This window comes from Piscicoccus intestinalis NBRC 104926 (assembly GCF_001515525.1).
GTDB classification, from domain to species: domain Bacteria; phylum Actinomycetota; class Actinomycetes; order Actinomycetales; family Dermatophilaceae; genus Kineosphaera; species Kineosphaera intestinalis.
Genome location: NZ_BCNQ01000029.1, coordinates 1 through 41,634, shown reverse-complemented (window position 1 = coordinate 41,634; position 41,634 = coordinate 1). Strand labels below are relative to the sequence as shown.

Annotated in this window: 50 protein-coding genes and 1 pseudogene; 49 read left to right on the top strand and 2 right to left on the bottom strand. The window is 69.1% G+C overall.

What is annotated here, in order from left to right:
* Positions 1-50: 50 nt before the first annotated feature.
* The 3 genes from nusG (at position 51) to rplA (ending at position 2,232) form a co-directional block, all read left to right on the top strand.
* Positions 51-800, top strand: coding sequence for a transcription termination/antitermination protein NusG (gene nusG, locus PINTE_RS07115; protein WP_084343341.1), 750 nt, complete (start codon positions 51-53; stop codon positions 798-800).
* Between the two features lie 162 nt (positions 801-962).
* Positions 963-1,394: a 50S ribosomal protein L11 gene (gene rplK / locus PINTE_RS07110; protein WP_068427910.1), complete on the top strand. Its 432-nt coding sequence runs from the start codon at positions 963-965 to the stop codon at positions 1,392-1,394.
* Positions 1,395-1,518: 124 nt separating this feature from the next.
* The gene (gene rplA, locus PINTE_RS07105; protein ID WP_068427907.1) at positions 1,519-2,232 is read left to right on the top strand and encodes a 50S ribosomal protein L1; all 714 of its coding nucleotides are present in this window, start codon (positions 1,519-1,521) and stop codon (positions 2,230-2,232) included.
* A 104-nt stretch (positions 2,233-2,336) separates the two neighbouring features.
* On the opposite strand, the gene PINTE_RS07100 is transcribed toward rplA, so the two are convergent.
* Positions 2,337-2,741, bottom strand: a complete 405-nt coding sequence (locus PINTE_RS07100; protein WP_068427904.1) for a hypothetical protein — start codon at positions 2,739-2,741, stop codon at positions 2,337-2,339.
* 281 nt (positions 2,742-3,022) lie between these two features.
* On the opposite strand from PINTE_RS07100, the gene rplJ reads away from it, so the two are divergent.
* The 4 genes from rplJ (at position 3,023) to PINTE_RS07080 (ending at position 11,958) form a co-directional block, all read left to right on the top strand.
* Positions 3,023-3,604: a 50S ribosomal protein L10 gene (gene rplJ / locus PINTE_RS07095; protein WP_068427901.1), complete on the top strand. Its 582-nt coding sequence runs from the start codon at positions 3,023-3,025 to the stop codon at positions 3,602-3,604.
* Between the two features lie 63 nt (positions 3,605-3,667).
* A complete protein-coding gene (gene rplL, locus PINTE_RS07090; protein ID WP_068427898.1) occupies positions 3,668-4,060 on the top strand; it encodes a 50S ribosomal protein L7/L12 in 393 nt (130 codons plus the stop codon).
* 427 nt (positions 4,061-4,487) lie between these two features.
* Positions 4,488-7,973, top strand: a complete 3,486-nt coding sequence (rpoB, locus tag PINTE_RS07085) for a DNA-directed RNA polymerase subunit beta (protein ID WP_068427895.1) — start codon at positions 4,488-4,490, stop codon at positions 7,971-7,973.
* 91 nt (positions 7,974-8,064) lie between these two features.
* A complete protein-coding gene (locus PINTE_RS07080; protein WP_068427892.1) occupies positions 8,065-11,958 on the top strand; it encodes a DNA-directed RNA polymerase subunit beta' in 3,894 nt (1,297 codons plus the stop codon).
* Between the two features lie 383 nt (positions 11,959-12,341).
* On the opposite strand, the gene PINTE_RS07075 is transcribed toward PINTE_RS07080, so the two are convergent.
* Positions 12,342-13,055, bottom strand: coding sequence for a DUF8692 domain-containing protein (locus PINTE_RS07075; protein ID WP_068427888.1), 714 nt, complete (start codon positions 13,053-13,055; stop codon positions 12,342-12,344).
* A gap of 488 nt (positions 13,056-13,543) precedes the next feature.
* On the opposite strand from PINTE_RS07075, the gene rpsL reads away from it, so the two are divergent.
* The 42 genes and pseudogenes from rpsL to PINTE_RS06865 all read left to right on the top strand — a co-directional run.
* A complete protein-coding gene (rpsL, locus tag PINTE_RS07070) occupies positions 13,544-13,918 on the top strand; it encodes a 30S ribosomal protein S12 (protein ID WP_068427885.1) in 375 nt (124 codons plus the stop codon).
* The gene (gene rpsG, locus PINTE_RS07065; RefSeq protein WP_068427882.1) at positions 13,918-14,388 is read left to right on the top strand and encodes a 30S ribosomal protein S7; all 471 of its coding nucleotides are present in this window, start codon (positions 13,918-13,920) and stop codon (positions 14,386-14,388) included. Before rpsL ends, rpsG begins: the two co-directional genes overlap by 1 nt.
* 127 nt (positions 14,389-14,515) lie before the next feature.
* The gene (gene fusA, locus PINTE_RS07060; RefSeq protein ID WP_068427880.1) at positions 14,516-16,618 is read left to right on the top strand and encodes an elongation factor G; all 2,103 of its coding nucleotides are present in this window, start codon (positions 14,516-14,518) and stop codon (positions 16,616-16,618) included.
* A 112-nt stretch (positions 16,619-16,730) separates the two neighbouring features.
* A complete protein-coding gene (tuf, locus tag PINTE_RS07055; RefSeq protein WP_068427878.1) occupies positions 16,731-17,924 on the top strand; it encodes an elongation factor Tu in 1,194 nt (397 codons plus the stop codon).
* A gap of 108 nt (positions 17,925-18,032) precedes the next feature.
* Positions 18,033-19,022, top strand: a complete 990-nt coding sequence (gene glsA / locus PINTE_RS07050; protein ID WP_068427875.1) for a glutaminase A — start codon at positions 18,033-18,035, stop codon at positions 19,020-19,022.
* A 123-nt stretch (positions 19,023-19,145) separates the two neighbouring features.
* Positions 19,146-19,742 carry a Uma2 family endonuclease gene (locus PINTE_RS07045; RefSeq protein ID WP_084343339.1) on the top strand — a complete coding sequence of 199 codons (597 nt, stop codon included), beginning with the start codon at positions 19,146-19,148 and terminating at the stop codon, positions 19,740-19,742.
* A gap of 194 nt (positions 19,743-19,936) precedes the next feature.
* Positions 19,937-20,218: a DUF2599 domain-containing protein gene (locus PINTE_RS22610; protein WP_068427872.1), complete on the top strand. Its 282-nt coding sequence runs from the start codon at positions 19,937-19,939 to the stop codon at positions 20,216-20,218.
* A gap of 89 nt (positions 20,219-20,307) precedes the next feature.
* Positions 20,308-20,895, top strand: coding sequence for a Uma2 family endonuclease (locus PINTE_RS07035; RefSeq protein WP_068427869.1), 588 nt, complete (start codon positions 20,308-20,310; stop codon positions 20,893-20,895).
* Between the two features lie 10 nt (positions 20,896-20,905).
* The gene (locus PINTE_RS07030) at positions 20,906-22,339 is read left to right on the top strand and encodes a DUF2252 domain-containing protein (RefSeq protein ID WP_068427866.1); all 1,434 of its coding nucleotides are present in this window, start codon (positions 20,906-20,908) and stop codon (positions 22,337-22,339) included.
* Between the two features lie 449 nt (positions 22,340-22,788).
* Positions 22,789-23,097: a 30S ribosomal protein S10 gene (gene rpsJ, locus PINTE_RS07025; protein ID WP_006502853.1), complete on the top strand. Its 309-nt coding sequence runs from the start codon at positions 22,789-22,791 to the stop codon at positions 23,095-23,097.
* A 30-nt stretch (positions 23,098-23,127) separates the two neighbouring features.
* Positions 23,128-23,784 (top strand): 50S ribosomal protein L3, encoded by a 657-nt coding sequence (gene rplC, locus PINTE_RS07020; protein WP_068427863.1) that lies wholly within the window; start codon positions 23,128-23,130, stop codon positions 23,782-23,784.
* A gap of 3 nt (positions 23,785-23,787) precedes the next feature.
* A complete protein-coding gene (gene rplD, locus PINTE_RS07015) occupies positions 23,788-24,435 on the top strand; it encodes a 50S ribosomal protein L4 (protein ID WP_068427860.1) in 648 nt (215 codons plus the stop codon).
* Positions 24,432-24,728, top strand: coding sequence for a 50S ribosomal protein L23 (gene rplW / locus PINTE_RS07010; protein ID WP_068427858.1), 297 nt, complete (start codon positions 24,432-24,434; stop codon positions 24,726-24,728). The genes rplD and rplW overlap by 4 nt, the downstream gene beginning before the upstream one ends.
* A 36-nt stretch (positions 24,729-24,764) precedes the next feature.
* On the top strand, positions 24,765-25,601 hold the full coding sequence (rplB, locus tag PINTE_RS07005) for a 50S ribosomal protein L2 (protein ID WP_068427855.1): 837 nt from the start codon (positions 24,765-24,767) through the stop codon (positions 25,599-25,601).
* Positions 25,602-25,616: 15 nt separating this feature from the next.
* Entirely contained in the window at positions 25,617-25,898 is a 282-nt protein-coding gene (gene rpsS, locus PINTE_RS07000; RefSeq protein ID WP_068427852.1) for a 30S ribosomal protein S19, read from the top strand.
* 56 nt (positions 25,899-25,954) lie between these two features.
* Entirely contained in the window at positions 25,955-26,326 is a 372-nt protein-coding gene (gene rplV, locus PINTE_RS06995; protein WP_068427850.1) for a 50S ribosomal protein L22, read from the top strand.
* Positions 26,326-27,192 (top strand): 30S ribosomal protein S3, encoded by an 867-nt coding sequence (rpsC, locus tag PINTE_RS06990; RefSeq protein WP_068427847.1) that lies wholly within the window; start codon positions 26,326-26,328, stop codon positions 27,190-27,192. Before rplV ends, rpsC begins: the two co-directional genes overlap by 1 nt.
* A complete protein-coding gene (rplP, locus tag PINTE_RS06985) occupies positions 27,192-27,611 on the top strand; it encodes a 50S ribosomal protein L16 (protein ID WP_068427844.1) in 420 nt (139 codons plus the stop codon). The genes rpsC and rplP overlap by 1 nt, the downstream gene beginning before the upstream one ends.
* Complete coding sequence (rpmC, locus tag PINTE_RS06980; RefSeq protein WP_068427842.1) at positions 27,611-27,847, top strand: 50S ribosomal protein L29; 237 nt, start codon at positions 27,611-27,613, stop codon at positions 27,845-27,847. The genes rplP and rpmC overlap by 1 nt, the downstream gene beginning before the upstream one ends.
* Before the next feature lies 1 nt (position 27,848).
* A complete protein-coding gene (rpsQ, locus tag PINTE_RS06975; RefSeq protein WP_068427840.1) occupies positions 27,849-28,142 on the top strand; it encodes a 30S ribosomal protein S17 in 294 nt (97 codons plus the stop codon).
* A 145-nt stretch (positions 28,143-28,287) separates the two neighbouring features.
* Complete coding sequence (rplN, locus tag PINTE_RS06970; protein WP_068427838.1) at positions 28,288-28,656, top strand: 50S ribosomal protein L14; 369 nt, start codon at positions 28,288-28,290, stop codon at positions 28,654-28,656.
* Positions 28,657-28,659: 3 nt separating this feature from the next.
* Positions 28,660-29,019: a 50S ribosomal protein L24 gene (gene rplX, locus PINTE_RS06965; RefSeq protein WP_068427836.1), complete on the top strand. Its 360-nt coding sequence runs from the start codon at positions 28,660-28,662 to the stop codon at positions 29,017-29,019.
* On the top strand, positions 29,019-29,606 hold the full coding sequence (rplE, locus tag PINTE_RS06960; protein ID WP_068427834.1) for a 50S ribosomal protein L5: 588 nt from the start codon (positions 29,019-29,021) through the stop codon (positions 29,604-29,606). Before rplX ends, rplE begins: the two co-directional genes overlap by 1 nt.
* 2 nt (positions 29,607-29,608) lie before the next feature.
* Complete coding sequence (locus PINTE_RS06955) at positions 29,609-29,794, top strand: type Z 30S ribosomal protein S14 (RefSeq protein WP_040160195.1); 186 nt, start codon at positions 29,609-29,611, stop codon at positions 29,792-29,794.
* Positions 29,795-29,903: 109 nt separating this feature from the next.
* Complete coding sequence (gene rpsH, locus PINTE_RS06950; protein ID WP_068427832.1) at positions 29,904-30,302, top strand: 30S ribosomal protein S8; 399 nt, start codon at positions 29,904-29,906, stop codon at positions 30,300-30,302.
* 33 nt (positions 30,303-30,335) lie between these two features.
* Positions 30,336-30,875, top strand: a complete 540-nt coding sequence (rplF, locus tag PINTE_RS06945) for a 50S ribosomal protein L6 (RefSeq protein ID WP_068427829.1) — start codon at positions 30,336-30,338, stop codon at positions 30,873-30,875.
* Positions 30,876-30,878: 3 nt separating this feature from the next.
* A complete protein-coding gene (rplR, locus tag PINTE_RS06940) occupies positions 30,879-31,253 on the top strand; it encodes a 50S ribosomal protein L18 (protein WP_068427828.1) in 375 nt (124 codons plus the stop codon).
* Positions 31,254-31,293: 40 nt separating this feature from the next.
* Entirely contained in the window at positions 31,294-31,923 is a 630-nt protein-coding gene (rpsE, locus tag PINTE_RS06935; RefSeq protein WP_068427827.1) for a 30S ribosomal protein S5, read from the top strand.
* Positions 31,923-32,105, top strand: a complete 183-nt coding sequence (gene rpmD / locus PINTE_RS06930) for a 50S ribosomal protein L30 (RefSeq protein WP_068427825.1) — start codon at positions 31,923-31,925, stop codon at positions 32,103-32,105. Before rpsE ends, rpmD begins: the two co-directional genes overlap by 1 nt.
* Positions 32,106-32,107: 2 nt before the next feature.
* Entirely contained in the window at positions 32,108-32,587 is a 480-nt protein-coding gene (rplO, locus tag PINTE_RS06925; RefSeq protein ID WP_068427823.1) for a 50S ribosomal protein L15, read from the top strand.
* Positions 32,588-32,828: 241 nt separating this feature from the next.
* Complete coding sequence (gene secY, locus PINTE_RS06920; protein WP_068427821.1) at positions 32,829-34,142, top strand: preprotein translocase subunit SecY; 1,314 nt, start codon at positions 32,829-32,831, stop codon at positions 34,140-34,142.
* Positions 34,142-34,714 (top strand): adenylate kinase, encoded by a 573-nt coding sequence (locus tag PINTE_RS06915; protein ID WP_068427819.1) that lies wholly within the window; start codon positions 34,142-34,144, stop codon positions 34,712-34,714. The genes secY and PINTE_RS06915 overlap by 1 nt, the downstream gene beginning before the upstream one ends.
* Entirely contained in the window at positions 34,714-35,568 is an 855-nt protein-coding gene (map, locus tag PINTE_RS06910) for a type I methionyl aminopeptidase (protein ID WP_068427818.1), read from the top strand. Before PINTE_RS06915 ends, map begins: the two co-directional genes overlap by 1 nt.
* A 304-nt stretch (positions 35,569-35,872) precedes the next feature.
* Positions 35,873-36,094: a translation initiation factor IF-1 gene (gene infA, locus PINTE_RS06905; protein ID WP_068427815.1), complete on the top strand. Its 222-nt coding sequence runs from the start codon at positions 35,873-35,875 to the stop codon at positions 36,092-36,094.
* 93 nt (positions 36,095-36,187) lie between these two features.
* A complete protein-coding gene (gene rpmJ, locus PINTE_RS06900; protein ID WP_006592630.1) occupies positions 36,188-36,301 on the top strand; it encodes a 50S ribosomal protein L36 in 114 nt (37 codons plus the stop codon).
* A 208-nt stretch (positions 36,302-36,509) separates the two neighbouring features.
* Positions 36,510-36,887 carry a 30S ribosomal protein S13 gene (gene rpsM, locus PINTE_RS06895; protein ID WP_068427814.1) on the top strand — a complete coding sequence of 126 codons (378 nt, stop codon included), beginning with the start codon at positions 36,510-36,512 and terminating at the stop codon, positions 36,885-36,887.
* Positions 36,888-37,002: 115 nt separating this feature from the next.
* Positions 37,003-37,410: a 30S ribosomal protein S11 gene (rpsK, locus tag PINTE_RS06890; protein ID WP_068427813.1), complete on the top strand. Its 408-nt coding sequence runs from the start codon at positions 37,003-37,005 to the stop codon at positions 37,408-37,410.
* 34 nt (positions 37,411-37,444) lie between these two features.
* Positions 37,445-38,053, top strand: a complete 609-nt coding sequence (gene rpsD, locus PINTE_RS06885; RefSeq protein WP_068427811.1) for a 30S ribosomal protein S4 — start codon at positions 37,445-37,447, stop codon at positions 38,051-38,053.
* Positions 38,054-38,236: 183 nt separating this feature from the next.
* Positions 38,237-39,253: a DNA-directed RNA polymerase subunit alpha gene (locus PINTE_RS06880; protein WP_068427809.1), complete on the top strand. Its 1,017-nt coding sequence runs from the start codon at positions 38,237-38,239 to the stop codon at positions 39,251-39,253.
* Positions 39,254-39,329: 76 nt separating this feature from the next.
* The gene (gene rplQ, locus PINTE_RS24190) at positions 39,330-40,013 is read left to right on the top strand and encodes a 50S ribosomal protein L17 (RefSeq protein WP_068427808.1); all 684 of its coding nucleotides are present in this window, start codon (positions 39,330-39,332) and stop codon (positions 40,011-40,013) included.
* A 365-nt stretch (positions 40,014-40,378) separates the two neighbouring features.
* A complete protein-coding gene (locus PINTE_RS06870; RefSeq protein WP_068427806.1) occupies positions 40,379-41,449 on the top strand; it encodes a serine hydrolase in 1,071 nt (356 codons plus the stop codon).
* A 2-nt stretch (positions 41,450-41,451) separates the two neighbouring features.
* Positions 41,452-41,634 (top strand): annotated as a pseudogene (locus PINTE_RS06865) (tRNA pseudouridine(38-40) synthase TruA); the annotation flags it as partial.

Here is a 41,634-nt window from a genome sequence, read left to right as displayed (position 1 = left end):
CGCCCGAGGTCTCGCTCGCGCCGGGCGGATCCGAGGTCGACCCCGACGTCCTGCCCGAGCCCGACGAGGCTGCTGACGACACCGAGGACACCGAGGACATCGACGAGGCTGAGCCTGCCGAGGACGCCGAGCCCGCCGCCGACGAGCCCGAGCCCGCCGAGGAGGAGGCCGAGGAGGTCGACCCGGCCGAGGAGCTGCGCCGCCAGCTGCGCTTCGCCGAGGGCGACTGGTACGTCGTGCACACCTACGCGGGCTACGAGAACCGCGTCAAGCAGAACCTCGAGCAGCGCGTCACCTCGCTGAACATGGAGGAGCACATCTTCCAGACCGAGGTGCCGATGGAGCAGGTCACCGAGATCAAGAACGGCCAGCGCAAGGTCGTGCGCCGCGTGCGCATGCCCGGCTACGTGCTGGTGCGCATGGAGCTCAGCGACGAGAGTTGGGGCGCGGTGCGGCACACGCCGGGCGTCACCGGCTTCGTCGGCAACACGTACTCGCCGGTGCCGCTGAGCCTCGACGAGGTCTTCTCGATGCTCGCCCCGCAGGCCGAGACCGCCGCCGCCGAGAGCGCGGGCACGGCCGCCGCGGCCTCGACCCCGTCCAGCGGCCCATCGGCGCCCGCCCTCGAGTCCGACTACTCGGTCGGGGAGTCGGTCACGGTCATGGAGGGCCCCTTCGAGACGATGCCCGCGACGATCTCCGAGGTGCTGCCCGAGAGCCAGAAGCTCAAGGTGCTCGTCTCGATCTTCGGCCGCGAGACGCCCGTCGAGCTGGCCTTCAACCAGGTCGCCAAGATCTGAGTCGCCACGATCTGAGCCGGTCTGCGGGCGTGCCCGCACGCCGGACATAATCTCGGCGCGGCCCGTTCGCGCCGCGAATAAAGACGCGGGGGGATGCGTTTCCTCCCGCATGCAACCGGGTCATCGCCCACGGCGTCGGCCCACGACGAAGAAAGAAGGCTCATGCCTCCCAAGAAGAAGGTCTCCGGCTACATCAAGCTGCAGATCCAGGCCGGTGCGGCCACCCCGGCTCCGCCCGTGGGTCCGGCGCTCGGTCAGCACGGCGTCAACATCATGGAGTTCGTCAAGGCGTACAACGCCGCGACGGAATCCCAGCGCGGCAACGTCATCCCGGTGGAGATCACGGTCTACGAAGACCGCTCGTTCACCTTCGTGACGAAGACCCCGCCCGCCGCCGAGCTCATCAAGAAGGCCGCCGGCATCCCCAAGGGTTCTGGCGAGCCGCACAAGACGAAGGTCGCCAAGCTGACGCAGGAGCAGGTCCGCGAGATCGCTCAGCAGAAGCTCGAAGACCTCAACGCCCACGACCTCGACCAGGCCGCGAAGATCATCGCCGGCACGGCTCGGTCGATGGGTGTCACGGTGGAGGGCTGACGCACTCGACCGGCGGTGCGCGGGCACGGCTCGCGCACCGCGGTGGGAGGGTCACGCGCTGACCCGCACCACAACTCCACACAACAGTGGGCGATTGCGCCCGCGAGAATCACCAGGAGAGATCATGAAGCGCAGCAAGGCCTACCGGGCCGCTGAACAGGAGATCGGCGAGGGAACGAGCTACTCGCCGCTGCAGGCCGTGCGCCTGGCCAAAAGGTCGGCGACGACGAAGTTCGACTCGACCGTCGAGGTCGCGTTCCGGCTCGGCGTCGACCCCCGCAAGGCCGACCAGATGGTGCGCGGCACCGTCAACCTGCCGCACGGCACCGGCAAGACGGCCCGCGTGCTCGTCTTCGCGACCGGCGCCAACGCCGAGGCCGCGGAGGCCGCGGGTGCCGACTACGTCGGCTCCGACGACCTCATCGCCAAGGTGCAGGGCGGCTGGCTCGACTTCGACGCGGTCGTCGCCACCCCCGACCTCATGGGCAAGGTCGGCCGCCTCGGTAAGGTGCTCGGCCCGCGCGGCCTCATGCCGAACCCGAAGACCGGCACCGTGACCATGGACGTCACCAAGGCCGTCGGCGACATCAAGGGCGGCAAGATCGAGTTCCGCGTCGACAAGCACTCCAACCTGCACTTCATCATCGGCAAGGCGTCGTTCGACGAGAAGTCGCTGGTGGAGAACTACGGCGCGGCGCTGGAGGAGATCCTGCGGCTCAAGCCGTCGGCGAGCAAGGGTCGCTACATCACCAAGGCGACGATGACGACGACCATGGGCCCCGGCATCCCGCTGGACTACAACCGCACCCGCAACCTGCTGGTCGACGACGAGGCCTGAGCCCGACCCGCGACCGGCCCGCGAGGGCACGACGCGCAGGACACACGGACGATACGCACAAACGACGGCCCGCCCCGCACCCGCGGGGCGGGCCGTCGCGTGTGTCAGGCGAGCCCGAGCATCGTGCGGGCGAAGCCGCCGGGGTCGTGGTAGGGCCAGGAGTGCCCGGCGCGCGGGATCGTCACGCGCTGCCCGTCGGCGAGACCGAGCGCGCGCCACGAGTTCGCCTCGACCGGGCTGACCAGCACGATCGCCCGCTGGTTCGCAGGCGCCACGGCCGCGGCGCCGGCGGCCACGTAGGTGCCGACGGACAACCCGACGAGCAGGTCGACGGGCGCCCCGCTCAGGTCGTCGGCGAGCTCCCGGCTCAGCTGCTCGACCGACTCCCGCCCGCTCCAGGCCGGCGGGCGGTACAGGCGCACGTCGGCGCCCTGGGAGCGGAGCCGGTCCACGGCCGGTTCGAGGTAGCGGCGCACGGCCAGGCCGGGGACGACGACGATTCGGGGCACCCGCACATCCTCGCCCCTGGCCCGGCCGGGAGCGGATTTGGCCGCGCGTCGGGCCGTCCCGTACCCTGGGGGAGACCCATGACCGCCGGTTGTCGGGCCGAGTTCGCGACAGCGAGCCGGGCCTCGACCGAAGTGCCCCACGAGGGGCGACCAGCGCAGGCCACGAAACTCCACACCGCTCGGCCTCCTGGCCGGTCGTGTGTTCTCGAGCTCCCGTGCCCTGCGCCGGGAGCTTTTCTCATGGGGTCGGGGTGCCGGCATCGAATTCTCAAGGAGGCCCCATGGCAACGCCCGCGAAGCAGGCAGCCATCGCCGAGCTCACGGAGCTGTTCCGCGAGTCCGGTGCGGCCGTTCTCACCGAGTACCGCGGCCTGAGCGTCGGGCAGCTCTCGGAGCTGCGCACGTCGCTGCGCGCCAACGGCTCCTACTCGGTCGTGAAGAACACGCTGACTCAGATCGCCGCGAAGGAGGCAGGTGTCACCGCCTTCGACGGGCACCTGACCGGCCCGTCGGCGATCGCCTTCGTCACCGGTGACCCGGTGGAGGCGGCCAAGAGCCTGCGTGACTTCGCGAAGGCCAACCCGCTCCTCGTCATCAAGGCCGGCGTTCTCGACGGCAAGGCGATGAGCGCGGAGGAGATCACCAAGCTCGCCGACCTGGAGTCGCGCGAGGTTCTGCTGGCCAAGCTCGCCGGTGCCATGAAGGCCAAGACGAGCCAGGCCGCCGCCCTGTTCCAGGCGCCGCTGAGCAAGACGGTCCGCACCGTCGAGGCCCTGCGCGCCAAGGTCGAGGAGGCGGGTGGCGCCCCCGCGCCTGCCGCCGCCGAGACCACCGACGTCGCCGCGGGTGGCGACGAGGGCTGACGCGCGAGCGCAGCCTGCGATTCATCAACTGCCACTCACGGCATAGCTAGGAAGGAAGCCATCATGGCCAAGCTCAGCAACGACGAGCTCCTCGACGTCTTCTCCGAGATGACGCTCATCGAGCTTTCGGAGTTCGTCAAGGCGTTCGAGGAGAAGTTCGACGTCACCGCCGCGGCCCCGGTCGCCGTCGCGGGTGCCCCCGCCGCCGGTGGCGCGGGCGGCGACGCCCCCGCCGAGGAGGAGAAGGACGAGTTCGACGTCATCCTCGAGTCGGTCGGCGACAAGAAGATCCAGGTCATCAAGGAGGTGCGCGCCCTGACGAGCCTCGGCCTGAAGGAGGCCAAGGACCTCGTCGACGGTGCCCCCAAGCCCGTCCTGGAGAAGGCCAACAAGGAAGACGCGGAGAAGGCCAAGGCCGCCCTCGAGGGCGCCGGCGCCACCGTCACCCTCAAGTGACGCGCTGACTCTCTCGCGTCCAGCAGGCGCACACCCCGGCGGGGGCCACGGACATGTCCGTGGCCCCCGCCGTCGTCCGTACGGGCAATTCGTCGCGCCGAGATGCACACACCCGGCGCACACAAAGCTTGACCTGGCGCTCGACTGGGCAGGACACTGAGCGAGCAGGTTCGACCGGCTCAGGCCACGGGCTGCGGCGCCGATCGGAGTCGATTAGACTCTCGCGCGCCTCACGGGTATGCTGTCGCTTTGCGCTGCCTATGCTCCCTGCTCGCGTCGAGCCCCCCGACCCGTCACATGCGCCAATCCCTTCCGGCCCAGTCCGGGGATCACTGTGACTTCGCTGGTCAGGGGCGCCTCTGCGAGGTAGAGCGAGCATGACGGCAGGCGAACCGCCGTTCAACCCAGGCCTCTGGAAGGACCATCCTTGGCTGCCTCGCGTACCGCGACCCAGAAGATGTCCAGTGCTATCACGGCCTCCGGCCGTGTGTCTTTCGCGAAGATCCGCGAACCCCTCGAAGTGCCCGACCTGTTGGCGCTTCAGACGGAGAGTTTCGACTGGCTGCTCGGTAACGAGCGTTGGCAGGAGCGGGTGGCCCTGGCCATCGACGAGGGGCGCGACGACGTTCCCGAGCGCTCCGGTCTGGAGGAGATCTTCGAGGAGATCTCCCCGATCGAAGACTTCTCCGGCTCCATGTCCCTCAGCTTCCGAGACCACCGTTTCGAGGAGCAGAAGTACTCGATCGACGAGTGCAAAGAACGGGACATGACCTACAGCGCTCCGCTGTTCGTCACCGCCGAGTTCATGAACAACACCACGGGCGAGATCAAGAGCCAGACGGTGTTCATGGGCGACTTCCCGCTGATGACCGAGCGGGGCACGTTCATCATCAACGGTACCGAGCGCGTCGTGGTGTCCCAGCTGGTCCGCAGCCCCGGCGTGTACTTCGAGCGCACCCCCGACAAGACCTCCGACAAGGACATCTACTCGGCCAAGGTCATCCCGAGCCGGGGCGCGTGGCTGGAGTTCGAGATCGACAAGCGCGACATGGTCGGCGTGCGCGTCGACCGCAAGCGCAAGCAGTCGGTCACGGTGCTGCTCAAGGCCCTCGGCTGGAGCGACGCCCAGATCCTCGAGGAGTTCGGCGACTACGACGCGATCCGGCAGACCCTGGAGAAAGACTCGACCACGGGTCAGGACGACGCCCTGCTCGACATCTACCGCAAGCTGCGCCCGGGCGAGCCGCCGACGCGCGAGGCCGCGCAGGCGCTGCTCGACAACCTCTACTTCAACCCCAAGCGCTACGACCTGGCCAAGGTCGGCCGCTACAAGGTCAACAAGAAGCTGGGCATCGAGGCGGGGCTCGGCGAGTCGACGCTCACCGTCGACGACATCGTCGCGACGATCAAGTACCTCGTCGCGTTGCACGCCGGCCAGGAGACGATCCCGGGCCGGCGCCGCGGCGCCGACGTCGAGCTGCGCGTCGAGACCGACGACATCGACCACTTCGGCAACCGCCGCCTGCGCAACGTCGGCGAGCTCATCCAGAACCAGGTGCGCACCGGCCTGAGCCGTATGGAGCGGGTCGTGCGTGAGCGCATGACCACCCAGGACGTCGAGGCGATCACGCCGCAGACCCTGATCAACATCCGCCCGGTCGTGGCCAGCATCCGCGAGTTCTTCGGCACCAGCCAGCTGAGCCAGTTCATGGACCAGAACAACCCGCTCGCGGGCCTGACCCACAAGCGCCGCCTGTCGGCGCTGGGCCCCGGCGGTCTGAGCCGCGACCGCGCCGGCATGGAGGTCCGCGACGTCCACCCCAGCCACTACGGCCGCATGTGCCCGATCGAGACCCCGGAAGGCCCGAACATCGGCCTCATCGGCTCGCTCGCCAGCTACGGGCGCATCAACCCGTTCGGCTTCGTCGAGACCCCGTACCGCAAGGTCGAGCACGGCAAGGTCTCCGACCTCGTGCACTACCTGAGCGCCGACGAGGAAGACGAGTTCGTCATCGCCCAGGCCAACGCGCCGATCGGTGAAGACGGCTACTTCGTCGACGACCGCGTGCTCGTGCGCTCCAAGGGCGGTGAGTCCGAAGACCTCCCGGGCGTCGACGTCGACTACATGGACGTCTCGCCGCGCCAGATGGTCTCGGCCGCCACCGCGCTCATCCCGTTCCTCGAGCACGACGACGCCAACCGCGCGCTCATGGGCGCGAACATGCAGCGGCAGGCCGTGCCGCTGGTGCGCTCCGAGGCGCCGTACGTCGGCACCGGCATGGAGTACCGCGCCGCGCTCGACTCCGGTGACGTCGTGCGCGCCACCAAGGCCGGTGTCGTGGAGTCGGTCTCGGCCGACGTCGTGACCGTCGGCAACGACGACGGCACGCACGTCTCCTACCGGATCGCCAAGTTCATGCGCTCCAACCAGGGCACCAGCTACAACCAGCGGGTGCTCGTCGACGAGAACCAGCGCCTGGAGGTCGGCGACGTCATCGCCGACGGCCCGGCCACCGACGGCGGCGAGATGAGCCTGGGTCGCAACCTGCTCGTCGCGTTCATGCCGTGGGAGGGCTACAACTACGAAGACGCGATCATCCTGAGCCAGCGTCTCGAGCAGGACGACGTGCTCTCCTCGATCCACATCGAGGAGCACGAGGTCGACGCGCGCGACACCAAGCTGGGCCCCGAGGAGATCACCCGGGACATCCCGAACGTCTCCGAGGAGGTGCTGGCCGACCTCGACGAGCGCGGCATCATCCGCATCGGCGCCGAGGTCCGCGACGGCGACCTGCTCGTCGGCAAGGTGACCCCCAAGGGTGAGACCGAGCTGACCCCCGAGGAGCGCCTGCTGCGCGCGATCTTCGGCGAGAAGGCCCGCGAGGTGCGCGACACCTCGCTGAAGGTGCCGCACGGCGAGACCGGCACGGTCATCGGCGTCAAGGTGTTCGACCGCGAGGAGGGCGACGAGTTGCCGCCGGGCGTCAACCAGCTCGTGCGCGTCTACGTGGCGAACAAGCGCAAGATCACCGACGGCGACAAGCTCGCCGGCCGGCACGGCAACAAGGGCGTCATCTCCAAGATCCTCCCGGTCGAGGACATGCCGTTCCTCGAGGACGGCACACCCGTCGACGTCGTGCTCAACCCCCTCGGTGTGCCGGGCCGCATGAACATCGGCCAGATCCTCGAGATCCACCTCGGCTGGGCCGCCAGCCGCGGCTGGGAGATCGCCGGCGACCCCGACTGGGCGGGCATGATCCCCGACGACGCGCGCTCGGCCCCGGCCGGCAGCCGCGTGGCCACGCCGGTGTTCGACGGCGCCAAGGAGGAGGAGATCACCGGGCTGCTCGACTCGACGCTGCCGACCCGCGACGGCGAGCGGCTCATCGGAGCCAGCGGCAAGGCGCGCCTGTTCGACGGCCGCTCCGGTGAGCCCTACCCCGACCCGGTCAGCGTCGGCTACATGTACATCCTCAAGCTGCACCACCTCGTGGACGACAAGATCCACGCCCGCAGCACCGGCCCGTACTCGATGATCACGCAGCAGCCGCTGGGTGGTAAGGCGCAGTTCGGTGGCCAGCGCTTCGGCGAGATGGAGGTGTGGGCCCTCGAGGCGTACGGCGCGGCCTACGCGCTGCAGGAGCTGCTGACGATCAAGTCCGACGACGTCACCGGCCGCGTCAAGGTGTACGAGGCCATCGTCAAGGGCGAGAACATCCCCGAGCCGGGCATCCCCGAGAGCTTCAAGGTGCTCATCAAGGAGATGCAGTCGCTGTGCCTGAACGTCGAGGTGCTCTCCTCCGACGGTCAGTCCATCGACCTGCGCGAGCCCGACCAGGAGGTCTTCCGGGCCGCCGAGGAGCTGGGCATCGACCTGAGCCGGCGCGAGCCGAGCAGCGTCGAAGAAGTCTGACGACCACATCCGGTGCGCCGGCGGCAGCCCCGCCGGCGCACCACACCGAATCGTGTTGACCACAAGTTTGTGAAGCGAGAGAGAGACACACGTGCTCGACGTCAACTTCTTTGACGAACTGCGCATCGGCCTGGCGACCGCGGAGGACATCCGCGCGTGGAGCCACGGCGAGGTCAAGAAGCCCGAGACGATCAACTACCGCACCCTCAAGCCGGAGAAGGACGGACTCTTCTGCGAGAAGATCTTCGGCCCCACCCGCGACTGGGAGTGCTACTGCGGCAAGTACAAGCGCGTCCGGTTCAAGGGCATCATCTGTGAGCGCTGCGGCGTCGAGGTCACCCGCTCCGGCGTGCGCCGCGAGCGGATGGGTCACATCGAGCTGGCCGCCCCGGTCACCCACATCTGGTACTTCAAGGGCGTGCCCTCGCGCCTGGGGTACCTGCTCGACCTGGCTCCGAAGGACCTCGAGAAGGTCATCTACTTCGCGGCCTACATGATCACCTCCGTCGACGAAGACGCCCGCCACCGCGACCTGCCGTCGCTGGAGGCGCAGCTCGACGTCGAGAAGAAGGAGATCGAGAAGGCCCGCGACGCCGAGGTCGACTCCCGCGCCAAGCGCCTCGAGGGCGACCTGGCCGAGCTGGAGGCCGAGGGCGCCAAGGGCGACGTGCGCCGCAAGGTGCGCGAGTCGGCCGAGCGCGAGATGAACAACATCCGCAAGAAGGCCGACCAGCAGATCGAGCGTCTCGAGCAGGTCTGGGACCGGTTCAAGAACCTCAAGGTGCAAGACCTCGAGGGCGACGAGGTGCTCTACCGCGAGATGCGCATGCGCTACGGCCTCTACTTCGAGGGCGGCATGGGTGCGGCGGCGCTGCAGAAGCGCCTGGAGACCTTCGACCTGCAGGCCGAGGCCGCCTCGCTGCACGAGATCATCGCCACCGGCAAGGGCCAGAAGAAGACCCGCGCCATCAAGCGGCTGCGCGTCGTCACCGCGTTCCAGACGACGAGCAACAGCCCCATGGGCATGGTGCTCGACTGCGTGCCGGTCATCCCGCCGGACCTGCGCCCGATGGTGCAGCTCGACGGTGGCCGCTTCGCCACGTCCGACCTCAACGACCTGTACCGCCGCGTCATCAACCGCAACAACCGCCTCAAGCGGCTGCTCGACCTCGGCGCGCCCGAGATCATCGTCAACAACGAGAAGCGGATGCTGCAGGAGGCGGTCGACGCCCTCTTCGACAACGGCCGCCGCGGCCGCCCGGTCACCGGGCCGGGCAACCGCCCGCTGAAGTCGCTGAGCGACATGCTCAAGGGCAAGCAGGGCCGGTTCCGCCAGAACCTGCTCGGTAAGCGCGTCGACTACTCCGGCCGTTCGGTCATCGTCGTCGGCCCGACGCTGAAGCTGCACCAGTGCGGCCTGCCCAAGCAGATGGCGCTGGAGCTGTTCAAGCCGTTCGTCATGAAGCGCCTCGTCGACCTCGACCACGCGCAGAACATCAAGAGCGCCAAGCGCATGGTCGAGCGCGCCCGCCCGGCCGTGTGGGACGTGCTCGAAGAGGTCATCACCGAGCACCCGGTGCTGCTCAACCGCGCGCCGACGCTGCACCGCCTCGGCATCCAGGCGTTCGAGCCGCAGCTCGTGGAGGGCAAGGCCATCCAGCTGCACCCGCTCGTCTGCGGTGCGTTCAACGCCGACTTCGACGGCGACCAGATGGCCGTGCACGTGCCGCTGAGCGCCGAGGCGCAGGCCGAGGCCCGCATCCTCATGCTCAGCTCGAACAACATCCTCAAGCCGGCGGACGGACGCCCGGTGACCATGCCGTCTCAGGACATGATCATCGGCCTGTTCCACCTGACCAGCGAGGTGGAGACCGACGCCGACGCGCAGGAGCACCCGCGGGCGTTCGCCAGCATCGCCGAGGCGCGGATGGCCTTCGACGCCGGTGAGATCCGGCTCGGCACCCCGATCAAGGTGCGCCTGGCCGACTTCGTGCCCCCGGCCGGCTACGAGCTGCCCGAGGGCGTCGAGACCGGAGCCGACGGCGCCGTCTCCTCGATCGTCGTGACGACCACGCTGGGTCGCGCGATCTTCAACACGACGCTGCCGCTGGACTACCCGTTCGTCGACCAGGCCGTGGACAAGAAGCGCCTCTCGCTCATCGTCAACGACCTCGCCGAGCGGTACTCCAAGGTGCAGGTCGCGGCCAGCCTCGACGCGCTCAAGGAGGCCGGTTACTACTGGGCCACCCGTTCGGGCACGACCGTGGCGATCTCCGATGTCGTCACGCCCTCACGCAAGGGCGAGATCCTCGCCGGCTACGAGGGCAAGGCCGAGAAGGTGCAGGTGCAGTACGAGCGCGGTCTGATCACCGACGAGGAGCGCCGTCAGGAGCTCATCGAGATCTGGACCCAGGGCAGCGCCGAGGTCGCCAAGGAGATGGAGGCCAACTTCCCGCGGACGAACCCGATCTTCCGCATGGTCTCCTCCGGCGCCCGCGGTAACTGGTTCCAGCTGCGGCAGATCGCCGGCATGCGCGGCCTCATGGCCAACCCGAAGGGCGAGATCATCCCGCGCCCGATCAAGGCGAACTTCCGCGAGGGCCTGTCGGTGCTGGAGTTCTTCATCTCCACGCACGGCGCGCGAAAGGGTCTGGCCGATACCGCGCTGCGCACCGCCGACTCCGGTTACCTCACGCGTCGACTCGTCGACGTCAGCCAGGACGTCATCATCCGCGAGGACGACTGCGGCACCGAGCGCGGCCTGACGCTGCCGATCGCGGTGCGCAAGTCCGACGGCACGCTGGCGCCGCACGACGACGTCGAGGCCGCGGTCTACGCCCGCACCCTCGCCGAAGACGTCGTGCACGACGGCGAGACCCTCGTGGAGGCGGGCGCCGACCTCGGTGACGTCGTCATCGGGGCCCTGGTCGCCGCGGGCGTCGAGGCGGTCAAGGTGCGCTCCGTGCTCACCTGCGACAGCCACGTCGGCACGTGCGCCAAGTGCTACGGGCGCAGCCTGGCCACCGGCAAGCTCGTCGACATCGGCGAGGCCGTCGGCATCATCGCGGCCCAGTCGATCGGTGAGCCCGGCACCCAGCTGACGATGCGGACCTTCCACACCGGTGGTGTGGCCGGCGACGACATCACGCAGGGTCTGCCGCGTGTGGTCGAGCTGTTCGAGGCCCGCACCCCCAAGGGTGTCGCGCCGATCGCAGAGGCGACCGGCCGGGTCACGATCGAGGAGACCGACAAGGCCCGCCGCATCCTGCTCACCCCGGACGACGGCTCCGACGAGCACGCCTACCCGGTCAGCAAGCGCTCGCGCCTGCTGGTCTCCGAGGGCGAGCACATCGAGGTCGGCACCAAGCTCGTGCAGGGCGCCATCGACCCCAAGCAGGTGCTGCGCATCCTCGGCCCGCGGGCCGTGCAGATGCACCTGGTCGACGAGGTGCAGAACGTGTACCGCCAGCAGGGTGTGTCGATCCACGACAAGCACATCGAGGTCATCGTGCGCCAGATGCTGCGGCGCGTGACGATCATCGAGGCCGGCGACGCCGACCTGCTGCCCGGCTCCATGGCCGAGCGCGGTCACTTCGAGACCGAGAACCGTCGGGTCGTCGCCGAGGGCGGCCGGCCCGCCTCCGGTCGGCCGGAGCTCATGGGTATCACCAAGGCCTCGCTGGCCACGGACAGCTGGCTGTCGGCGGCCTCCTTCCAGGAGACGACGCGGGTGCTCACGGACGCGGCGATCCACGCCAAGTCCGACCCGCTGCTGGGCCTGAAGGAGAACGTCATCCTCGGAAAGCTCATCCCGGCCGGTACGGGCCTGCCCCGCTACCGCAACGTGCGGGTCGAGCCCACCGAAGAGGCCAAGGCCGCGATGTACTCGATGCCCGACTACCAGCAGTACGACTACTCGGCCTTCGGGCCGGGCTCCGGCGAGGCCGTGCGCCTCGACGACGCCACCCTCGGCCTCGACAGCTGAGCGAGTCGCCCGCGTTGCCACGAAGGGCCGGTCACCCCGCGGGGGTGACCGGCCCTTCGCCGTGCGGTGCTCCGAGCGGGAGCAGCGTCCAACGCGTCTCTCGTGTCCCCGGCGGCCCTGGCGTCTCTGCGAGGAGACGGGACACCGCCTCCGCGTCCGGGACACCCGTTGATCGACCGGACACCTGCGATCGCGGGTGTCCGGTGGAGGAACGCGTGCCCGGGCGATCCGGCGGTGTCCCGTCGCCGCGCCGGGTAGACGCCCGCGGCGAACGCCCTCACCCGGGCCTCAGGGGCCTCAGGGGCCTCAGGGGCCTCAGACTCAGGGGCCTCGGGGGGCCTCGGACTCACCAGCGCCTCACCACAAGGGCGGGGGGAGCGGGCTCAGCGCGGCAGGTCGGCCGACCCGGTCGTGCGCACGGGGGAGTCGGTGCCGGCGGCGGCGCGCACGATGCCGGAGCGCACGAGGCCCCGGGTCGACAGGGCCGCGTAGGCGACCCAGGCGCAGATGCCGATGAACTTGGCGCCGTCCTCGGCCCATATCGCCAGGCCGCCGCCGCCGGGGCTGCCGAGCAGTTCGTAACCCTTGTCGATGACCACCGAGGTGCCGAGGAAGGCCACCGCGAGCAGCAAGAAGAGCCACGCGCTGCGGGCGATCTCGTGCCGGAACACCGCGGCGTAGGCGAGCACCGCGACGAGGATGCCGGCGTACACCGCCTCCTCGGGAATGCCGATCGAGGGCAGCAACTCCTCGTGCAACGTGAACGCGTCGTCGATCGCGAGATACCCGGTGAGTAGCGCGGAGGCGGTCAAGAAGGCCGCGTCGCGCCGCCCCAGCCGGTCGTACAGCAGGCAGGCGCCCATGAGGAACATGCCGACGGCCGCCGCCCAGCACATCACCCCCAGCGTGGAGACCAGACCGTAGTAGCCGGGCACGTGGCCCAGCGTCGTCGGCTCGGTCGTCAGGTGCTCGATCGGCGTGCCGACCGTGGCGCGGGCGACGGCGACGCCGCCGACCACGACGAGCGCGGGCACGAAGGTGTAGGCGAAGGTGCGCGCTCCGACCCGCTCGGAGCCGGTGCCCGGAAGACGGCGCATGACAAAATCCCCCTGATAATCCCCAACACCCGGGGGCGAGCGCCGACCCGGGAATATCGCCCCCTGGCGATCCGTTCAGCGTAGCGAAGCGTCACTGTGGGTTCCCGCGACATTCATCTGCCAGACGCTTTCGTGGCTCGATATGTGACACGGTTCGCCCACCGCGACCGCCGTTCCCGCCTCCGACCTGGCCCTCGGACGCGTGGATTTGGAACCGGTTCCTGCCGCCCGGTAATGTGGAAGGGCATGTCTTGGGTGCACCCTGCCCGGGTTGAGACCGCGAACGATCCGGTCTCACCGAGTCGGGACCGCGACGGACATGTCCTCTCGCCGGGCAGCCGGTCGGATCGGACCGCGCGTTTTCACGTGCGTTCGCCCGCTCGGAAGTGCAGGGGGGAGCACCCGGCGCCGCCAGCGGCGCGCGGGCAGACCAAGGAGGCCGACCGTCCACGTTCGGCCGATCACCACACGAAGTAAACGGAGAATGCGTGCCCACCATCAACCAGCTCGTCCGTAAGGGGCGCCAGGACAAGGCCGCCAAGGCCAAGACCCCGGCCCTCAAGGGCAGCCCGCAGCGCCGCGGCGTGTGCACCCGCGTGTACACGACCACGCCCAAGAAGCCGAACTCGGCCCTGCGCAAGGTCGCCCGCGTCAAGCTCACCTCGGGCATCGAGGTGACCGCCTACATTCCGGGCGTCGGTCACAACCTGCAGGAGCACTCGATCGTGCTCGTGCGCGGCGGCCGCGTGAAGGACCTGCCGGGCGTTCGCTACAAGATCATCCGTGGCTCCCTCGACACGCAGGGCGTGCGGAACCGCCAGCAGGCGCGTTCCCGCTACGGCGCGAAGAAGGAGAAGAAGTAATGCCGCGTAAGGGACCGGCCCCCAAGCGGCCGCTCGTCGTCGACCCGGTCTACGGGTCCCCGCTGGTCACCCAGCTGGTCAACAAGATCCTCCTCGACGGCAAGAAGTCGATCGCGGAGCGCATCGTGTACGGCGCCCTCGAGGGTTGCCGGCAGAAGACCGGCACCGACCCGGTCGTCACGCTCAAGCGGGCGCTCGACAACGTCAAGCCTACCCTCGAGGTGCGCAGCCGCCGCGTCGGTGGCGCCACCTACCAGGTGCCCGTCGAGGTGCGCGCCGGCCGCAGCACGACGCTGGCGCTGCGCTGGCTCGTGGGCTACGCCCGGCAGCGTCGTGAGAAGACGATGACCGATCGTCTGATGAACGAGATCCTCGACGCCAGCAACGGCCTGGGCGCAGCGGTCAAGCGCCGCGAAGACACCCACAAGATGGCCGAGTCCAACAAGGCCTTCGCGCACTACCGCTGGTAAGCCTGCACCCCATGGCGCCAGGTCGGCGGGGTCGGTGCTGCGCACCGCCCCCGCCGGCAGCCCACGGACCTGCCGGACCGACTCCGGCCCGGCACCCCAATTCGACGAGACGAGAGCGATAAAGCTAGTGGCACTCGATGTCCTGACCGACCTGAAGAAGGTCCGCAACATCGGCATCATGGCGCACATCGACGCCGGCAAGACCACGGTGACCGAGCGCATCCTCTTTTACACCGGGATCAACTACAAGATCGGCGAGACGCACGACGGCGCCTCGACGATGGACTGGATGGAGCAGGAGGCGGAGCGCGGCATCACGATCACGTCGGCCGCGACGACATGCTTCTGGAAGGACCACCAGATCAACATCATCGACACGCCCGGCCACGTGGACTTCACCGTCGAGGTGGAGCGCTCGCTGCGCGTGCTCGACGGCGCCGTCGCGGTCTTCGACGGCAAGGAGGGCGTCGAGCCCCAGTCCGAGACCGTGTGGCGGCAGGCGGACAAGTACAACGTGCCGCGCATCTGCTTCGTCAACAAGATGGACAAGCTCGGCGCCGACTTCTACTACACCGTGCAGACGATCAAGGACCGCCTCGGCGCGGAGCCGCTGGTCATGCAGCTGCCGATCGGTGCTGAGAGCGAGTTCACCGGCGTCGTCGATCTGCTGACGATGAAGGCGTTCGTCTGGGCCGGCGAGGTCCAGAAGGGCGAGGACTACGACATCCAGGACATCCCGGCCGACCTGCAGGAGCGGGCCGAGGAGTACCGCAACCACCTGGTCGAGCGCGTGGCCGAGGCCGACGACGAACTGACGATGAAGTACCTGGAGGGCGAGGAGCTCACGCTCACCGAGCTCCAGGCCGGCGTGCGCAAGCTGACGATCGCCGGCGAGGTCTACCCGGTGTTCTGCGGCTCGGCGTTCAAGAACAAGGGCGTGCAGCCCATGCTCGACGCGGTGCTGGCGTACCTGCCGAACCCGATGGACGTCGAGAGCATCAAGGGTCACGACCCCAAGGACGAGGAGAAGATCATCGAGCGTCACGCCGATGCCTCCGAGCCCTTCGCGGCCCTCGCGTTCAAGGTCGTCTCGCACCCGTTCTTCGGCCGTCTCACCTACGTGCGCGTGTACTCCGGACACATCGAGGCGGGCCAGCCGGTCTACAACTCGACCAAGCAGAAGCGCGAGCGCATCGGCAAGCTCTTCCAGATGCACGCCAACAAGGAGAACCCGGTGACCTCGGTCTCCGCGGGCCACATCTACGCGATGATCGGCCTCAAGGACACCACCACCGGCGACACGCTCAGCGACATGAACAACCACGTCGTGCTCGAGTCGATGACGTTCCCGGAGCCGGTCATCAACGTGGCCATCGAGCCCAAGACCAAGGGCGACCAGGAGAAGCTGTCGACCGCGATCCAGAAGCTGGCCGAGGAAGACCCGACCTTCCAGGTCGAGCTCGACCAGGAGACCGGCCAGACGATCATCAAGGGCATGGGCGAGCTGCACCTCGACATCCTCGTCGACCGGATGCGGCGTGAGTTCAAGGTCGAGGCCAACGTCGGCAAGCCGCAGGTGGCCTACCGCGAGACGATTCGTCGTCCCGTGGAGAAGTACGACTACACGCACAAGAAGCAGACCGGTGGTTCGGGCCAGTACGCGAAGGTGCAGATCACCTTCGAGCCGCTGGACACCGCCGAGGGTGCGATGTACGAGTTCGACAACAAGGTCACCGGTGGCCGCATCCCGCGGGAGTACATCCCGTCGGTCGACCACGGCATCCAGGACGCCCTCGGCGTCGGTGTGCTCGCCGGCTACCCGATGGTCGGCATCAAGGCGACGCTGCTCGACGGCGCGTACCACGACGTCGACTCCTCGGAGATGGCGTTCAAGATCGCCGGTTCGATGGCCACCAAGGAGGCCCTGCGCAAGGCCGACCCGGTGCTGCTCGAGCCGATGATGGCCGTTGAGGTGCGCACGCCCGAGGAGTACATGGGCGACGTCATCGGCGACATCAACTCCCGCCGTGGGCAGATCCAGTCCATGGAGGACATCAGCGGCGCGAAGATCGTTCGCGCGCTCGTGCCGCTGTCGGAGATGTTCGGGTACGTTGGCGACCTTCGGTCCAAGACCCAGGGTCGCGCCAACTACACGATGCAGTTCGACTCCTACGCGGAGGTTCCCCGGAACGTCGCGGACGAGATCGTCAAGAAGATGCGAGGCGAGTGAGGCGGGTACACTCACCCGCTGATGCTCTTCACGTAAGTATCAAACCCCAACGCAGCTGCGCCCCACCTCGGGTTGTGGCTCGTAACAACCCCAGTCCAACAGGAGGACACCAGTGGCGAAGGCGAAGTTCGAGCGGACCAAGCCGCACGTCAACATCGGCACCATCGGTCACATCGACCACGGCAAGACGACGCTGACGGCTGCGATCACCAAGGTTCTGCACGACAAGTACCCGGACCTGAACCCCTTCACGCCGTTCGACCAGATCGACAAGGCGCCGGAGGAGAAGCAGCGCGGTATCACGATCTCCATCGCGCACGTCGAGTACCAGACCGAGAGCCGTCACTACGCTCACGTCGACTGCCCCGGTCACGCCGACTACGTGAAGAACATGATCACGGGTGCGGCGCAGATGGACGGCGCCATCCTCGTGGTGGCCGCCACCGACGGCCCGATGCCGCAGACGAAGGAGCACGTGCTCCTGGCCCGCCAGGTGGGCGTGCCCTACATCGTCGTCGCGCTCAACAAGGCCGACATGGTCGACGACGAGGAGATCATGGAGCTCGTCGAGATGGAGGTCCGCGAGCTGCTGTCGCAGTACGAGTTCCCGGGCGACGACGTTCCGGTCGTCAAGGTCTCCGCGCTCAAGGCCCTTGAGGGCGACGAGGAGTGGAGCAAGACCGTTCTCGAGCTCATGGACGCCGTCGACGAGGCGATCCCGCAGCCGGAGCGCGACATCGACAAGCCGTTCCTCATGCCCGTCGAGGACGTCTTCACGATCACCGGTCGTGGCACGGTCGTCACCGGCCGTATCGAGCGTGGCGTGCTGAAGGTCAACGAGGAGGTCGAGATCGTCGGCATCCGCGAGAAGTCGGCCAAGACCACCGTCACCGGCATCGAGATGTTCCGCAAGCTGCTCGACGAGGGTCGTGCGGGCGAGAACGTCGGCCTGCTGCTTCGTGGCATCAAGCGCGAGGACGTCGAGCGCGGCCAGGTCGTCTGCAAGCCGGCTTCGATCACCCCGCACACCGAGTTCGAGGGCCAGGTCTACATCCTGTCCAAGGACGAGGGCGGCCGGCACACGCCGTTCTACGACAACTACCGTCCGCAGTTCTACTTCCGGACCACGGACGTGACGGGTGTCGTGCACCTGCCCGAGGGCACCGAGATGGTCATGCCCGGTGACAACACCGACATGAAGGTCGACCTCATCCAGCCGATCGCGATGGAGGAGGGCCTGAAGTTCGCGATCCGCGAGGGCGGCCGCACCGTCGGCGCCGGCCGGGTCACCAACATCATCAAGTGATCCGAGCGCCCTCGCGGGCGCGGGACCACCACGACGGGGGTCCGAGCTTCGGCTCGGGCCCCCTCGGCATGTCAGGGTGTGCGAACAGCACGGGAGCAGGAGGCAGCAGTGACGCAGCATTCGGCCGGCCGCGGCTTCGAGCGCTCGACGAGTTTGGCGGCAGCGCTGGCGGCGACCCGCGACGACGACGCGGGCGAGGTGGAGGTGCCGACCAGCGACCTCGCCTGTACGGACCCGGAACGGTTCGGGGTGGCGCTGGCCACCGTCGACGGCGGGCTGTTCAGCGCCGGCGATGCCACCGCGCAGTTCACCATCCAATCGATCTCCAAGGCGCTGGTCTACGCGATGGCGATCGACGAGTGCGGCTGGAGCCGGGTCATCGAGATGGTCGACGTCGAGCCGTCGGGGGAGGCCTTCAACCGGATCTCCATCGAGGAGAAGTCGAACCGGCCCGACAACCCGATGATCAACGCGGGCGCGATGACGATCCACGCGCTCATCGGCGGCCCCGGAGCCGACGCGGACGACCGCGCCGAACGGATCGTGCGCATGCTGTCGCGGGCCGCCGGTCGGCAGCTGGAGGTCGACGCGCAGACGCACGAGGCGGAGCTCGACGGGGCGGACCGCAATCTCGCGATCGCGCACATGCTGCGGAGCCTGGAGATCCTGCCCGACGATCCGCGCGACGTCGTCGACGGGTTCCTGCGCCAGTGCGCGGTGCTCGTCGATGCGCAGGATCTCGCGCTGATGGGCGCGACGCTGGCGAACTGCGGGGCGCACCCGCTGACCGGGGAGCGGGTCTTCTCGGCGGAAGCGGCCCGGCTGACGATGTCGGTGATGATCACGTGCGGCATGTACAGCTCCGCCGGTGACTGGACGACGAGCGTCGGCCTGCCCGCCAAGAGCGGCGTCGCCGGTGGCATCCTCGGCGCGCTGCCCGGCTGCCTCGGCATCGGGTCGTTCTCGCCGCGCCTGGACCGCCACGGCAACAGCGTGCGCGGCCAGGAGCTGCTCGCCCGCCTCGCCGACGAACTCGACCTGCACCTGCTCGACCCCGACCACTGGAGCCCCACCGCCCGCTGGCGCTCGCTGGCGTGAGCCGGCTCAGCTGACCCTGCCGGTCGCCGGCGCTCAGGCGGGTCGTCGCGACCCCTGTGGATAACCCCACGGTCGCGCCACCACAACCGGGCAGGCTGGACCGGGTGACGAACGGGAGGGACCATGAGTGTCGTGAGCGTCATGAGCGAGGACACGGCAACCGGGCCGACCCCCACGCGGGGCCTGCGCCTGCCGTGGGGCCGGGAGCTGACGCGCGCCGACCTGGCGACGATGCCCGATGACGGTCACCGGTACGAGCTCGTCGACGGGGTGCTCATCGTGAGCCCGTCACCCCGCCTGCGGCATCAGCGGGCCGCCAAGGCCCTTCTGTCGGCACTGGAGCGATCGTGCCCGGCCGACCTGGAGGTGCTGTTCGCGCCGTTCGATGTCGTGCTCGCACAGGACAGTGTGCTGATTCCCGATCTCATCGTGGCCCGCCGCGACGATCTCACCGAGGTCAATCTGCCGACGGCACCGGTGCTCGCCGCTGAGGTGCTGTCGCCGTCGACGCGACGCGTCGACCTCACGCTCAAACGCAGCCGGCTCGAGGCTGCGGGCTGCGAGCACTACTGGGTGGTCGATCCCGACGTGCCCTCGGTGCTCGCCTGGCGCCTCGTGGCCGGCGAGTACGTGGAGGCGGCCCGGGCCACCGGCTCCGAACCGCTCGTCGTCGATGCCCCCTACCCGATCCGGATCGTACCGGCCGACCTGGGCGCGTGACGCGACTGGGAGTGACGCGCCTGCTGACGGCGCTGACGGGGCTTGTGGTGGCCCTGGCGGGTTGCGCCTCGGCCTCCCCACCGGGGTCGGGTCCGGCCGGCCGGAGCGCGACGACGACGCGCCCCACCGCGACGGCAACGCACACGACCGCGACGCCGGCGCCGCTCCCGCCGCCCGGCCAACGAGTCGAGTCGGTGCGCTGGACCACTCGCGGGGGACGGGCGAGCCTGACCGTCGTGCCGTCGGCGTGGCAGCGCGCGCACCCCGACGAGGCGTCGATCGAGGCGGCTTGGGAGGAGATCGTGCGGCTCACCCCGCGCGCCGATCAGCCGGGGATGCGCGACCAGTACGCCTGCCGCGTGCGGTTCGTGCCCACCAAGGAGGAGTTCCATCTCGAACCGTGGCGCCCCGCGGTCGGTTATCCGCGCACCGTCGCGCAGGGCTGCAACCCGGGGGAGCGCAAGGACCTCGGCTGATGGGCCCGCGCCTGTGGATAACCTCGGGGTGTCCGGCCCCGGATGGGGCAGGGTGGACCGTGTGCAGACCAGGAGGCACGATGGCTCCCATGACAGCAGCCGCACCCGGCCCGTCCGGCGCCGCGGGCTCGGCAGGCCCCGCGGGCCTGCCGTGGGGCCGTGCGTTGACCTACGACGACCTCGCTGGACTGCCCGATGACGGACACCGTTACGAACTCGTCGACGGGGTGCTCATCGTGAGCCCGTCGCCGCGGATGCTGCATCAACGTGCCGTCGGCAACCTATATCTGCGGCTGCGCGACGCGTGCCCGGCGGAGTTGGAGGTCTTCCTGGCGCCCTTCGACGTCGTGCTGGCCCGCGACACCGTGCTCGAACCCGACCTACTCGTCGCGCGCCGGGCCGACCTCACCGAGCGCAATCTGCCGGCGGTGCCGGTGCTGGCCGTGGAGGTGCTCTCGCCCTCCACCCGGCGGTTCGACCTGCTGCTCAAACGCAGCCGGCTCGAGGCCGCGGGGTGTGAGCACTACTGGGTCGTCGACCCCGACGAACCGTCGGTGCTCGCCTGGCGACTCGACGACGGAAGGTATGCGGAGGCGTCCCGCGCCGCCGGCGACGAACCCTTCGTCGTGCGCGACCCGTATCCCGTCTCGTTCGTGCCCACCGAGCTCGTGGCGTGAGGGCGCCGGGATGACCGACCCGCACCGGGTGCTCGCCTCCACCGACAGCTCCGCCTACACCTCGCTGCTCCAGCGACCCGTGACGCGGCGGGAGCGCTTCGAGCTGGGCAAGGCGCTGCGCAAGGACGTGCCCCGCCGCAGCCTCGGCGAATGGAGCCCGCCGCCGGCGCGCCCCGACCCCGTCGACCTCATCACCGCCTCCCACGCGGGGCGGCGCGAGGACCTCGTGCGGGTGCGGGTGGCCCGGATGATGTCCAGCCCGTACGGCTTCCTGCGTGGCAGCGCGGTCGTCATGGCCTGGGATGTCGCGCACCTGCCGGCCACCGGCATCACGCCCGTCGTGTGCGGTGACGCGCACCTGGGCAACTTCGGGTTCTACGGCTCGCCCGAAGGCGAACTCGTCATCGACCTCAACGACTTCGACGAGGCGCACCCCGGGGCCTGGGAATGGGACCTGCGGCGGCTCACCGCCTCCATTCATGTCGCGGGCCGGGAGAACGGCGTGGGGGAGGACGACTGCGCGCAGGCCGTGCGCAGTTGCGTGCACGCCTACCGAGACGAGGTGCGTTTTCTTGCCGAGGAGCCGCTGCTGCGGCGCTCGTACAACCGCCTCGACGTGGAGCGGCTGCACGAGACCGTCACCGAGGCGAGCCTGCGCGACGAGATCGCGCGCGCGGTCAAGAAGGCCCGCAAGAAGACGAGCGACCGCGTGCTGCCCCGGTTCACCCGCGAATCCGCCGACGGGCGCCGGATCGTCACCGAGCCACCGCTGATCACCCCGCTGCCGGAGGCCGAGTACGAGCAGGTGGCGGTCGCCCTCGACGGCTACCTGGAGACGCTCAGCCCGCACTGGCGGCGCGCGGTCGGCGGGTACACGATCGTCGACATCGCGCACAAGGTCGTCGGAGTCGGCAGTGTCGGGCTGCGGGCCTACGTCGCGCTGCTTGAGGGCAGCGACCCCGACGACGTGCTGTTCCTGCAGCTCAAGGAGGCCCGTCGCTCGGTACTCGCGCAGTACGTGCACGGCGACTCGGTGTGGCACGACCACCAGGGCCAGCGAGTGGTGGAGTACCAGCAGGCCCTGCAGACCGTCTCCGACCCTTTGCTCGGCTGGGCCACCGTGGGCGACCTCGCCTGCTACGTGCGCCTGTTCCGCAATCAGAAGGGCACGGTGCCGCTGGATTCCCTCGACCCCGCGGCCCTGTGCGACTACGCCGGCATCGTCGGGCACCTGCTCGCCAAGGGGCACGCCCGCACCTCGGGCGCCTCGATGATCGCCGGCTACCTCGGCAAGGGCAGACGGTTCGCCACCGCCATGGCCCGCTTCGCCCGGCTCTACGCCGATCAGACGGAGGCCGATCACGCGCGCTTCGTCGACGCGGTTCGCCGAGGGCGCCTGCCGGTCGACGAGAGCCTCGTGGCCGGATCGGCCTTCCGGCCCTGACCCCCGCACGCCACACCTGCGTCACGCCTGCCTCGGCGCCTGCCCCGAGGGCCCCCAGGCGGGGGGGGAGCCGGGCGGATTTGAGGTCGGACCCGGGCGTCTGGCACTATAGAGCAGTTGCTTGACGCGTGGATAAGGCCTGATGCCTGCACCACAGTCCCTCGCACGAGGTTACTAGCACCTCGGATCGAGTTCGCGAGACCAGCCGGAGACCACTCCGTCCGCGTCGCGAACCGGCCCGCGGAACCGGTGCCTCGCGACGTGGAAGCGCAAGCTCCGGTTCATCGACCACCGACTAGCCGTCGGCCCGCGACCCAGCAGGGAGCGGCGGGACGACAGGGTAGGCGGGGTTTTGTGTGTGCACGACTATGTCCGCACACCGCGACACACCCGAGCGCGTGGGTCGGAGCCGGTCCGAAGAGAACGACGAGAGAGAGTCGAACGAAGCGATGGCGGGACAGAAGATCCGCATCCGGCTGAAGTCGTACGACCACGAGGTCATCGACAGCTCGGCGCGCAAGATTGTCGACACCGTGACCCGCGCGGGCGCGACGGTGGTCGGCCCGGTGCCGCTGCCGACGGAGAAGAACGTCTTCGTCGTCATCCGGTCGCCGCACAAGTACAAGGACAGCCGCGAGCACTTCGAGATGCGCACGCACAAGCGCCTCATCGACATCGTGGACCCGACGCCGAAGGCGGTGGACTCGCTCATGCGACTCGACCTGCCGGCCGACGTCAACATCGAAATCAAGCTGTAAGTCCCAGGCAGCGAGCAGGAGTAGAGCGACATGACTTCGACACGCGAACGCGCCGTCAAGGGACTCTTGGGCACCAAGCTCGGCATGACCCAGGTGTGGGACGCCGACAACCGCCTCGTCCCGGTGACGGTCATCCAGGCGGGTCCCTGCGTCGTCACGCAGGTCCGCGACGCGCAGACCGACGGCTACGACGCCGTCCAGATCGCCTTCGGCGCGATCGACCCGCGCAAGGTCAACAAGCCGATGACGGGCCACTTCGAGAGGGCCGGGGTGTCCCCGCGCCGCCACCTCGTCGAGCTGCGCACGTCCGACGCCGGTGAGTTCAGCCTCGGCCAGGAGCTCACCGTCGAGACGTTCGAGAACGGCCAGAAGGTCGACGTGGCCGGCACCACCAAGGGCAAGGGCTTCGCCGGTGTGATGAAGCGACACGGCTTCTCCGGCGTCGGCGCCTCCCACGGTGCGCACCGTAACCACCGCAAGCCGGGCTCCATCGGCGGCTGCGCGACCCCGGGTCGCGTCTACAAGGGTCAGCGCATGGCCGGCCGTATGGGCGGCGAGCGCCAGACCACTCAGAACCTGACGATCCACGCCGTGGACGCCGAGCGCGGCCTGCTGCTGCTCAAGGGCGCCGTTCCCGGCCCGCGCGGCGGCATCGTCCTCGTCCGCACCGCTGCCAAGGGGGCCTGAGTCGTGACGACCATCGACATCCTCGACACGAAGGGTGCCGCCGGCGGTTCGATCGAACTGCCCGCCGACATCTTCGACGTCCAGACCAACGTGCCGCTGATCCACCAGGTCGTCGTCGCCCAGCTGGCGGCGGCCCGGCAGGGCACGCACGCCACCAAGACCCGCGGCCAGACCCGCGGCGGTGGCCGCAAGCCGTACCGGCAGAAGGGCACCGGCCGCGCCCGCCAGGGCTCGGTCCGCGCGCCGCAGTTCGCCGGCGGTGGCGTCGTGCACGGCCCGCAGCCGCGCGACTACAGCCAGCGCACCCCGAAGAAGATGAAGGCCGCCGCTCTGCGTGGGGCCCTCTCGGACCGCGCCCGGCACGGTCGCATCCACGCTCTGTCCGCGGTCATCGACGGCCAGACCCCCTCCACCAAGGCGGCCCGCGGGCTGCTGGAGAAGGTCAGCGAGCGGCGCAACCTGCTCGTGGTGCTCAAGCGCAGCGACGAGGGTGGCGCGCTGTCGGTGCGCAACCTGCCCAACGTGCACCTGCTGTGGGCCGACCAGCTGAACACCTACGACGTGCTGTGCGCAGACGACATCGTCTTCACGGAGGGCGCGCTGCGTTCCTTCATCTCCGCCGCCGGCGCGAGCAAGGAGGCCGTGAAGTGAACCTCAACAAGAACCCGCGCGACGTCATCCTCGCCCCGGTCGTTTCGGAGAAGTCCTACGGACTGCTCGACGAGGGCAAGTACACCTTCCTGGTCGACCCGCGCGCCAACAAGACCGAGATCAAGATCGCCGTGGAGAAGGTCTTCGGCGTCAAGGTCGACTCGGTCAACACCCTGAACCGTCAGGGCAAGTCGCGGCGCACGCGGTTCGGCACCGGCAAGCGCAAGGACACCAAGCGCGCGATCGTCACGCTGCGCGAGGGCACGATCGACATCTTCGGGGCTTCGGCCTAACGGCCGGCGAAGTCGTCGAAAGACAGGACATTTCAGATGGGTATCCGCAAGTACAAGCCGACGACCCCGGGTCGTCGCGGCAGTTCCGTCGCCGACTTCGTCGAGGTGACGCGCTCGGAGCCGGAGAAGTCGCTCGTGCGTCCGCTCGCCAAGACCGGTGGTCGTAACAACGCCGGCCGCATCACGACCCGCCACATCGGCGGCGGCCACAAGCGCGCCTACCGCGTCATCGACTTCCGTCGTCACGACAAGGACGGCGTGCCGGCCAAGGTCGCGCACATCGAGTACGACCCCAACCGCACGGCGCGCATCGCGCTGCTGCACTACGCCGACGGCGAGAAGCGCTACATCCTCGCGCCGAACCGGCTCCGTCAGGGCGACCGCATCGAGAACGGCCCCGCGGCCGACATCAAGCCGGGCAACGCCCTGCCGCTGCGCAACATCCCGGTCGGCACCGTGGTGCACGCCATCGAGCTGCGCCCCGGTGGCGGCGCCAAGATCGCCCGGTCCGCCGGCGCCCGCGTGCAGCTCGTCGCCAAGGACGGCCCGTACGCCCAGCTGCGCATGCCGTCCGGCGAGATCCGCAACGTCGACGTGCGCTGCCGCGCCACCGTCGGTGAGGTCGGCAACGCCGAGCAGAGCAACATCAACTGGGGCAAGGCGGGCCGCATGCGCTGGAAGGGCAAGCGCCCGACCGTCCGCGGTGTCGTCATGAACCCGGTCGACCACCCGCACGGTGGTGGCGAGGGTCGCACGTCCGGTGGCCGCAACCCGGTGAGCCCGTGGGGCCAGCCGGAGGGCCGCACCCGCCGGCCGAACAAGGAAAGCGACAAGCTCATCGTGCGTCGCCGTCGTACTGGCAAGAAGCGCTGATAAGGAGCCTGCCTAATGCCTCGTAGCCTGAAGAAGGGCCCCTTCATCGACGAGCACCTTCAGAAGAAGGTCGACGCTCAGAACGAAGCGGGCACGAAGAACGTCATCAAGACCTGGTCGCGTCGTTCGGTCATCGCGCCGGACTTCCTCGGTCACACCTTCGCCGTCCACGACGGCCGCAAGCACGTCCCGGTGTTCATCACCGAGTCGATGGTCGGCCACAAGCTCGGCGAGTTCGCCCAGACGCGCACCTTCAAGGGTCACGTGAAGGACGACAAGAAGGGTCGCCGCCGCTGAGGCGGTGGCGGTGATCTGACATGACTTCGAACACCACGCAAACCCAAGGGAGCACGATGGAAGCCAAGGCGCAGGCGCGGCACGTGCGTGTCACGCCGATGAAGGCGCGTCGCGTCGTGGACCTCGTCCGCGGCAAGAAGGCCGTCGACGCCCTGGCGATCCTGCAGTTCGCGCCGCAGTCCGCCAGTGAGCCGGTGCGCAAGGTCGTCGCGAGCGCGATGGCCAACGCCCGGGTCAAGGCCGACAAGGAGTCCCTGCCGTTCGACGAGCGCGACCTGGTCATCAGCGCCGCGTACGTCGACGAGGGCCCGACGATGAAGCGGTTCCAGCCGCGTGCGCAGGGGCGGGCCTACCGCATCAACAAGCGCACCAGCCACATCACGGTTTTCGTGAGCCAGCCGCAGAACAAGCAGGGAGGTACCCGCTGATGGGCCAGAAGGTCAACCCCACGGGATTCCGCCTGGGCATCACGACGGAGCACAAGAGCCGCTGGTTCGCCGACTCCACGAAGGACGGCCAGCGCTACCGCGACTACGTCAAGGAAGACGTGGCGATCCGCAAGCTCATGTCCACGGGCATGGAGCGCGCGGGCATCAGCCGCGTCGAGATCGAGCGCACTCGTGACCGCGTGCGCGTCGACATCCACACCGCCCGCCCCGGCATCGTCATCGGTCGCCGCGGCGCGGAGGCCGACCGCATCCGCGGCGAGCTCGAGAAGCTCACCGGCAAGCAGGTGCAGCTGAACATCCTCGAGGTCAAGAACCCCGAGATGGACGCGCAGCTGGTCGCCCAGGGCATCGCTGAGCAGCTGTCCGCCCGCGTGTCGTTCCGGCGCGCGATGCGCAAGGGGATGCAGTCCTCCGTGCGCGCCGGTGCCAAGGGAATCCGGGTGCAGGTTTCCGGTCGTCTCGGCGGCGCCGAGATGAGCCGCACCGAGTTCTACCGCGAGGGGCGCGTGCCGCTGCACACGCTGCGCGCGCAGATCGACTACGGCTTCTACGAGGCCCGCACGACCTTCGGCCGCATCGGCGTCAAGGTGTGGATCTACAAGGGCGACCTGACCGCCAAGGAGCTCGCGGCCCAGCAGGCCGCCGCCCCGGGCCGTCCGTCCCGTGGCCCGCGCGGAGACCGTAGCGACCGGCCGTCCCGCGGCCGCCGCGGCGGCGAGCGCGGTAGCGAGCGTCCGGCGCGCGGGGGTCGCAGCGACGAGCAAGGCGGTGCGCCCGCCGAGCAGACCGCTGCCGCTGCGCCGGCCGGCGTGGGCGCCGCAGCCAGTGAGGGAGAGCAGTCCTGATGTTGATTCCCCGTCGAGTCAAGCACCGTAAGCAGCACCACCCGAAGCGGTCGGGCGCTGCCAAGGGTGGCACCACGATCGCCTTCGGCGACTACGGCATCCAGGCCCTCGAGCCCGCCTACGTCACGAACCGGCAGATCGAGTCCGCCCGTATCGCGATGACCCGCTACATCAAGCGTGGCGGAAAGGTCTGGATCAACATCTACCCGGACCGCCCGCTGACCAAGAAGCCGGCCGAGACCCGGATGGGTTCCGGTAAGGGTTCGCCGGAGTGGTGGATCGCCAACGTCAAGCCCGGTCGTGTCATGTTCGAGCTGTCCGGCGTCTCCGAAGAGGTGGCCCGGGAAGCGATGCGACTGGCGATGCACAAGCTGCCGATGAAGTGCCGCTTCGTCCAGCGTGAAGGAGGGGACGTCTGATGGCCGTGGGAAGCAAGGACCTCGCACCGCAGGCGCTGCGCGAGCTGTCCGACGACAAGCTCGTGGACGAGCTCGGCAAGGCCAAGGCGGAGCTGTTCAACCTCCGTTTCCAGTCGGCCACCGGCCAGCTGGAGAACAGCTCGCGCCTCAAGGCGGTCCGCAAGGACATCGCGCGGATCTACACGATCATGCGCGAGCGCGAGCTGAACATCGGCGGCCAGAAGTCGGTGAAGTGACATGAGCCAGCAGGAGAGCGAGAGCGTGGCAACCCAGCAGACCGAGCGCAAGTTCCGCAAGACGGCGCGCGGCTACGTCGTGTCGGACAAGATGGACAAGACGGTCGTCGTCGAGGTGGAGGACCGCGTCAAGCACGCGCTGTATGGCAAGGTCATGCGCCGCACGAGCCGGCTGAAGGCCCACGACGAGAACAACGAGTGCGGCGTCGGCGACCGCGTGCTCCTCATGGAGACGCGCCCGCTGTCGGCCGGCAAGCGTTGGCGGATCGTGCAGATCCTCGAGAAGGCCAAGTAAGGCCTTCCCCCGGTCGCGGCGGCCGCCCAGGCGGCGCCGCGAACCACCCCCAGACCTAGTAATTACGAGCCCCCGGGTGGGGTTCGCCAGTTCCGCAAGGCTCGCCGCCTCGGCGCGAGAACCGGCGTGACGACAGGAGTAACTAGTGATTCAGCAGGAGTCGCGACTGCGCGTCGCCGACAACACCGGTGCCAAGGAGATCCTGTGCATCCGGGTTCTCGGCGGCTCCGGTCGCCGCTACGCCGGCATCGGTGACGTCATCGTCGCCACTGTCAAGGACGCCATCCCCGGCGGCAACGTCAAGAAGGGCGATGTCGTCAAGGCCGTCATCGTGCGCACGAAGAAGGAGCGTCGCCGCGGCGACGGTTCGTACATCAAGTTCGACGAGAACGCCGCCGTCATCCTTCGTAACGACGGCGACCCCCGGGGCACCCGCATCTTCGGCCCCGTGGGGCGTGAGCTGCGCGAGAAGCGCTTCATGAAGATCATCTCGCTGGCGCCGGAGGTGCTGTAAGCCATGGCCAAGATGAGGATCAAGAAGGGTGACCTGGTGCAGGTCATCACCGGTCGCAAGCAGGACAAGGGCGGCGACCGCGGCAAGCAGGGCAAGGTCATCGACGTGTTCCCCGAGACGCAGCGGGTGCTCGTCGAGGGCATCAACCGGGTGACCAAGCACACCCGCGCCGGCCAGACGGGCAACCGTACCGGCGGGATCGTGGTCGTCGAGGCCCCGATCCACGTCAGCAACGTGGCCCTGGTCGACCCCGAGACGAAGAAGCCGACCCGGGTGCGCATGCGCACCGAGCAGGTCGAGCGAGGCGGACGCACGAAGACCCAGCGCATCCGGGTCGCCGTGCGTTCCGGGAAGGACATCTGATGAGCACGACCACGCCGGAGACGGTGGAGCAGAACCAGGTGCCGACCCCGCGGCTGAAGACGAAGTACGCCGAGCAGATCAAGCCGGCGCTCCTGAAGGAGTTCGGCTACGGCAACGTCATGCAGGTGCCGGGCGTCGTCAAGGTCGTCGTCAACATGGGTGTGGGCGAGGCCGCCCGCGACTCCAAGCGCATCGAGGGCGCGATCCGCGACCTCACGCTCATCACCGGCCAGAAGCCCGTGGTGACTCGCGCCCGCAAGTCGATCGCGCAGTTCAAGCTGCGCGAGGGCATGCCGATCGGCGCGCACACGACGCTGCGCGGCGACCGCATGTGGGAGTTCCTCGACCGGCTCGTGTCCGTGGCGCTGCCGCGGATCCGTGACTTCCGGGGCCTGTCGCCGAAGCAGTTCGACGGACGCGGCAACTACACGTTCGGTCTCAACGAGCAGTCGATGTTCTACGAGATCGACCCCGACCGCATCGACTTTGTGCGCGGTATGGACATCACGGTCGTCACGACGGCCACCAACGACGACGAGGGCCGGGCGCTGCTGCGCCAGCTCGGATTCCCGTTCAAGGAGAACTGATCGTGGCCAAGACCGCACTGATCAACAAGGCCAACCGCAAGCCGAAGTTCAAGGTTCGCGCCTACACCCGCTGTCAGCGCTGCGGCCGGCCGCACTCGGTCTACCGCAAGTTCGGCCTGTGCCGCGTGTGCCTTCGCGAGATGGCGCACCGCGGCGAGTTGCCCGGCGTCACCAAGAGCAGCTGGTAACAGCCGCCCAACGAACACCTCGACCCACTGTTTTGACACACCGTAGGTCGCCCGTGCACCGCGAAGCCGGTGCGGGTGAAACCCCGGTGAGGAAGGGCGGAGAGCCCACATGACGATGACAGACCCGATCGCGGACATGTTGACCCGCGTGCGCAACGCCAACTCCGCGCACCACGACGTGGTCTCCATGCCGTTTTCGAAGTTGAAGTCCAACATCGCCGACATCCTGACCAGCGAGGGCTACATCTCGGGATGGCGCGTGGAGGACGCGGAGGTCGGCAAGACGCTGACCATCGACCTGAAGTACGGCCCGAACCGGGAGCGTTCGATCTCCGGTGTGCGCCGCGTGTCCAAGCCCGGACTGCGCGTGTACGCCAAGTCGACGAACCTGCCCAAGGTCCTCGGCGGCCTGGGCGTGGCGATCATCTCCACGTCCTCCGGGCTGCTCACCGACAAGCAGGCCGCAGAGAAGGGCGTAGGTGGGGAAGTCCTCGCCTACGTCTGGTAACCCGAGAAACACGGCAGAAGGAGGAGAGCTGACATGTCCCGTATCGGACGACTCCCCGTCACCGTGCCTTCGGGCGTCGACGTGACGATCGACGGTCAGGACGTCAAGGTCAAGGGCCCCAAGGGCGAGCTGGCGTTGACCGTCACCGAGCCGATCTCGGTGGCCCGCGGCGACGAGGGCGCCATCGAGGTCAGCCGGCCGAACGACGAGCGCGAGTCGCGCTCGCTGCACGGCCTGACCCGTTCGCTCATCGCCAACATGGTCGAGGGCGTCACCAAGGGCTTCGAGAAGAAGCTCGAGATCTACGGCACCGGTTACCGCGTGCAGAACCGCGGCGGCAGCCTCGAGTTCGCGCTCGGCTACAGCCACCCGATCACCGTGGAGCCCCCGGCGGGCATCACGTTCACGGTCGAGGGCCCGACCCGGTTCGCCGTCCAGGGCATCGACAAGCAGCTCGTCGGCGAGGTCGCCGCGAACATCCGTAAGCTGCGCCGGCCCGACCCCTACAAGGGCAAGGGCGTGCGCTACGCCGGCGAGCAGATCCGCCGCAAGGTCGGAAAGGCTGGTAAGTAACCGATGGCACTCACTATCAAGCGCGGCAAGTCCAAGAGCGCGGCCCGCACGCGGCGCCACGTCCGCCTGCGCAAGAAGGTCGCCGGCACCAGCGTCCGTCCGCGTCTGGTGGTCTCCCGCAGCAGCCGGCACATCTTCGTGCAGGTCGTCGACGACACCCTCGGCAAGACCGTGGCGTCCGCCTCCACGATGGAGGCCGACCTGCGCTCCTTGCAGGGTGACAAGACCGCCAAGGCCCGCAAGGTGGGCGAACTGGTGGCGGCCCGGGCCAAGGACGCCGGCGTCGAGGCGGTCGTCTTCGACCGCGGCGGCAGCAAGTACCACGGACGCATCGCCGCGATCGCGGACGGTGCGCGCGAGGGGGGCCTGAGCCTGTGACTCGCAGCAACGCCGACAACTTCGGAAAGAGGAACCACTGATGGCTGGACCCCAGCGTCGAGGCACCGGTGCCGCCGAGGGCGGCGGCAACGACCGCGGCGGGCGCGACCGTCGCGACCGCGACAACCGCCGCGGCGGTGCCCAGGACGAGCGCAACCAGTATCTGGAGCGCGTCGTGACGATCAACCGCGTCTCCAAGGTCGTCCAGGGTGGGCGGCGCTTCAGCTTCACCGCCCTGGTCGTCGTCGGCGACGGTGACGGCACCGTCGGCGTCGGCTACGGCAAGGCCAAGGAGGTGCCCGCCGCGATCGCCAAGGGCGTCGAGGCGGCCAAGAAGGCCTTCTTCAAGGTGCCGCGGATCCAGGGCACCATCCCGCACCCCGTCCAGGGTGAGGCCGCGGCAGGCGTCGTCCTGCTGCGTCCCGCGTCGCCCGGTACCGGTGTCATCGCCGGTGGCCCGGTGCGCGCCGTCCTGGAGTGCGCGGGCATCCACGACGTGTTGTCCAAGTCGCTGGGCTCGGACAACGCGATCAACATCGTTCACGCGACCGTGCAGGCCCTGCGGGACCTGGAGCGTCCGGAGGCCGTCGCGGCCCGCCGCGGCAAGCCGCTGGAGGACGTGGCCCCCGCCGCGATGCTGCGCGCTCGCGCCGCAGGAGCTGGTGCGTGATGGCACGACTGAAGGTGACCCAGACCCGCAGCAAGATCGGGGGCAAGCACATGCATCGCGAGACGCTGCGCACCCTCGGCCTGAAGCGCATCGGCGACATCGTCGTCAAGGAGGACAGCCCGCAGGTCCGCGGGATGGTCCGCACGGTGGCCCACCTGGTCACCGTCGAGGAGGTTGACTGACCATGGCCGACAACGCCAACGAGACGGGCACCGTCGAGGGCAAGCCCCTGAAGGTGCACCACCTGCGTCCGGCCCCCGGCTCCAAGACCGCCAAGACCCGCGTGGGTCGCGGTGAGGGCAGCAAGGGCAAGACCGCCGGGCGCGGAACCAAGGGCACCAAGGCGCGTTACCAGGTGCCGGACCGGTTCGAGGGCGGGCAGATGCCGCTGCACATGCGGCTGCCCAAGCTGCGCGGCTTCACGAACCCGTTCCGCACCGAGTACCAGGTCGTCAACCTCGACCGCCTCGCCGCGCTGTACCCGCAGGGTGGTGACGTGAGCGCTGCCGACCTGGCCGACAAGGGCGCGGTCCGCAAGGGCCAGCTCGTCAAGGTGCTCGGTGACGGCGAGATCTCCGTGGCGGTCAACGTGACCGCGCACAAGTTCTCGGCGAGCGCCAAGGAGAAGATCGAGGCCGCCGGCGGCACCGTCACGGTGCTCTGAGCACGGCCCCACGTTCTCGTTCACAGCTCGTTGACCTGCACATTTGTGCGTTTCGACGCGCTGGAGTGACACCCCGGGCACCGGAGGAACCGGTGCCCGGGGTGTTATCGTTCTCCAGGGGCATTGAGAGTGAATCCATCGCTCTACCGCTGGACGGCCGGTCGCGCAGCACGGGCGCCGGTCCGCGAAATCACGTCGTCGGCCCTGCTCACCGGTGGTGCGGCGAGCATCAGGAGGATCTGTGCTGACCGCATTCGGACGGGCATTCAAAACGCCCGAGCTGCGCAAGAAGCTGCTGTTCACGATTTTCATCATGACGCTCTTCCGACTCGGCTCCCACATTCCGACCCCCGGCGTCAGCTACGTCGAGGTTCAGCAGTGCCGGCCCGCCTCCGGGCAGGCCAATCAGCTGCTCGGATTGGCGAACCTGTTCAGCGGGGGAGCGTTGCTGCAGCTGTCGATCTTTGCGCTCGGCATTATGCCGTACATCACGGCCAGCATCATCGTGCAATTGCTGACCGTCGTCATTCCCAGGTTCGAGACCCTCAAGCAGGAGGGGCAGACCGGGCAGGCGAAACTCACGCAATACACCCGCTATCTGACGATCGGTCTGGCGGTGTTGCAGTCGTCGACATTCGTGACGTTCGCCCGTAACCCCGCCGCCCTGTTCCCGGGCGGAAACTGCGAACGCATCCTCGTCGACGACGGCTTCGTCACGGTCGCGATCATGGTGCTGACGATGACCGCCGGCACCGGCCTCATCATGTGGATGGGTGAGCTGATCACCGCTCGCGGCGTCGGAAACGGCATGTCGCTGTTGATCTTCACGTCGATCGCGTCCGGTTTCCCGAGCTCGCTGTGGGCCATCAAGCAGCGGGACGGCCGGTGGGACACGTTCATCCTCGTCATCCTGCTGGGCCTGGCCATCATCGCGGTCGTGGTCTTCGTCGAGCAGTGTCAGCGGCGCATTCCCGTGCAGTACGCCAAGCGGATGGTCGGGCGCCGCATGTATGGCGGAACCACCACGTACATCCCGTTGAAGGTCAACCAGGCCAACGTCATCCCGATCATCTTCGCGGCCTCGCTGCTGGCCATTCCCGGGTTGATCGTGCAGTTCTACCAGGGCAACCAGAATCCCCCCTCCTGGGTGTTGTGGATCCAATCCCATCTCATCCGCGGCGACAGCCCCTGGTACATGGCGATCTATGTCGCGCTGATCCTGTTCTTCACGTTCTTCTACGTCTCGATCTCCTTCAACCCCCAGGAGGTCTCGGACAACATGAAGAAGTACGGCGGCTTCATTCCCGGGGTGCGGGCCGGGCGGCCCACCGCGCAGTACCTGTCATACGTGCTCAACCGGGTGACGGTGGTGGGGGCCATCTATCTGGCGATCGTCTCGCTCATCCCGCTCGTCGCGCTGGTGCTCGTCGGGGCCAACCAGAACTTCCCCTTCGGCGGAACGTCGCTGCTCATCATTGTGGGTGTGGGTCTGGAGACGGTAAAACAGATCGAGTCCCAGCTGAAACAGCACCACTACGAAGGGTTCCTCCGCTGATGCGCCTCCTCATCCTCGGCCCTCCCGGAGCGGGTAAGGGCACGCAGGCCGCTCGGATCGCCGAGCACCTGGGTGTTCCCGCCATCTCGACCGGCGACATCTTCCGCGCCAACATCAAGGGCGGTACCGAGCTCGGCAAGAAGGTGCAGGGCATCCTCGCCGCCGGGCAGTACGTGCCCGACGAGGTGACCAACGAGATCGTCGCCGACCGCCTCACCCAGGAGGACGCGACAAAGGGGTTCCTGCTCGACGGCTACCCGCGCACACTGGCTCAGGTGGCGGCGCTGGACGAGATGCTGTCGGGCTCCGGGCACGCCCTCGACGCGGTGCTCGAGCTCGACGTGCCGACCGAGGAGGTCGTCCAGCGGCTGCTCAAGCGGGCCTCGATCGAGGGGCGCGCCGACGACACCGAAGAGGTGATCCGCGAGCGCATGGCGGTGTACACGACGGAGACGTCGCCGCTGTCGCAGACGTACGACGAGCGCGGGCTGCTGCGCAAGGTCGACGGCACCGGCGACGTCGACGAGGTGTTTACCCGCCTCCAGCAGGCGCTGCCGGCGGCGACCGCTTGATGTTCGGCCGCCGCGAGCGGCTCGAGACGAAGGCCCCGCACGAGCTGCGCACGATGCGCCGTGCGGGGCTCGTCGTCGCCCGGGCCCTGGAGGCGGTGTCGACCGCCGCGCAGCCCGGGGTGACGACCCTGCACCTCGACGAGGTCGCCCGCGAGACGATCCTCGCCGCCGGCGCGCGCCCCTCGTTCCCGGAGGTGCCGGGCTATCGGCACACCCTGTGCGTGAGCGTCAACGAGGCCGTCGTGCACGGCATCCCGGGCGGCGCGGTGTTGCGCGCGGGTGATCTCGTCAGCGTCGACTGCGGCGCGATCGTCGACGGGTGGCACGGCGACGCCGCGGTGACGTTGCACGTCGGGGGAGAGGCGGCCGCGGACCCCAGCGACGTCGGCCTGAGCCGGGCCACCCGCGACGCGCTCTGGGACGGCATCGCGGCCTTCCGCGTCGGCGGCTACGTCGGCGACATCGGCACGGCGGTCGAGCGCAGCCTGCGGCGCTCCGGCCTGGCCGCGCCCGGCGGGCCGACCGACTACGGCATCGTCACCGAGTACGAGGGCCACGGCATCGGCCGCGCCATGCACATGGAGCCGGGCGTGCCCAACGTCGGCGGCACCGGCCGCGGGCCGCGGGTGCGCAGCGGCGCGGTCGTTGCCATCGAACCGATGGTCACCCTCGGCAGCCCGCATACCCACGAGCTCGCCGACGAGTGGACGGTCGTCACCGACGACGGCATGCGGGCCGCGCACTGGGAGCACAGCGTCGCCGTCACCGACTCCGGAACGTGCGTGCTCACCGCCTTCGACGGGGGAGCCGCGCAGCTCGCCGCGCGCAACGTCCGCCACCTCGACCTCGACTAGCCTCCCCCTTCCGTGAGAACTGCGTGTCAGTGGTCGGAACTGCAGCACGGACTGCAGTCCTCACCACTGACACGCAGTTTTCACGGGCGTTGGGGCGGGCGTTCGGACCTGAGGCGAGCGACGATTTCGCCTCAGCTGGGCGAGCGACTAGACTGGTGAGTCGGCTCCCGAAGACTCATACTGCCGCGCGCCTGGGGCTCGCGGCAGCAGTGTTGTCCGGGGGCGGTCAGCCGGGCTCAGGCCCGGGTCATCCCCTGTCACGCGGCCGCTCGCGGTCGGTGACGCTGCATGGGTTGTGGAGGATATGGCTAAGAAGGACGGTGTCATCGAGGTCGAGGGCACGATCGTCGAGGCTCTCCCGAACGCGACGTTCCGGGTCGAGCTGAGCAACGGTCACAAGGTTCTCGCTCACATTTCGGGCAAGATGCGTCAGCACTACATCCGGATCCTTCCCGAGGACCGGGTCGTCGTGGAGCTCAGCCCGTACGACCTCTCCCGCGGCCGCATCGTCTTCCGCTACCGCTGACGTACTGACCACCGGCGCCGACACCCGTCGGCGTCTCCGCGTCTTCATGTCGCCCCAGCGCGGTCATGAAGCTGATCCGAAGACGGCAGGCAGATGAAGGTTCAGCCGAGCGTCAAGAAGATCTGCGACAAGTGCAAGGTGATCCGCCGCAACGGCCGGGTCATGGTGATCTGCGAGAACCTGCGCCACAAGCAGCGCCAGGGCTGAGCGAACACCAGGCACGACTCGTCGAGCTTCGATCGACGCACAGCATTACCGCACTACAGCAGCAACCCGGCCCCGGGCACCAGCCCGGACGTCACCCTCGGCACGGAGGCCGAGGACCGGACGGTGACACAGCGCCCACGGCGCCCACACCGGCTCCCGGAACGGTGCTGCTCCAGACCTCCGCATAGTCACAGGAGACCAACACAAGATGGCACGTCTTGTCGGAGTCGACCTTCCGCGCGAGAAGCGCGTGGAGATCGCACTCACCTACATCTACGGCGTGGGCCGCACCCGCGCCAAGGAGGCCGTCACGGCCACCGGCATCGCGGACTCGACCCGCGTGCGCGACCTCACCGAGCAGCAGCTCGTCGAGCTGCGCGACTACCTCGACGCGAACTTCAAGCTCGAGGGTGACCTGCGCCGCGAGGTGGCCGCCGACATCCGCCGCAAGGTCGAGATCGGCAGCTACCAGGGTCTGCGCCACCGCCGCGGTCTGCCCGTGCGCGGCCAGCGCACCAAGACCAACGCGCGCACCCGCAAGGGCCCCAAGCGCACCGTCGCCGGCAAGAAGAAGGCCGGCAAGTAAGTCCCGGTGCCGCGTCACAGCGGCTCGCGCACGCTCCGGCTGCCCACGCAGCCGACGCCGGTCGCCCCCAGCGGCGGCCAACGACACAGCTTCGTAGATGTAGGAAGAAGGGTTCATGCCTCCCAAGAGCCGTCAGGCTTCGGGCGCCAAGAAGGTGCGCCGCAAGGAGAAGAAGAACGTCGCCCACGGGCACGCTCACATCAAGAGCACGTTCAACAACACGATCGTCTCGATCACCGACCCCACCGGGGCCGTGATCTCGTGGGCCAGCGCCGGCCAGGTCGGCTTCAAGGGCTCGCGCAAGTCCACCCCGTTCGCCGCGCAGATGGCCGCCGAGGCCGCCGCCCGCCGCGCCATGGAGCACGGCATGCGCAAGGTCGACGTGTTCGTCAAGGGTCCCGGCTCCGGCCGGGAGACCGCGATCCGTTCGCTGACCGCCACCGGCCTGGAGGTCGGCGCGATCAGCGACGTCACGCCCACGCCGCACAACGGTGTCCGCCCGCCCAAGCGCCGCCGCGTCTGATCGCGCTGAGACGAAACGGGAGAGATAGAAAGCAATGGCTCGTTACACCGGCCCCATCACCAAGAAGTCGCGGCGCCTGAAGACCGACCTCGTCGGCGGCGACAAGAACTTCGAGAACCGCCCCTTCCCGCCCGGACAGCACGGCCGCGGCCGCATCCAGGAGAAGGAGTACCTGCACCAGCTGCAGGAGAAGCAGAAGGCCCGCTTCACCTACGGCGTCATGGAGAAGCAGTTCCGCGGCTACTACGAGGAGGCGGTGCGCCGCTCCGGCAAGACCGGTGAGGTGCTCCTGCAGATCCTCGAGTCGCGCCTCGACAACGTCGTCTACCGCGCCGGCCTGGCCCGCACCCGCCGCGCCGCCCGCCAGCTGGTGTCCCACGGGCACTTCCTGGTCAACGGCAAGCGCGTCGACGTGCCGAGCTACCGCGTCAGCCAGTACGACATCATCGACATCCGCCCCAAGTCGCGCGAGGCGTTCCCGTTCGAGCTGGCCCGCCAGACGTACGGCGACCGCCCGGTGCCGGCGTGGATGAAGGTCGTGCCCGGCACGCTGCAGATCCTCATCCACCAGCTTCCGGTGCGTGAGCAGATCGACACGGTGCTCACCGAGCAGCTGATCGTGGAGCTCTACTCCAAGAACTGATACATGGGAGGCGGGGTGGTGCGCCGCCCCGCCTCCTTGCACCGCCGTCGGGGCGGCCCCGGAGCACACCGGGGCCGCGTCGGCGGCAAGCGTCCGTCGGGGACAGAGCCGCGGACGCCGGCCGGTGGAAGACCGGCGCTCATGCGGGCTTCATATAGCGGTTGCCCGTAGGAAGGAATCACCGTGCTCATCGCACAGCGTCCCGTCCTCTCCGAGGACGTGCTCTCCGGCTCGCGCTCCCGGTTCGTCATCGAGCCGCTCGAGCCGGGCTTCGGCTACACGCTCGGCAACTCCCTGCGCCGCACGCTCCTGTCGAGCATCCCCGGCGCGGCCGTGACCAGCATCCGCATCGACGGCGTGCTGCACGAGTTCTCGACGATCTCCGGGGTCAAGGAAGACGTCACCGAGCTCATCCTCAACATCAAGGGCCTGGTCGTCTCCTCCGAGCACGACGAGCCGGTCGTCATGTACCTGCGCAAGCAGGGTCCGGGCGTCGTCACCGCCGCCGACATCGCGCCGCCGGCCGGTGTCGAGGTGCACAACCCCGACCTGCACATCGCGACCTTGAACGACAAGGGCAAGATCGAGATGGAGCTGACCGTCGAGCGCGGTCGCGGCTACGTCTCGGCGCAGCAGAACAAGTCGGCCGACGCCGAGATCGGCCGCATCCCGGTCGACTCGATCTACTCGCCGGTGCTGGCCGTCACCTACAAGGTCGAGGCCACCCGCGTCGAGACCCGCACCGACTTCGACAAGCTCGTCGTCGACGTGGAGACCAAGAACGCGATCGCCCCGCGCGACGCGCTGGCCTCCGCCGGCAAGACGCTCGTCGAGCTGTTCGGGCTGGCCCGCGAGCTCAACGTCGAGGCCGAGGGCATCGACATGGGCCCGTCGCCGACCGACGCGGCGCTCGCGGCCGACCTGGCGCTGCCGATCGAGGAGCTCGACCTCACCGTGCGCTCCTACAACTGCCTCAAGCGCGAGGGCATCCACACCGTGGGTGAGCTCGTCGGGCGCAGCGAGGCCGACCTGCTCGACATCCGCAACTTCGGCGCCAAGTCGATCGACGAGGTCAAGGCCAAGCTCGTCGGCATGGGCCTGCAGCTGAAGGACAGCCCGCCCGGGTTCGACCCGAGCGCGATGGCCGAGCGCTACGACGATGACGACGACTCGGCCTTCGCCGAGGACGAGCAGTACTGACCGATCCGGCCGACTGAACCGCCCGCGCCGACGACCTGGCGCGACGCCGGATCGGTCCGACTTCTAGGAGAAACCAATGCCCACCCCCACCAAGGGACCTCGACTCGGCGGTGGCCCGGCGCACCAGCGGCTCATCCTCGCCAACCTGGCCACGTCGCTGTTCGAGCACGACCGCATCACGACGACGGAGGCCAAGGCCAAGCGCCTGCGCCCCTACGCCGAGCGGCTCATCACCTTCGCCAAGCGCGGCGACCTGCACGCCCGTCGCCGGGTCATGACGATGATCCGCGACAAGAGCGTCGTGCACCGGCTGTTCACCGAGATCGCTCCCGACGTCGCGGAGCGTCCCGGCGGCTACACCCGCATCACGAAGATCGCCCCGCGCAAGGGTGACAACGCGCCGATGGCCGTCATCGAGCTCGTCCGCGAGCCCTACTCGGCCAAGCAGGCCACCGTCAAGGAGGCGCAGGCCGCCACCAAGCGCGCCGCCGCCACCCCGGCTCCGGCCACTGGGGCCACTGCGGCCACGGCGGCCACGGCGGCCACGGCGAGCGACACGCCGGAGCCCGAGACCGACGAGACGACCGGCGGCGCCACGCAGGCCGAGGCGCCGACCAGCGACGTCGAGGAGACCTCGGCTCCGGCCGACTCCGATGTGGACGCCCAGGCCGAGACGACCGGCGAGGGCGCCTCGCAGGCCGACGACCCCACGAGCGACGTCGACGAGACGGGCTCCGCGGGCGGAAAGTCCGACGCCTGACGCATCGCCGTAGTCGCCAGAATGCCGCCGGATCCCGATGGGACCCGGCGGCATTCGGCTTTGCGGTGCGCGTTCGCGGCCGATGGGCACAGTAGCCTGGTGACGTGTCCACCGGGGGGTCCGGGCACACCTCCCCCGACACGACCACCGCCGCGGCGCGACGGTGAACCTAAGGAGCTCACGTGCGGCCTTTGGGAATTCGTAAGGTTGCGGGCATCACCGCAGCCGCCGTTGCCCTGTCCACCCTCGGCGGGTTCGCCGAGCTGACCGGGGAAACCGGCAGGGCCGAGGCAGCCGCCGCCCAGGCTGTTGCCGCCCCAGCGGTCGGCCCCTCTCTCGCTGCGCATGCCGCCCCGTCGGTCGTCGTGGCCCCCGCCGATTGGGCGGCCCGTGACGGCCGCGAGACCCGGGACGCGCCGCAGGCGATCTCGGCCAGCCGACTGGCCGCGCGGATCGCCGCGACGCTGGGGCCGCGGTCCTCGACCGTCTCCGTCGTCGTGCACGACCGCCGGACCGGTCAGGTCGTCACCCACAACCCCTCGCTACGCAACAGCACCGGCAGCATCGTCAAGGTGATGATTCTCGTCGCGCTCATCCACGAGCGCCGCTCGGCCGGACGCGCCCTGTCCAGCGACGACTGGCGCCGAGCGCGCGCGATGATCACCGTCAGCGACAACGACCCCGCGTCGACGCTGCTGGCGCGGGCCGGCGGGCGACGGTCCCTGGACCGGCTCGCCGGCCGGCTCAGCATGCGGCACACGAGCAGCGCCCCGTCGTGGGGCCGCACGAGCACCTCGGCCGCCGACCAGGTCAAGCTCATGGACGCGATCCTCGACGGTCGGGCCGTGCCGAATGCCGCCGACCGCCGCCGCGTGCTCGACCTCATGAGCAATGTCGTGCCCGAGCAGGCCTGGGGTGTGGGGGCGGTGCCGGCCGCCGCCACCGTGCAGCTGAAGAACGGGTGGGTCTCGCTGAGCCCGTACGGCTGGCGGATCAACAGCATCGGTCACGTCGCCGGGCAGGGCCGCAACTACACCATCGCCATGCTGTCGTACCGCAGCTCGTGGCCCGGTGGCACGGCCGTGCTCGGTCGGGTCTCCCGCGTCGTCTACGACGGCATCGACGACCTGTCGCCGACCGCCCGCACCCAGGTGGAGTCCGACGCCGACGCCTCCGTGCCGACCTCCTCGCCCGACGCCCTCACCGAGCCGCTGCGCCGCGCGGCGCCGGCGAACCCGCCGGCCTCCGAGACCTCCGAGACATCTGAGACATCTGAGACATCGCAGTCCTCGCAGACCTCGGAGACCTCCCGACCGGCGGGGGAGGGCACGGGCTCCGCGCGCGGCGCCATCTCCGGCTCGCTGCGGCTGCCGGGCAGCGCCCCCGAGTGGTTCGGCGCACCCGGCGCGCCGTTCCGCCCGTACCCGGTCTGGTAGCGGTGCGACTGCGGATCGACTTCGCCTACGACGGCACGGAGTTCAGCGGATGGGCGGCGCAGCCGGGGCGGCGCACCGTCGAGGGTGAGCTGACGGCCGGGCTCGCGCGCGTGCTGCGCGCCGACCCGGCTCCGCGACTGACGGTGGCCGGCCGCACCGACGCCGGGGTGCACGCGCGCGGTGCC

What these genes read in the sequence shown, in the direction of transcription:
- rplK (WP_068427910.1), top strand. Translation starts at nt 963, where the DNA reads ATGCCTCCCAAGAAGAAGGTCTCCGGCTACATCAAGCTGCAGATCCAG.
- rplA (WP_068427907.1), top strand. Translation starts at nt 1,519, where the DNA reads ATGAAGCGCAGCAAGGCCTACCGGGCCGCTGAACAGGAGATCGGCGAG.
- rplJ (WP_068427901.1), top strand. Translation starts at nt 3,023, where the DNA reads ATGGCAACGCCCGCGAAGCAGGCAGCCATCGCCGAGCTCACGGAGCTG.
- rplL (WP_068427898.1), top strand. Translation starts at nt 3,668, where the DNA reads ATGGCCAAGCTCAGCAACGACGAGCTCCTCGACGTCTTCTCCGAGATG.
- PINTE_RS07075 (WP_068427888.1), bottom strand. Translation starts at nt 13,055, where the DNA reads ATGCGCCGTCTTCCGGGCACCGGCTCCGAGCGGGTCGGAGCGCGCACC.
- rpsG (WP_068427882.1), top strand. Translation starts at nt 13,918, where the DNA reads ATGCCGCGTAAGGGACCGGCCCCCAAGCGGCCGCTCGTCGTCGACCCG.
- PINTE_RS07045 (WP_084343339.1), top strand. Translation starts at nt 19,146, where the DNA reads ATGAGTGTCGTGAGCGTCATGAGCGAGGACACGGCAACCGGGCCGACC.
- PINTE_RS07035 (WP_068427869.1), top strand. Translation starts at nt 20,308, where the DNA reads ATGACAGCAGCCGCACCCGGCCCGTCCGGCGCCGCGGGCTCGGCAGGC.
- PINTE_RS07030 (WP_068427866.1), top strand. Translation starts at nt 20,906, where the DNA reads ATGACCGACCCGCACCGGGTGCTCGCCTCCACCGACAGCTCCGCCTAC.
- rpsJ (WP_006502853.1), top strand. Translation starts at nt 22,789, where the DNA reads ATGGCGGGACAGAAGATCCGCATCCGGCTGAAGTCGTACGACCACGAG.
- rplC (WP_068427863.1), top strand. Translation starts at nt 23,128, where the DNA reads ATGACTTCGACACGCGAACGCGCCGTCAAGGGACTCTTGGGCACCAAG.
- rplB (WP_068427855.1), top strand. Translation starts at nt 24,765, where the DNA reads ATGGGTATCCGCAAGTACAAGCCGACGACCCCGGGTCGTCGCGGCAGT.
- rpsS (WP_068427852.1), top strand. Translation starts at nt 25,617, where the DNA reads ATGCCTCGTAGCCTGAAGAAGGGCCCCTTCATCGACGAGCACCTTCAG.
- rplV (WP_068427850.1), top strand. Translation starts at nt 25,955, where the DNA reads ATGGAAGCCAAGGCGCAGGCGCGGCACGTGCGTGTCACGCCGATGAAG.
- rpsC (WP_068427847.1), top strand. Translation starts at nt 26,326, where the DNA reads ATGGGCCAGAAGGTCAACCCCACGGGATTCCGCCTGGGCATCACGACG.
- rplP (WP_068427844.1), top strand. Translation starts at nt 27,192, where the DNA reads ATGTTGATTCCCCGTCGAGTCAAGCACCGTAAGCAGCACCACCCGAAG.
- rpmC (WP_068427842.1), top strand. Translation starts at nt 27,611, where the DNA reads ATGGCCGTGGGAAGCAAGGACCTCGCACCGCAGGCGCTGCGCGAGCTG.
- rpsQ (WP_068427840.1), top strand. Translation starts at nt 27,849, where the DNA reads ATGAGCCAGCAGGAGAGCGAGAGCGTGGCAACCCAGCAGACCGAGCGC.
- rplX (WP_068427836.1), top strand. Translation starts at nt 28,660, where the DNA reads ATGGCCAAGATGAGGATCAAGAAGGGTGACCTGGTGCAGGTCATCACC.
- rplE (WP_068427834.1), top strand. Translation starts at nt 29,019, where the DNA reads ATGAGCACGACCACGCCGGAGACGGTGGAGCAGAACCAGGTGCCGACC.
- rpsH (WP_068427832.1), top strand. Translation starts at nt 29,904, where the DNA reads ATGACGATGACAGACCCGATCGCGGACATGTTGACCCGCGTGCGCAAC.
- rplF (WP_068427829.1), top strand. Translation starts at nt 30,336, where the DNA reads ATGTCCCGTATCGGACGACTCCCCGTCACCGTGCCTTCGGGCGTCGAC.
- rplR (WP_068427828.1), top strand. Translation starts at nt 30,879, where the DNA reads ATGGCACTCACTATCAAGCGCGGCAAGTCCAAGAGCGCGGCCCGCACG.
- rpsE (WP_068427827.1), top strand. Translation starts at nt 31,294, where the DNA reads ATGGCTGGACCCCAGCGTCGAGGCACCGGTGCCGCCGAGGGCGGCGGC.
- rpmD (WP_068427825.1), top strand. Translation starts at nt 31,923, where the DNA reads ATGGCACGACTGAAGGTGACCCAGACCCGCAGCAAGATCGGGGGCAAG.
- rplO (WP_068427823.1), top strand. Translation starts at nt 32,108, where the DNA reads ATGGCCGACAACGCCAACGAGACGGGCACCGTCGAGGGCAAGCCCCTG.
- PINTE_RS06915 (WP_068427819.1), top strand. Translation starts at nt 34,142, where the DNA reads ATGCGCCTCCTCATCCTCGGCCCTCCCGGAGCGGGTAAGGGCACGCAG.
- map (WP_068427818.1), top strand. Translation starts at nt 34,714, where the DNA reads ATGTTCGGCCGCCGCGAGCGGCTCGAGACGAAGGCCCCGCACGAGCTG.
- infA (WP_068427815.1), top strand. Translation starts at nt 35,873, where the DNA reads ATGGCTAAGAAGGACGGTGTCATCGAGGTCGAGGGCACGATCGTCGAG.
- rpmJ (WP_006592630.1), top strand. Translation starts at nt 36,188, where the DNA reads ATGAAGGTTCAGCCGAGCGTCAAGAAGATCTGCGACAAGTGCAAGGTG.
- rpsM (WP_068427814.1), top strand. Translation starts at nt 36,510, where the DNA reads ATGGCACGTCTTGTCGGAGTCGACCTTCCGCGCGAGAAGCGCGTGGAG.
- rpsK (WP_068427813.1), top strand. Translation starts at nt 37,003, where the DNA reads ATGCCTCCCAAGAGCCGTCAGGCTTCGGGCGCCAAGAAGGTGCGCCGC.
- rpsD (WP_068427811.1), top strand. Translation starts at nt 37,445, where the DNA reads ATGGCTCGTTACACCGGCCCCATCACCAAGAAGTCGCGGCGCCTGAAG.
- rplQ (WP_068427808.1), top strand. Translation starts at nt 39,330, where the DNA reads ATGCCCACCCCCACCAAGGGACCTCGACTCGGCGGTGGCCCGGCGCAC.